This window comes from Priestia sp. FW507-14D1A (genome assembly GCF_058781295.1).
In genome coordinates this window covers 253293-310963 of sequence record NZ_JBYSWQ010000006.1, presented here as the reverse complement: position 1 = coordinate 310963, position 57671 = coordinate 253293, and the positions used below count along the sequence as shown (strand labels likewise).

Annotated in this window: 64 protein-coding genes (2 of these 64 cut by a window edge); 45 read left to right on the top strand and 19 right to left on the bottom strand. The window is 34.0% G+C overall.

Going from position 1 to position 57671, the window contains the following annotated elements; translation table 11 throughout:
* Positions 1-678, top strand: the 3' portion of a protein-coding gene (locus AC3WJG_RS21070) for a methyltransferase domain-containing protein (RefSeq protein WP_337133364.1). Its footprint begins 87 nt before the window's first position; only the last 678 of its 765 coding nucleotides appear in the window; its start codon lies beyond the left edge, outside the window; it ends in the stop codon at positions 676-678.
* Between the two features lie 55 nt (positions 679-733).
* On the opposite strand, the gene AC3WJG_RS21065 is transcribed toward AC3WJG_RS21070, so the two are convergent.
* Both AC3WJG_RS21065 and AC3WJG_RS21060 read right to left on the bottom strand, forming a co-directional pair.
* Positions 734-1234, bottom strand: coding sequence for a GNAT family N-acetyltransferase (locus tag AC3WJG_RS21065; protein WP_028409944.1), 501 nt, complete (start codon positions 1232-1234; stop codon positions 734-736).
* Positions 1235-1343: 109 nt separating this feature from the next.
* A complete protein-coding gene (locus AC3WJG_RS21060) occupies positions 1344-1988 on the bottom strand; it encodes a YczE/YyaS/YitT family protein (RefSeq protein ID WP_098790789.1) in 645 nt (214 codons plus the stop codon).
* A 116-nt stretch (positions 1989-2104) separates the two neighbouring features.
* Between AC3WJG_RS21060 and AC3WJG_RS21055 the strand changes: the two genes are divergently transcribed.
* Positions 2105-2557: a MarR family winged helix-turn-helix transcriptional regulator gene (locus tag AC3WJG_RS21055; RefSeq protein WP_098433952.1), complete on the top strand. Its 453-nt coding sequence runs from the start codon at positions 2105-2107 to the stop codon at positions 2555-2557.
* Between the two features lie 19 nt (positions 2558-2576).
* On the top strand, positions 2577-3101 hold the full coding sequence (gene paiA / locus AC3WJG_RS21050) for a spermidine/spermine N(1)-acetyltransferase (protein ID WP_419789173.1): 525 nt from the start codon (positions 2577-2579) through the stop codon (positions 3099-3101).
* A gap of 278 nt (positions 3102-3379) precedes the next feature.
* Here the strand turns inward: paiA and AC3WJG_RS21045 are convergent, their stop codons facing one another.
* Complete coding sequence (locus tag AC3WJG_RS21045; protein ID WP_028409948.1) at positions 3380-3961, bottom strand: DUF2087 domain-containing protein; 582 nt, start codon at positions 3959-3961, stop codon at positions 3380-3382.
* 331 nt (positions 3962-4292) lie between these two features.
* Here AC3WJG_RS21045 and AC3WJG_RS21040 point away from each other — a divergent pair, with 331 nt between their 5' ends.
* Positions 4293-4961, top strand: a complete 669-nt coding sequence (locus AC3WJG_RS21040) for a type 1 glutamine amidotransferase domain-containing protein (RefSeq protein ID WP_028409949.1) — start codon at positions 4293-4295, stop codon at positions 4959-4961.
* 81 nt (positions 4962-5042) lie between these two features.
* On the opposite strand, the gene AC3WJG_RS21035 is transcribed toward AC3WJG_RS21040, so the two are convergent.
* On the bottom strand, positions 5043-5237 hold the full coding sequence (locus AC3WJG_RS21035; RefSeq protein ID WP_025749210.1) for a hypothetical protein: 195 nt from the start codon (positions 5235-5237) through the stop codon (positions 5043-5045).
* A gap of 232 nt (positions 5238-5469) precedes the next feature.
* Here AC3WJG_RS21035 and AC3WJG_RS21030 point away from each other — a divergent pair, with 232 nt between their 5' ends.
* From AC3WJG_RS21030 to AC3WJG_RS21020, 3 genes are read left to right on the top strand one after another with little or no spacing between them, the layout of a single operon-like run.
* Entirely contained in the window at positions 5470-5934 is a 465-nt protein-coding gene (locus tag AC3WJG_RS21030) for a hypothetical protein (protein ID WP_337133363.1), read from the top strand.
* Positions 5935-5983: 49 nt separating this feature from the next.
* Positions 5984-6343, top strand: a complete 360-nt coding sequence (locus tag AC3WJG_RS21025; protein WP_098790787.1) for a hypothetical protein — start codon at positions 5984-5986, stop codon at positions 6341-6343.
* Between the two features lie 28 nt (positions 6344-6371).
* Positions 6372-6566, top strand: a complete 195-nt coding sequence (locus AC3WJG_RS21020) for a DUF6980 family protein (RefSeq protein WP_337133362.1) — start codon at positions 6372-6374, stop codon at positions 6564-6566.
* Positions 6567-6660: 94 nt separating this feature from the next.
* On the opposite strand, the gene AC3WJG_RS21015 is transcribed toward AC3WJG_RS21020, so the two are convergent.
* On the bottom strand, positions 6661-7053 hold the full coding sequence (locus AC3WJG_RS21015; RefSeq protein ID WP_060747573.1) for a bleomycin resistance protein: 393 nt from the start codon (positions 7051-7053) through the stop codon (positions 6661-6663).
* An 82-nt stretch (positions 7054-7135) separates the two neighbouring features.
* Between AC3WJG_RS21015 and AC3WJG_RS21010 the strand changes: the two genes are divergently transcribed.
* From AC3WJG_RS21010 to AC3WJG_RS20920, 19 genes are all read left to right on the top strand, one after another.
* Complete coding sequence (locus AC3WJG_RS21010) at positions 7136-7324, top strand: hypothetical protein (RefSeq protein WP_337133361.1); 189 nt, start codon at positions 7136-7138, stop codon at positions 7322-7324.
* 385 nt (positions 7325-7709) lie between these two features.
* On the top strand, positions 7710-8234 hold the full coding sequence (locus AC3WJG_RS21005) for a hypothetical protein (RefSeq protein WP_337133360.1): 525 nt from the start codon (positions 7710-7712) through the stop codon (positions 8232-8234).
* 1077 nt (positions 8235-9311) lie between these two features.
* Entirely contained in the window at positions 9312-9527 is a 216-nt protein-coding gene (locus AC3WJG_RS21000) for a DUF6366 family protein (protein WP_028409955.1), read from the top strand.
* A 38-nt stretch (positions 9528-9565) separates the two neighbouring features.
* Positions 9566-9802 carry a hypothetical protein gene (locus AC3WJG_RS20995; protein WP_337133359.1) on the top strand — a complete coding sequence of 79 codons (237 nt, stop codon included), beginning with the start codon at positions 9566-9568 and terminating at the stop codon, positions 9800-9802.
* Between the two features lie 117 nt (positions 9803-9919).
* Complete coding sequence (locus AC3WJG_RS20990; RefSeq protein ID WP_337133358.1) at positions 9920-10636, top strand: HAD family hydrolase; 717 nt, start codon at positions 9920-9922, stop codon at positions 10634-10636.
* Positions 10637-11392: 756 nt separating this feature from the next.
* Positions 11393-13906: a PEP/pyruvate-binding domain-containing protein gene (locus AC3WJG_RS20985; RefSeq protein WP_492588558.1), complete on the top strand. Its 2514-nt coding sequence runs from the start codon at positions 11393-11395 to the stop codon at positions 13904-13906.
* A 92-nt stretch (positions 13907-13998) separates the two neighbouring features.
* Positions 13999-14583 (top strand): TetR/AcrR family transcriptional regulator, encoded by a 585-nt coding sequence (locus AC3WJG_RS20980; RefSeq protein WP_337133356.1) that lies wholly within the window; start codon positions 13999-14001, stop codon positions 14581-14583.
* A 16-nt stretch (positions 14584-14599) separates the two neighbouring features.
* Positions 14600-15946: an MFS transporter gene (locus AC3WJG_RS20975; protein WP_286128132.1), complete on the top strand. Its 1347-nt coding sequence runs from the start codon at positions 14600-14602 to the stop codon at positions 15944-15946.
* A 298-nt stretch (positions 15947-16244) separates the two neighbouring features.
* Positions 16245-17096: a transketolase gene (locus tag AC3WJG_RS20970; RefSeq protein ID WP_337133882.1), complete on the top strand. Its 852-nt coding sequence runs from the start codon at positions 16245-16247 to the stop codon at positions 17094-17096.
* Positions 17096-18043, top strand: a complete 948-nt coding sequence (locus tag AC3WJG_RS20965; RefSeq protein WP_028409965.1) for a transketolase family protein — start codon at positions 17096-17098, stop codon at positions 18041-18043. Before AC3WJG_RS20970 ends, AC3WJG_RS20965 begins: the two co-directional genes overlap by 1 nt.
* 49 nt (positions 18044-18092) lie before the next feature.
* On the top strand, positions 18093-18851 hold the full coding sequence (locus tag AC3WJG_RS20960) for an SDR family NAD(P)-dependent oxidoreductase (protein WP_028409966.1): 759 nt from the start codon (positions 18093-18095) through the stop codon (positions 18849-18851).
* A 208-nt stretch (positions 18852-19059) separates the two neighbouring features.
* Complete coding sequence (locus AC3WJG_RS20955) at positions 19060-19770, top strand: FadR/GntR family transcriptional regulator (protein ID WP_028409967.1); 711 nt, start codon at positions 19060-19062, stop codon at positions 19768-19770.
* Between the two features lie 704 nt (positions 19771-20474).
* The gene (locus AC3WJG_RS20950; RefSeq protein ID WP_098248889.1) at positions 20475-21806 is read left to right on the top strand and encodes an MFS transporter; all 1332 of its coding nucleotides are present in this window, start codon (positions 20475-20477) and stop codon (positions 21804-21806) included.
* Between the two features lie 100 nt (positions 21807-21906).
* Entirely contained in the window at positions 21907-22863 is a 957-nt protein-coding gene (gene pfkA / locus AC3WJG_RS20945) for a 6-phosphofructokinase (protein ID WP_060747582.1), read from the top strand.
* Positions 22864-22977: 114 nt separating this feature from the next.
* The gene (locus tag AC3WJG_RS20940; protein ID WP_107917869.1) at positions 22978-23112 is read left to right on the top strand and encodes a GapA-binding peptide SR1P; all 135 of its coding nucleotides are present in this window, start codon (positions 22978-22980) and stop codon (positions 23110-23112) included.
* 74 nt (positions 23113-23186) lie between these two features.
* Positions 23187-23651: a ribose 5-phosphate isomerase B gene (gene rpiB / locus AC3WJG_RS20935; protein WP_025749189.1), complete on the top strand. Its 465-nt coding sequence runs from the start codon at positions 23187-23189 to the stop codon at positions 23649-23651.
* Between the two features lie 283 nt (positions 23652-23934).
* Positions 23935-24372, top strand: coding sequence for an NUDIX hydrolase (locus AC3WJG_RS20930; protein ID WP_098578979.1), 438 nt, complete (start codon positions 23935-23937; stop codon positions 24370-24372).
* Between the two features lie 104 nt (positions 24373-24476).
* Positions 24477-24860, top strand: a complete 384-nt coding sequence (locus AC3WJG_RS20925; RefSeq protein ID WP_102813214.1) for a YkvA family protein — start codon at positions 24477-24479, stop codon at positions 24858-24860.
* A 100-nt stretch (positions 24861-24960) separates the two neighbouring features.
* Entirely contained in the window at positions 24961-26430 is a 1470-nt protein-coding gene (locus tag AC3WJG_RS20920) for a hypothetical protein (RefSeq protein WP_323599975.1), read from the top strand.
* Between the two features lie 166 nt (positions 26431-26596).
* Here the strand turns inward: AC3WJG_RS20920 and AC3WJG_RS20915 are convergent, their stop codons facing one another.
* A complete protein-coding gene (locus AC3WJG_RS20915; RefSeq protein ID WP_028409973.1) occupies positions 26597-27109 on the bottom strand; it encodes a DUF2062 domain-containing protein in 513 nt (170 codons plus the stop codon).
* Positions 27110-27424: 315 nt separating this feature from the next.
* Between AC3WJG_RS20915 and AC3WJG_RS20910 the strand changes: the two genes are divergently transcribed.
* On the top strand, positions 27425-28336 hold the full coding sequence (locus AC3WJG_RS20910; protein WP_028409974.1) for a C40 family peptidase: 912 nt from the start codon (positions 27425-27427) through the stop codon (positions 28334-28336).
* Between the two features lie 228 nt (positions 28337-28564).
* Here AC3WJG_RS20910 and AC3WJG_RS20905 read toward each other — a convergent pair whose 3' ends face one another.
* Positions 28565-29755, bottom strand: a complete 1191-nt coding sequence (locus AC3WJG_RS20905) for an FtsW/RodA/SpoVE family cell cycle protein (protein WP_337133355.1) — start codon at positions 29753-29755, stop codon at positions 28565-28567.
* A 142-nt stretch (positions 29756-29897) separates the two neighbouring features.
* Entirely contained in the window at positions 29898-31067 is a 1170-nt protein-coding gene (locus AC3WJG_RS20900; RefSeq protein WP_323599977.1) for an FtsW/RodA/SpoVE family cell cycle protein, read from the bottom strand.
* 844 nt (positions 31068-31911) lie between these two features.
* Here AC3WJG_RS20900 and AC3WJG_RS20895 point away from each other — a divergent pair.
* Positions 31912-32508 carry a YdcF family protein gene (locus AC3WJG_RS20895; protein WP_028409977.1) on the top strand — a complete coding sequence of 199 codons (597 nt, stop codon included), beginning with the start codon at positions 31912-31914 and terminating at the stop codon, positions 32506-32508.
* A 93-nt stretch (positions 32509-32601) separates the two neighbouring features.
* On the opposite strand, the gene AC3WJG_RS20890 is transcribed toward AC3WJG_RS20895, so the two are convergent.
* Both AC3WJG_RS20890 and AC3WJG_RS20885 read right to left on the bottom strand, forming a co-directional pair.
* The gene (locus AC3WJG_RS20890) at positions 32602-33216 is read right to left on the bottom strand and encodes a DUF998 domain-containing protein (RefSeq protein ID WP_337133354.1); all 615 of its coding nucleotides are present in this window, start codon (positions 33214-33216) and stop codon (positions 32602-32604) included.
* A gap of 260 nt (positions 33217-33476) precedes the next feature.
* The gene (locus AC3WJG_RS20885) at positions 33477-33911 is read right to left on the bottom strand and encodes a hypothetical protein (RefSeq protein ID WP_060744976.1); all 435 of its coding nucleotides are present in this window, start codon (positions 33909-33911) and stop codon (positions 33477-33479) included.
* 96 nt (positions 33912-34007) lie between these two features.
* Here AC3WJG_RS20885 and AC3WJG_RS20880 point away from each other — a divergent pair, with 96 nt between their 5' ends.
* The 10 genes from AC3WJG_RS20880 (at position 34008) to AC3WJG_RS20835 (ending at position 40321) form a co-directional block, all read left to right on the top strand.
* Complete coding sequence (locus AC3WJG_RS20880) at positions 34008-34511, top strand: DinB family protein (protein WP_102814081.1); 504 nt, start codon at positions 34008-34010, stop codon at positions 34509-34511.
* A 434-nt stretch (positions 34512-34945) separates the two neighbouring features.
* Positions 34946-35251, top strand: a complete 306-nt coding sequence (locus AC3WJG_RS20875; protein ID WP_337133353.1) for a hypothetical protein — start codon at positions 34946-34948, stop codon at positions 35249-35251.
* A gap of 211 nt (positions 35252-35462) precedes the next feature.
* A complete protein-coding gene (locus tag AC3WJG_RS20870; RefSeq protein WP_102814083.1) occupies positions 35463-35693 on the top strand; it encodes a DUF3923 family protein in 231 nt (76 codons plus the stop codon).
* A gap of 41 nt (positions 35694-35734) precedes the next feature.
* Entirely contained in the window at positions 35735-35935 is a 201-nt protein-coding gene (locus AC3WJG_RS20865) for a hypothetical protein (protein WP_060744979.1), read from the top strand.
* 115 nt (positions 35936-36050) lie between these two features.
* A complete protein-coding gene (locus tag AC3WJG_RS20860) occupies positions 36051-36404 on the top strand; it encodes a hypothetical protein (protein WP_102814085.1) in 354 nt (117 codons plus the stop codon).
* A 110-nt stretch (positions 36405-36514) separates the two neighbouring features.
* Positions 36515-36847, top strand: coding sequence for a hypothetical protein (locus AC3WJG_RS20855; protein ID WP_060744981.1), 333 nt, complete (start codon positions 36515-36517; stop codon positions 36845-36847).
* A gap of 95 nt (positions 36848-36942) precedes the next feature.
* Complete coding sequence (locus AC3WJG_RS20850; RefSeq protein WP_337133352.1) at positions 36943-37290, top strand: hypothetical protein; 348 nt, start codon at positions 36943-36945, stop codon at positions 37288-37290.
* A gap of 285 nt (positions 37291-37575) precedes the next feature.
* Positions 37576-38151 carry a hypothetical protein gene (locus tag AC3WJG_RS20845; protein WP_028409987.1) on the top strand — a complete coding sequence of 192 codons (576 nt, stop codon included), beginning with the start codon at positions 37576-37578 and terminating at the stop codon, positions 38149-38151.
* Positions 38152-38542: 391 nt separating this feature from the next.
* Complete coding sequence (locus AC3WJG_RS20840) at positions 38543-39466, top strand: LysR family transcriptional regulator (protein WP_176524054.1); 924 nt, start codon at positions 38543-38545, stop codon at positions 39464-39466.
* Between the two features lie 165 nt (positions 39467-39631).
* Positions 39632-40321, top strand: a complete 690-nt coding sequence (locus AC3WJG_RS20835) for an alpha/beta fold hydrolase (protein WP_337133351.1) — start codon at positions 39632-39634, stop codon at positions 40319-40321.
* A gap of 87 nt (positions 40322-40408) precedes the next feature.
* On the opposite strand, the gene AC3WJG_RS20830 is transcribed toward AC3WJG_RS20835, so the two are convergent.
* The gene (locus AC3WJG_RS20830; RefSeq protein WP_098332606.1) at positions 40409-40996 is read right to left on the bottom strand and encodes a DUF4825 domain-containing protein; all 588 of its coding nucleotides are present in this window, start codon (positions 40994-40996) and stop codon (positions 40409-40411) included.
* A gap of 230 nt (positions 40997-41226) precedes the next feature.
* Positions 41227-42066, bottom strand: coding sequence for an alpha/beta fold macrolide esterase (gene mle, locus AC3WJG_RS20825; RefSeq protein ID WP_337133350.1), 840 nt, complete (start codon positions 42064-42066; stop codon positions 41227-41229).
* Between the two features lie 435 nt (positions 42067-42501).
* On the opposite strand from mle, the gene AC3WJG_RS20820 reads away from it, so the two are divergent.
* From AC3WJG_RS20820 to AC3WJG_RS20810, 3 genes are all read left to right on the top strand, one after another.
* Positions 42502-43278 (top strand): SDR family oxidoreductase, encoded by a 777-nt coding sequence (locus tag AC3WJG_RS20820; RefSeq protein WP_098333483.1) that lies wholly within the window; start codon positions 42502-42504, stop codon positions 43276-43278.
* A gap of 284 nt (positions 43279-43562) precedes the next feature.
* The gene (locus AC3WJG_RS20815; protein WP_098333482.1) at positions 43563-44354 is read left to right on the top strand and encodes a phosphotransferase; all 792 of its coding nucleotides are present in this window, start codon (positions 43563-43565) and stop codon (positions 44352-44354) included.
* A gap of 565 nt (positions 44355-44919) precedes the next feature.
* Positions 44920-45126 carry a hypothetical protein gene (locus AC3WJG_RS20810; protein ID WP_060744992.1) on the top strand — a complete coding sequence of 69 codons (207 nt, stop codon included), beginning with the start codon at positions 44920-44922 and terminating at the stop codon, positions 45124-45126.
* A 220-nt stretch (positions 45127-45346) separates the two neighbouring features.
* Here the strand turns inward: AC3WJG_RS20810 and AC3WJG_RS20805 are convergent, their stop codons facing one another.
* The 3 genes from AC3WJG_RS20805 to AC3WJG_RS20795 all read right to left on the bottom strand — a co-directional run bounded on the left by AC3WJG_RS20805 (position 45347) and on the right by AC3WJG_RS20795 (position 48782).
* Entirely contained in the window at positions 45347-46699 is a 1353-nt protein-coding gene (locus AC3WJG_RS20805; RefSeq protein ID WP_337133349.1) for a sensor histidine kinase, read from the bottom strand.
* Positions 46677-47396, bottom strand: coding sequence for a response regulator transcription factor (locus tag AC3WJG_RS20800; protein ID WP_060744994.1), 720 nt, complete (start codon positions 47394-47396; stop codon positions 46677-46679). Before AC3WJG_RS20800 ends, AC3WJG_RS20805 begins: the two co-directional genes overlap by 23 nt.
* A 93-nt stretch (positions 47397-47489) precedes the next feature.
* Positions 47490-48782 (bottom strand): VTT domain-containing protein, encoded by a 1293-nt coding sequence (locus AC3WJG_RS20795; RefSeq protein ID WP_180976373.1) that lies wholly within the window; start codon positions 48780-48782, stop codon positions 47490-47492.
* A gap of 478 nt (positions 48783-49260) precedes the next feature.
* Here AC3WJG_RS20795 and AC3WJG_RS20790 point away from each other — a divergent pair, with 478 nt between their 5' ends.
* The 4 genes from AC3WJG_RS20790 to AC3WJG_RS20775 all read left to right on the top strand — a co-directional run bounded on the left by AC3WJG_RS20790 (position 49261) and on the right by AC3WJG_RS20775 (position 52515).
* The gene (locus tag AC3WJG_RS20790; protein ID WP_060744996.1) at positions 49261-50463 is read left to right on the top strand and encodes an MGDG synthase family glycosyltransferase; all 1203 of its coding nucleotides are present in this window, start codon (positions 49261-49263) and stop codon (positions 50461-50463) included.
* 1 nt (position 50464) lies between these two features.
* Positions 50465-51163, top strand: coding sequence for a polysaccharide deacetylase family protein (locus tag AC3WJG_RS20785; RefSeq protein WP_492588553.1), 699 nt, complete (start codon positions 50465-50467; stop codon positions 51161-51163).
* Between the two features lie 312 nt (positions 51164-51475).
* Positions 51476-51598 (top strand): hypothetical protein, encoded by a 123-nt coding sequence (locus tag AC3WJG_RS20780; RefSeq protein WP_337050965.1) that lies wholly within the window; start codon positions 51476-51478, stop codon positions 51596-51598.
* Between the two features lie 704 nt (positions 51599-52302).
* Positions 52303-52515, top strand: coding sequence for a YczF family membrane protein (locus AC3WJG_RS20775; protein ID WP_225049659.1), 213 nt, complete (start codon positions 52303-52305; stop codon positions 52513-52515).
* Positions 52516-52524: 9 nt separating this feature from the next.
* Here AC3WJG_RS20775 and AC3WJG_RS20770 read toward each other — a convergent pair whose 3' ends face one another.
* From AC3WJG_RS20770 to AC3WJG_RS20755, 4 genes are all read right to left on the bottom strand, one after another.
* Complete coding sequence (locus AC3WJG_RS20770; RefSeq protein WP_102814094.1) at positions 52525-53628, bottom strand: GerAB/ArcD/ProY family transporter; 1104 nt, start codon at positions 53626-53628, stop codon at positions 52525-52527.
* A gap of 19 nt (positions 53629-53647) precedes the next feature.
* Positions 53648-54841, bottom strand: coding sequence for a Ger(x)C family spore germination protein (locus AC3WJG_RS20765; RefSeq protein WP_102814095.1), 1194 nt, complete (start codon positions 54839-54841; stop codon positions 53648-53650).
* 29 nt (positions 54842-54870) lie between these two features.
* Entirely contained in the window at positions 54871-56373 is a 1503-nt protein-coding gene (locus AC3WJG_RS20760) for a spore germination protein (RefSeq protein WP_102814096.1), read from the bottom strand.
* 517 nt (positions 56374-56890) lie between these two features.
* Positions 56891-57671, bottom strand: the 3' portion of a protein-coding gene (locus tag AC3WJG_RS20755) for an AraC family transcriptional regulator (protein WP_337133346.1). The gene runs 113 nt beyond the window's last position; the window shows 781 of its 894 coding nt (coding positions 114-894); the start codon falls outside the window, past its right edge; it ends in the stop codon at positions 56891-56893.

Sequence of the window (57671 nt, the reverse complement as noted above, 5' to 3'; positions counted from 1 at the left end):
ACTGGTCGTATGGATAGCGACGTGCTTTCGTGGTCATACGGAAGTGAAGCTATTCGTCTTATTCAAAACTCTAATGCCGCTTTAGATATGGGAACAGGAGGAGGAGAATTTTTATCTTTGTTACAGCCTTTTCCTCGCGTTATGTACGCTACAGAAGGATACAAACCTAACATTCCAATCGCTAAAAAACGTTTAGAACCGCTTGGTGTCACAGCTGTTGAACGAACTGAAGACAAAAATTTACCGTTTAAAGATGATACATTTGATTTGATTTTGAACCAGCACGAATCTTTTTGTGCTTCAGAAGTAAGCAGGATTTTGTCAAAGGAAGGCACGTTTTTCACGCAGCAAGTGGGAGGGTTAGACTGTTCACGAATCAATGAATCTATAGGGGTTCCAATAAATAAAGAGTTTTGTAATTGGAATTTAAAGAAAGCAATAGAAGAGCTTAAACAAAGTTCTTTTAACATCATTTCTTTCAAAGAAGAGTTTCCTGTACAGAGATTTTATGATATTGGAGCGCTGGTCTTTTATTTAAAGGCAATTCCTTGGCAAGTTCCTAATTTTGATATAGAAACACATATCGAAGGGTTGTATAACATACATGGAATTATACAGTCTAAAGGTTTCTTTGACGTAAAACAACATCGTTTTATTATTAAAGCTAAAGCAAAATAAATAGTTAATCAACCAGAGAAAGCCGATCTCTAACTGGAGACCTGCTTTCTCTGGTTTAATTATGTAATTGTTTGCTAGATAAATCTAGCTCAAAAAGAAGAGAATTTCGATCTGGATAATCATATTGAACTGTCAGATCCTTTTTGGTCACTTGTTTAAACCCAGCTTTTTTATAGAAATTATGTGATCGAGTAGCTTGAGATGGAGTATCTAAAATAATTTTAGAAAGCCCGTGCTTCTGCACAAAGAAAAGCAAAGAAGCATAAAGATTTTTTCCTATTCCAAACTCTTTTCCTCTATAGTGCTTGTAGACAAAAAATTTCTTTAATATGCCTATTTCATTGGTTTTCTTTTGCAACCCAATACATCCTATTACTTCTTGCTTATCATTCAAAGCTACCCAAAAGTTACCGCCGGTATGGAGATAGTTTGACTTAATGTCTAAAATATCCGGCTGTTCTTCAACACTAATACCTACACCAGCTTCTACATTTTGTACATGCAATATTAGTTGAATAACTGCTTCTTTATACTTATCTTCATACAATACAATCATTGATTAATAATAACTCCTTTCCTTCATTAAATGTTTCCTCCTCATTGCTCTTATTATATCTAGTACTATGGTGCAAATCTATTATGATAGTTGAGTAATAAAAATGTAGCTATATGGAACGCTTGTTGTCTTGAATATGATTTTGTGAGGTATGAGATTTTGGTAATATGCAATCTACTGCTTTTTTTGTAATGGGCATAAAAAAATTAAGCAGCACGCCGCCTAAAAACACGGTTAATAGCGTCCCAACACCAATGGGTCCGTTTAAAAGCATCGCAGCTAGTAAGAATGTGAGGTAAATCAATGTTCTTGAAAGTAATAAGTTTGTTTTAACTAGTTTTTGTATGATTAATGTTAAGCGGTCAATTGGAATGGGTGCAAAATTTGTATGTAAATAGGCTGAGGTTCCTACACCTATAATGATTAAACCAATTCCAAAACAACATAATTTGCTGTACCACATTTCAAAGGGAGCCCAATTCTGTAATAAAAAAAGCCATACATCAATACCAAGACCCGTTATGAATGCTGTTAACAGTCCCAGTACTTCCGGCTTTTGTTTGCTTAAAAGGGCATTACCACAAATTAATACACATGCAAGTATAATTTCCCAGCTTCCAACGCTAAGGCCTACGTTTAGGGATAGTCCAACTAAAAGTGCATCAAAAGGTGAAGCTCCTAGGCTGGATTGGATCGTTAAAGAAATTCCCAGAGTTAATAGTAAAATTCCTCCTACATAAACAACATATTTCACTGTAATCAGCTCCTTTATTCACTATTTTTTGTTGCAAATGCAACTATTTTAAGGTACATTAAACTTATATTATTTTTATTGTATTTGCAACAAAAATATATACAAAGGAGATATTTATGAGTGAAATTCTGCGTGAAATTGGAATGATAGCAAGAGCATTGGATTCGATTAGTAATATAGAATTTAAAGAGTATGACCTGACTAAGGGGCAGTATTTGTATTTAGTGCGAATATGTGAAAATCCGGGAATCATTCAAGAAAAGTTAGCTGAGATGATAAAAGTAGATCGAACAACAGCGGCTCGGGCTATAAAAAAGCTTGAAATGAATGGTTTTATTGAGAAGAAAGACGATCCCCGCAATAAAAAAAATAAAAATCTTTTTCCAACTGAAAAAGGGAAGAACGTATATCCGTTTATAAAAAGAGAAAATGATTATTCGGATAAAGTGGCATTAGAAGGTTTTACCCAGGAAGAAACAGATACCATTCTTAAGCTGGTTCAAAGAGTAAGAAAAAATATAGAAGCAGACTGGGAGTTTGTCAAAAAAGGAAACAAGAGAAATTATTGAGGATATAAAGGAGAGGCGTATGTCAGTGATGATGGATATAAAAAAGTGTACTCTTGAAGATTTAAATCACCTTCAAGATATTAGCTACAAAACATTTAATGAAACATTTAAAGATCAAAATTCACCTGAAAACATGAAAGCTTATTTAGAAAAAGCATTTACAGTGGAACAGCTAGAAAAAGAACTATCAAATACGTCCTCGCAATTCTTTTTTATGTATGTTAATCATGAAATTGCAGGTTATTTAAAGGTTAATACGGATGATGCTCAGTCTGAAGAGATGGGGAAAGAAGCGCTTGAAATTGAAAGAATTTATATAGGTAACAGCTTTCAAAAACAAGGGCTTGGTAAACATTTATTTAATAAAGCAGTAGAGATAGCAACGACACTTAATAAAAAGAAAATTTGGTTAGGTGTATGGAGAAAAAATAAAAATGCGATTGCTTTTTACAAGAAACAGGGATTTGTTCAAACTGGATCTCACTCGTTTTACATGGGAGACGAAGAACAAATAGACTTTATTATGGTGAAAACACTTTTATAGTTTTTTAAAAGATAAATAAAGTACGATAAGGATTATTGACTAATTTAACTGGTAGAGGATAATCCTTATTGCATACAGAGGTTTTATGATTTTTTTCAAAGCAGATGCTTTTAGAGTAAGCAGTAAGCAAACTAATATGGCTGCTGTGCCAGCACATAGGAGAATAAAACTAATATCACATGCTTACCAATTTACTTTAATTCTATTTGAAATAACATAGACTAATTAGATATATATCGAATTAGAAAACTTAAAAAATGAACGTTTTTACGTCCATTTTAAAAGATAATGGGCCACATCTCTTTCGGATTTAACTCGTATTCTCCATTTTGCCTATACATAAAATGCTGCATAATTAACTCTCTGCGAATCGTTGCATAATCTTCATGATATTTTTTTATATGTTCATTCAGTTCTTTTTCTTGATACGTTTTTCCATGCTGTAAATCACGTATTAAATAAGCTAATATCACGTTCTTTTTCTTTCTTTGACTTGGAATGATCTTTAAAGTTCCATCACTGTTTATAAAGTTTTTAACAATCGATAATTTGTCTTTATCCTGTAAATGGTTTTCTTGATTTTCCATCGAATCCTCTCCAATACTCAAAATAGCCTTCGAGTTATATTCGAGTCTTTCAAGGTCTAGATAAAAATAAATAATGTTCCCTTGTCTTCTTTGATAAATAATTCCTACATCTCTTAGCTTTGAAATGTGATGAGTAATAGTTGAAGGCTGTAACCCCAGCTTATAAGCAATGGCTTGCCCGTGAAGAGGTCCTTTTTTTAATAGTGAAATAATTCTAATCCTGGTAGGATCACCAACGGCTTTATGATAATTCACCAACTTATCTAATTGCATAGCTTACTACCTTCTTTCTCTAATTCGATATACATCTAATTAGATAATAATCGAATTAGATGTATATGTCAAAAAAGTGAAAATATTTAAAGTGATCACTTTTCACACTGCATATAAAAAATCTGCTCTGTATAGTCTTCAAACTATAAAAAAAGCGTCTATTTTTTCGTATAATTTAACCATTGTTTTTACCTGTTCTTTTTATTATTAAGAAAAAGTTACCATGTTTTCATCAAATAATACCGGGGAACATATTCAAAGAGATAAATGAATTATTAAAGGTACATGTATGTAAATTATAAATAATAAATGAAAAAGGAATGAGTAAATCATGACAGGAAATTCAAAAATTTTAATGGTTGTTACAAATGGACATACAATGGAAAACGGAGAGCTTGCTGGCATTTGGCTTACAGAATTCTCTGAAGCATATTTAGAATTTAAGAAAGAAGGATACGAAGTAGTTGTAGCAAGTCCAAAAGGTGGTAAATCACCTGTGGATCCTAACAGCTTAACAGATGATGTGACGGACGAAGACAAAGAAGCAGGAAAACTTTTAGAGAATACAAAATCATTAGCTGAAGTAAGTTCACAAGACTTTGCAGGCATGTTTGTACCTGGAGGGCACGGAACAATGTTTGACTTTCCAGACGATACGCACTTACACCGTTTGTTAACAGAATTTGCTGAAGACGACAAGCTGATTGCAGCAGTATGCCATGGACCGGCAGCTCTTGTAGGCGGAAAGCTTAAAAACGGTGAGCCGATTGTAAAGGGTAAACGTATTACAGCGTTTACTGATTCAGAAGAGAAAGATACAACCTTAGATAAATACATGCCGTTTCTTCTTGAAACAAAGCTTCGTGAGCTAGGCGCTGAGTTTATTGCAAAAGATAATTGGAGCGATCATATTGAAGTAGACGGAAAGCTTTTAACAGGACAAAATCCACAGTCTACTATCAGCCTCGCAAAAGAATTTGTGCGTGCTTTAAACGCGTAAAAGTATGTATGACCTTAATAGGGTGAAATAAAATAGGAATTAAGGAAAATAAAAAGGGCAGCTATCTAAATAGCAGCCCTTTTATTTATTAGAAGGTTTATTTCTGAAAATGTATGTAGTAATTCCTGTCACAATGATAACAGCTACAACACAAATGATCAGACGAACAATCTGTGTCACAAAGATATTATCTGCAATGCTCATGTTTTTGGTTAAAATTAACGTTCCATAAGCAGCTAAGACAGATAAAAACATATTGACGATTCGTTGAGCCATGTTGTTTTTACTCCTTTCGCTTCACTACTTTACACTTTAACACATGTGTTCGCTGTAAAAAATATTGAATTACAAGTATGTCAGAAAATCAGCACTCCAGTAAAAGAATCTACTTGTAAGGAAGTAGCTGATATCATATTAGTTATGACGACTAGAGCTCAGAGAAGGAAATAAGATTTCTTTAGTCGAATTTAACATGCTTATATGATTTTTTTAGATAGGTGGGAAAAGCTTGTTTGATAAATTGAAAAAGCTATTTATGGATAAACAGGATCAGGAAACAAATGACAAATACATTTTAGTACCTGAGAATGAAATAAGTGAGACTTTAAAAAGAGATATTGTGAGGTTGGAAGAAGTAGGAGAGGCATACTGCAAAAGTCTTCAGCACAAATATAGAAATAAATTTGCACGTGAGGATAAGCAGAACTTAAAAATATGGGTGTGCCGGGATATTGATGGCGACCAACTACCAAATCTAAGTTCGGAGCAGTGTTTAGAAAAAGAATATCGTTCCCAAGTGGCAATAAACTTTGATGGGTTTACAGATGAAGAAGATGCATACGTTCATTACATCCAATTATGGTATTACTTTAGTGGGTATTTTAAAGGGACAGGCACTTTGTATGATTTGTCAAAAAATCATTTAGAGGCTGATATTGAAGAAAAGTTAGAAGAATTATTGAACCAATTATAGATTTCTACTTAGCACTGAGATTATTTGTTAATACACAGGGAGAAGGAATATGAGGGGAAGGCCAGAGCTAGAAATAGAAAGGGAAAAAGTTTATAAAACGAAAAAAAATCCTAACAGAACATTTATAGCGCGAATTATTCAAGTACCTAAGGAAGAAAATATGTTAGATTTTGTGCTGGAAATTAAACACTTAAGGAAAAAGGAACTTACTTATAGAAATCTATTAGTAACGACTGAAAACTGGTATGATTCTTTTCGTCTTGCTAGAGGAGATCTGAAATGGGTATCTTTGCATACAGTAGCAGTATGGGATCGGCTAGGACATAAATTAGTTGAGGTAGCAGCCCCGACCGGTAAGGAAAATTATCGTATTTCAAATGACCACTGCTCAGCTTACCGAGAAAAGTAATAATGACGATACAGTAAGGAGAAAACGAATGAAAAAGCATTGCTGCGATTATATGAATTATCATGCGAACTTTACGTGTGATATTCACAGTGATCCGTTTGATTGTCCAGATAATCTTATCTTATTTGATAAAACAAATAAGGAATACGGTTTAATTATCCATGATGGTGGTTCATCCATCATTGGAATTTCATTTTGCTCATGGTGTGGTGCGAAGCTATGAATTAAGAAATGAAGAGGCGTCTTTTGTTTAAGAGATCCTCTTCACTCTTGGAATGGGGGGATAAAATCATGAGCGTAAATTAAAAATAGTTTTATTATTGTATTGAATAACCCTGAGAAAATCTTAGCAAGTAGCCATCTGGATCTTGAACTATAAATTCTTTTTGAGTGAAGCCACTATAGTTATTTATCATAGCGTCTCTAAAAAGTGAAATATTATGTTTCTTTAAGTTTTGTAAAATAACCTCTATATTTTCTACTTCAATTTGAAAATTAATCCCTCGCCCATATGGGTATTCAAGTTCACCAGTTTCCCAGTGACCATTACATTGCTCAATCATCATTTGTGCTCCGTTTAGTGAAATAAATGCAAATTGGTCTTCTGGACGTTCATATGCAAGCTCAAATCCAAGTATCTCTAAATAAAATTCTTTTGATTTATAAATATCTTTTACGGAAAGTTCTGGTATTAACTTATTAAATTTCATGTAATCGCTCCTTTGTTTATAGGGCTACTCATTGTTTTAATAATACCGTATAGATGTAAAATACCGAAATGGGGGATTATACTTGGTCTTACATTATCTAGCTATGTTATCAGGACTAGGAATTGTTTTATTAAACCTTTTTGATCCTATACATCAAGGGGTTACGCGCTGGTTGATGGTCATCTGCGGTTTATTCATCTTTAGTAGCCGTTTAAAATTCATCTTAGATAAGAAATCGAAAACAACGGATAATCAAAAGAAGACCTACTAATAAGAATTTCTTTTGATGTTGTACCTTTAATAATTATGTAAATGAAAAACCTAAAGAATATGTAGTAAAGAAATAAGAAAGAAAATTATATGTTATAATAATCATAAATATCCAAATAAAGGAACATTATGTTGTTATGAATCGTAAATTTAATTCTTTATTTATAGTCTATCCTATCGTTTTCTTTGTAGTGCGTACTGTTTTTTCTTTTGTGAAAAATAGCGCTGCGGAATCTGTCTATGAGACGTTAGCTATACTCGCCATGTATTACTTTGCAGCTAGTGTTTTCTATTCGATCGACTTGTATATGCAAAAGAAAAATAGTTAATAGATTAGAAAATTCTGAGAGTCAGAGTAAACACAAATTATATAAAGGAGTCTAACAGTGCGCATTAAGAGCTATTTTTTGTTTGTTTTTCCACTCATTTTATTATTATTAGCAAGCTGCGATCCATCTTCTACACCTAAAGAAAAATACTATTCAAGTACCAAAACCACCAATCTTGAATTAGAAAACGTTAAGTCAGTATCAGTAGGAAGTTCTAAATATGACGTAGCAAGTTATTTGAGGAAGAAACCAACATTTATAGAGGTTACTGAGCAGCCTCCGTACACTACCTACGTTTACGGAAAAAGTACAGAAAAGTATGATGTTGAATTTAAAATAGTAGATAATAAAGTCAGTAGGTATGACTTGATTAGCAGCAAGTATGGTAGCGAAAAGGGAATACATACTGGTGACAGCAAAAAAGATGTTATTAGGGCATATGGAGAAAATTATTACGAAAGAGAAGATACCGGAGCAACAATAATAGGGTATTTTGATAAAAATCATAAACTCAATATTGAGTTTTCTTTAGATGACAAGGACAAAGTTGGAGGCATTTTGGTTCAAAAAATAAATAATTAAGATGAGTAATAATGATTTATTTGCAAAATGAAATATATTGACTAGTAAATTTCAAATAATAGTAATAGAGAGGAATATACTAATGCTCGGTGAACCATTTACGCTATTAAGGCCTATTTATTATCTGTTAGCAGTTTTTTCAGTATGCAATTTTATGTATGTAACTTTCCTGAGAAATAAAGTTAAGACAAGTAACTATGTAATCGTAAATTCTTTTTTCTTTCTAATAATTGCAGCAGTCTTATTGTTTCAAGAAGCCATTATTGTAGATGAATTTAATCGATCAGGAGATTCCGTAACCTTTTATTTAACGATATTGTTAGTGGGGGTATTTATAGCTACTTTCATTTTGCAAAGAAAGAAGATGAGAGATAAAAATTGAAAAAATACATATAATCATTTACACTGCGGCTCTTAATGTGTACTCATTTATGTAAATTGAGTATGTTTGAGCTATAAATCTAAAACAAATAAACAGAAAGGGTTTTTTCCTATTGAGTACGTTTACTAAAGTAGTACCGTCAGCTTTTATACTTCTCTATATAGTATTTTTCTTTTTAGATATTTCTTATCATTATGGTGTTTCTTATTCATATAGCTTTTTTCTTTTTTTATTTTTGTCATTAATATCTCTAGTTTTATGTTTAGTAATATGGTTTAAGGACAGGGAACGTCTTTTTCTATTTTTGGCTGTAGTTTCAATCCTTCAACTTACGTTTACTGTCTTTATTTATCTTTTGCCAGAAGCAGGAACTAAACCACTAATTTATGAAAAAGTAATCACAAAAGAAGATGTTTTACATAAATAAGCGTACACAAAAAAACTTGAAGAATGTGTATCTAGTATAAGGTTATTAAAGAGATCCCCTTACATAAAGAGGATCTCTTTGATGCAGGTGTTTGTAATAGTAATTATATTAACTAGCGTTGTATACTTCTTCATTACAAAGCGGTGTTTCAGACTTATTAAAAAAAGAAATGTGTACAGTTAGTGTAAGAAAAGGGATCTGACAAAAACCCATTAATTTATATTTTAACCATAATATGTTATAATATTTCAAAAATGGTGGTGTGACGATGAGCGAAGATAAAGAAACACCTGAAAGAAGAAGAGAGAGATTAAAACACGAAGAGGTCAAGAGAAACCCCACAGGGAATATGAACGATGCATTTAACAGAAATGAAGCTGGAAACCTACCTGGTTTAGCAGGCAGCTTAGGATGGAAGGGGCTAGGTATACTTATTACTGTACTGATTATAGGCTTTATCGCTGTGTTCCTATTTTTAAAATAATATGAGGTTTATAAATTAAGAGTACTGGAGGAGTCATTTTGAAAAATTATGCAGTCTTTATTGGTAGTTTTATAGTGCTACTGTTTGCTTTTCAAATTGTTTCTGGGCTATTTCTTACACTTACATATGTACCTGAGACTTCACAACAGTTAAATAGTCCAATGGTCAGTGTTTTTTCTTTTAGTTACCCATTTTTAAGTGCTACTATAGCAGCGACCGTTGCATTTATTATTTCAAACAAAGTATGTAAAGTTAAAAAGAGCACCTATAAATGATTAGGTGCTTTTTTGTGCTGAAAATATTCATTATGGTTTTTAATAACTGCTAATTTTCCTTTTTATGGTATTATATATAGATACGTATTCAGTACTGTTGAAAGAGGGAGATACTTAATGTTGCAAACACTGATTTTTGATATGGATGGAACGCTGTTTCAAACAGATAAAATTTTAGAATTATCGCTTGATGATACCTTTAACCATTTACGAGCACTCAATCAATGGGATACTCGCACTCCTATTGATAAGTATCGTGAGATTATGGGTGTACCTTTACCAAAAGTATGGGAAGCTTTATTACCTAGTCATTCAGATGAAATGAGAAAGTATACGGATGACTATTTTTTGAAAAGCTTAGTGGAGAATATAAGAAAAGGGAAAGGTGCTTTATATCCCAATGTAAAAGAGGTCTTTAGCTATTTAAAAGAAAATAATTGTTCCATTTACATAGCAAGTAACGGTTTAAAAGAATATTTAGAAGCAATTGTAGACCATTACGATTTGAATAATTGGGTGACAGAGACATTTAGTATTCAACAAATCCAAACCCTCAATAAAGGAGAGCTAGTCAAAACAATTATAAAGAAATATGATATCAAACATGCTGCAGTAGTAGGAGACCGCCTATCTGATATCAATGCTGCAAAGGATAATGGTTTAATGGCAGTGGGGTGTAATTTTGATTTTGCTCAAGAAGCTGAGCTTGCGCAGGCTGATGTGGTAATAGATGATTTGAAGGAGTTAAAAAGGATTGTATCTAACATAAATAGTAGCTTGTCAATTGTCAATCTAATAGACGGATCTTCGTACATAACTATTATAGATGGTTAATGTCTCAATTCTATTAAGAAAATAAATTTTTTATATGCTATGTAAACGGATAGGCCTTTAAAGGCCTATCCGTTTGATTTACCTTACAGTATTGGAAGCCACTTGATTTTGAATCTTCACTGCAGTTTCTGCTTCGTCAATGAATTCATACATATAGAAATCTCAATCTATTGAAGTTAAAACATAACTAATGAGTGGTTCCCTACAACTCTCCAATGTTTACATAATCTTTTCTTGTCATTAATAAATGGTTTACAATCCTGAGCTATGCTTAGGTTAAGATTTCCAAAATAGTTTTATATTAAAAATAATTCTATGAGAAAGGAGATTTTTGATTATGACTTCGCATATGATTCGTAAATCTGATAGCGCTCAGTTATATATTAGAGGATATAAGATAAAATTGACACTCAGCCAGTGGAAGCTTGTAAGCACTCAGAGATAATGGTTAACCCAACTATAAAAAAGGAAACCTCCACCTTAATTTAGGTGGGGTTTTTTGCATTTCTTTTATTAACCTTTTAATTGGTTAACTATTTAGACTTTATAATAAAAAAGACTAATAAAAGTTAAAAAATGTAATAAAAAAGAGGAATAGTATTTAAGTGAAATTAAAATAAAGCACAACTAAATATGCATTTTTTAAATGTTTTACCAATTTTTATTGACCATAAAAATTTAAAAGACTTAAAATGAATATAAAGTAAGTAGTTACTTACATTTTAAAACTAGTTTGTAGGAGGATGAATATTTTTAATGTATAGTTTAAGTTTTCAAAAGGTGGATGAGGCGAACGAAAAAGTTGGAGCAAAAGCTTTAAACCTTATAAAAATGAAAAAAGAAAATTTACCGATTCCGGATGGCTTTGTTATTCAAACAGAAGCTTTAAAGCGATATATCGAATGGAATGAGATTAATCGTCAAACGGATAATATCCACGAGAGAATTTTGCAAGGGGAAATTCCTATTGAAATTGAATCGGATCTCATAGAGGCATTTCGAAATCTAAAAGGCTCTTATACATCAGTAGCTGTTCGATCATCATCCAGTGCTGAAGATTTAGAAGGTGCATCGTTTGCTGGCCAGTATGAAACCTATCTTAATGTGAAAAGCCCTGAGGATTTTTTAAGTAAAGTAAAAGCGTGCTGGGCCTCATTTTTTACTGAAAGAGTCGAACAATATACTCAAAATATGTATGCTGATTTTGATGAAATTTCAATGGCAGTTGTTGTTCAAGGATTAATTGAGTCCGAAGTATCGGGAGTCATATTCAGCCAAAACCCTGTTACTCATAATACAAAAGAAATGATGATTAATGCCAGCTATGGACTAGGAGAAGCAATCGTATCGGGCATAGTAACACCTGATGTTTACCTGGTTAATAAACAAACCTTTGAGATAGAGAAAGAGAAAGGGCTAAAGGAAGTGAAAATAATTCCACTTGCTGAAGGCGTTGAAGAAATCGAAACAACGGAAGATGAACAGCAAAGGTTTTGTTTAACAGACGAGAAAATCATTGAATTGAGCGAAATAACAAAAGAAGTAGAAGCTCTTTACCAACATCCCGTAGACATAGAGTTCGGTATTCAAGACAATCAAGTATATCTATTACAGGCAAGAGCGATTACCACATTAACAGAATCAAAAGAATTAACTCCTTTCCAAAAAGATATATCTTTAAGTTTCGAGGATATGGAAGAGTTTTGGATTTTAAATGACACAAGTTTTTCCCATGCTGTTAGTCCTTTGTACGCTTCATTTATTATTCCGGCATTTTCGGAAGGAACAGCTGCTAGTTTTAAAAAGTTACAGTTTATGTTTAATAGACTTCATTTAAAACTTTATAAAGGTCATATCTATACAAAAACGGAGCCTTATAAAGGAGATTCTAATAAAAGATTCCAAGCAAATAAAGAATTGATGGAAAGTATTTATCCAATCCTAACAAAACGAATGAATCAAATGATTAAAGAACAATTCCTGCCTTACTATAACAAGTTAGATAGCTTTACTGAGGGAAATCTCAATCTTCAGAGAGGAAAAGAGATTCTTCAAAGTTTGACTGATTTTTATAAAACGGCATATGACTTGCATTTTGACATTGTTATGCCTCAAATGTCTTTAAATACTAAGGTTGAAGAATACTATAAAAACCTTACAAATAAAAAATCCGGACATGATGTTTATGAGCTATTGACCGGGAAAATGAACAAATCGTTGGAAACGGATCAGCAGCTTTCTAGACTTGCTTTAACAGTTAAAGACGATGCGGAACTTACTAAGATCTTTGAAGAAGAATGTACAGAAACTTTATTAAAGAAATTAGAGGAAAATAAAGCAGCAAAAAGCTTTATGGCTGAAGTAGATGCTTTTCTAAAACAGTATGGATATCGAAGCGTCGTAAGTCACGATTTTGTAGGGGAAACTTGGCTAGAGAATCCTCTTCACGCATTACTGATTATTCAAGGGTATGTTAATGACGGTTACAACTTTGATGAGAATTTCAAACAGACGGTCAAAAAACGTGAACAGAACTATAATGAATTTCTGGAACAGATAGCGGATAGCACACACAAAGAAGAGTTTAAAAAATATTATCAGTGGGCGTTAGATGCATCTGTTATAAGAGATGACCACCATTTTTATATCGATGCAATGTTGGATGCAAAAGCTCGTTTATTCCTACTCAAGCTAGGTGATTTACTAGTACATCATCATGTTTTTCTAATGAAAGAAGATATTTTCTTCTTATATCTTGATGAGGTAAAGTCTCTTTTAGAAAATCCAGTAGACGTGACAGAATTAGTTGAGAAACGTAAAAAAGAACACGCAGAACATGAACAAATGCCTAATTTGCCTAGATACTTCGGCGTCCCTGAGCCAGCTCACCTAGAAGAAGCTGAGAAATATATGGGAGCTATTGAAGAAAATGACGCTAACAGCGAACATTCTATTAAAGGATTAGCCTCTTCTTCAGGAACCTATACCGGAAAAGTAAAAGTCATTTCAAATACGAAGGAATTTTATAAGCTGGAAAAAGGTGATGTTTTAGTATGTAAAACCACTACTCCACTTTGGACTACTTTATTTCAGACTGCGGGGGCTGTTATTACTGACGCTGGAGGCATTCTTTCTCATTCGGCAATAATTGCACGTGAATATGAAATTCCTGCAGTGGTTGGTACGAAAATAAGTACAAATAAGCTAAAAGATGGCGATATAGTTATGGTGGATGGTACGAATGGAATTGTCACGCTTTTAAATGAATAAATAGTTCTCTTCGCTTCCATTTGACAACAGCTCTTTTTCCTTTATATACTGCCTAATGGAAAGTAAATACTTACATTCAGGAAGCATAAAGGATGATTAACATGAAAAAAGATGAAACAAAAAAGAAGATAACAAAAGCTACAATAGAACTGCTTAAAGAAAAAGGCTACAAAGGTACTACCACTAGAGAAATTGCAGAACAAGCTGGCGTTAATGAATTAACTGTTTTTCGCCACTTTGGCAATAAAGAAGGCATTATTCAAGCTATTGTCAAAACAACACGCTTTTCGCTTGAAATTTTTGATAAATCAATTGAATGGGAGCTTGAAAAAGATTTGACGAATTTCGGTTACCTGTTACTAAAAGACTTTGATAATAACCGAGACATGATTTCAATTGCTTTAAAAGATCCTTTAATTTTCTCACAGGCGCACGAAGAAATTTTGAAAAAAATTAATGATACGAAAGAAATACTAAAAGAATACTTTGAAGAAATGCAAAGGAAAGGATATATCAAAGAATTAGATTGCTGTACACAAGCGGAGATTTTCCTAAGTACGTATTGGGGATATTTTATGTATAAACTAAATTTTGGAGACAAAGCCTTACATGCAGATTATCAAGATATGATAAAAAACAGCATAAACACGTTTATAAAAGGAATTTCTCTCCACTAAAAGGAGGCAATAATGTTTGGGTAAACATAAAGAGCTTATCTTGATTATTTCATTACTAATTGGGACATTTCTTGTACCAATAAATTCGACAATGATTGCCGTTGCTCTATCAACCATATCGGCTCATTTTAATGAACCACTTGCAAGTATTTCTTGGGTAGTAACTATTTATTTAATTGTAATGGCTGTCACTCAGCCTATCGCTGGAAAGCTAGGAGATCTATATGGAAACAGAACTATCTATTTATGGGGCGTGGTGTTCTTTCTGATAGCATCTTTAGGCTGTATATTTTCAACTAATCTCATTTCCCTTATTACCTTTCGATCACTGCAGGCAGTAGGAGGAGCTTTACTTACTCCAAACACTATAGCAATCATTAGATATGTGGTGCCAAAAGAACGGCTTCCTAAAGTTCTGGGTATATTTGGAATGGGGATGGGTTTGGGTGCTGCAATTGGACCTTTATTAGGGTCTGTCCTGCTTGAAAACTTCAATTTGGAAGCTATATTCTGGGTCAACGTTCCTTTTCTTTTCTTAGCTTTAATCAGCGGAATAGTTATGATTCCTAAATTTAATGTTAAAAAGCAAACAAGTACTTTAGATATTCAAGGTTCTATTTATTTAGCAATTAGCATTTCTTTATTGATCTTGTTGACACACGGTATGGAATTTACCAAGGCTTTAATAATGGGAATAATATTTATTTTATCTACAATCTTGTTTATCAAAAGAGAAAATACGGCAGAAAACCCGATTATCGATTTTTCTTTATTTAAACATTCCACCTTTACAAGCGCTAATTTATCTATTATGCTTAGCAACTTTGTTATGTATGTGATTTTATTAATTATGCCTCTGTTAATGAAGTCTCAATTTCATCTATCTACAGCGCAAACAGGGCTTGTTTTATCAGTTTTTTCGATTTCAATGTCTTTAAGCGGCTGGATAGGTGGATTATTAAACAATAAATTTAGTTCTAAAAAAGTGATTGGGTTTTCTTTTGCTATGATTATTGTCTCTAATATCCTTTTTCTATCTTTAGAGAACATTGGATCTATTCTTTTTCTTATCGTAGCTTTAATTATTGGAGGTTTTTCGACCGGAATAGGTTTAACAAGCATGCAGGTTGCCTCGCTGGACTCCGTAAGCAAAGAACAGTCTGGTACAGCTTCTGGCATTTACTCGACATTTCGCTATTTTGGAAGTATTATTTCGTCCACGCTTATTGCGCTCGTTACAAGCTATAACTACATCTTCATTATTTTAGGGATATCGGGGATAGTAGGCATACTAGTAGCTAGAAGCATTAAATCTAGTAGCCAAGATGTAATAAGCAGCAATAATTCTAGTGCAAAAGCATAGTTGTTTTTTGATAAAGCTTTTGTTTATATACACAATTTACTAATCAATCAATAAAAAAAGTACTGCTTCTAAAATAGGAGCAGTACTTTTTTTTACTTAAAAACTTTAGAGAAAACAACATACGAATTTACAAAATGACTTGCTTTAAATAAAAAAATTCTAATAATTCAATCTTGTTGTTGACGAACTCGCATTTCAGATGTACACTTAAGTCACAAAGATACTTAGTATACAAGTTACCTAAGTGTACTAAATTATATGTTAATAGATATATTATTTAGAAAACAGCAAGTCATAAATTAATGAGGTGACTAAAATGAAAGAAATTAGTATTGAAGAATTAAAAGAAAAAGCCATTCAATTAAGAAAAACAGCTCTTACAATGATTTATGGAGCACAATCTGGCCATCCAGGAGGTTCACTTTCTGCGGCTGATATTATGGCAGCGCTTTACTTTAAAGAAATGAATGTTGATCCGCACAACCCTAACTGGGAAGATCGCGATAGATTCGTCCTTTCTAAAGGTCACGTTTGTCCCATTCATTATTCCGCTTTAGCTTTACGAGGATTCGTTCCTTATGAAACGATATACACGTTAAGAGAATACGGTTCTCCGTTTCAAGGGCATCCAGATATGAAAAAGTGCAAAGGTATTGATATTTCAACAGGCTCACTAGGACAAGGACTTTCGTGTGGCGTAGGTATGGCAATCGCAGGTAAACGAGATTTTAAAGACTATAGAGTTTTTTCTTTAGTAGGAGACGGAGAATGTCAAGAAGGACAAATTTGGGAAGCTGCTCAAACAGCAGTTAAGTACCAATTAGATAATTTAGTTGTATTTGTAGATAATAACAGACTTCAAATCGATGGATTTTGTGATGAAATTATGCCATTGCAAGATTTAGAGAAAAAATTTGATGCATTTGGTTTTGAAACAAAGCGAATTAATGGACACTCCATGGAAGAGATTGTAGCAACATTGGATGAAGTAAAAGTAGCGAAGAATGGAAGACCAAAATGTATCATCTGTGACACGGTAAAAGGTAAAGGAGTTTCGTTCATGGAGGATGTGGCTGATTGGCACGGAGTTGCTCCAAATGAAGAACAATATCATCAAGCAATGGAAGAAGTAGCAGGAGGGTTAAGATAATGAGCATACTAGAAAAAGATCTTACAGTAAAAAAAGCTACGAGAGAAGCCTTTGGAGATGAAATCGTAAAATTAGGGAAAGAAAATAAAAATATTTATGTCATTGATGTCGATATTGCAAAGTCGTGTAAAACAGTAAACTTTATCAAACAATTACCCGACCAGCATATTAATGTAGGAATTGCAGAGCAAAATGCAGCCGGGTTAGCGGCTGGACTTGCTACGACTGGTAAAATTCCTTTTGTAAGCACTTACGCGGTTTTTGGTTCGTTAAGAATGCTTGAACAAATTAGACAAGAAGTCTGCTACCCTAACTTAAATGTAAAGATTGCTTGTTCACACGGCGGTTTAACGCCAGCTAATGATGGCGGAAGTCATCAAGCTATAGAAGATATGGGTGTATTAAGATCGGTTCCAAATATGACCGTCATTATGGGAGCTGACTATTATTCTACTAGAAAGCTAGTAGAACAAGCTGCTAAAGTGTACGGACCTGTATATCTTCGTTTTACTCGTGATACGGTTCCAATGATTTACGATGAAAATGAAGAGTTTACAATCGGAAAAGCGAAAAAAATTAAAGATGGAAGCGACATCGCTATTATTGCCAACGGCGATACAGTACGACTCGCTTTAGAAGCAACGAAAGAATTAGAGAAACAAGGCATATCTGTGAAATTACTAGACATGCATACGATTAAGCCTTTAGATCGAGAAGCAGTGGTTGACTGCTTAAATATTGGAAAAATCATTACGGTTGAAGATCACAATATTCTAAATGGCCTTGGCAGTGCCGTATGTGAAGTAGTTGCGGAAGAAGGAAAAGGTACAGTTCGAAGAATTGGTGTACAGGATCAATTTGGACAATCTGCGCCTTATGAAAAACTATTAGAGTTAAATGGAATTACTGTAGAAAATATTATCAAAACAGCTAAAGAACTGATGTAAGACTAACTATATTAAATAGATAAAGCTAACAAGATGGGGGAAATATAACATGTTTGATTTAAAAGAGAGAGTAGCAATTATTACTGGTAGCGGTTCCAAAAAAGGGATTGGACGTACAATCGCCCTGACACTTGCAGAGCAAGGAGCGGCTGTTGTTATAGCAGATATTAATTTTGATGGTGTGCAGGATACAGTCAACGAAATAAAAGAAGCTGGTGGCAAAGCCTTAGGAATAGAGTTAAATGTAACAAGTAAAGATTCTTGCGAGGCGATGGTTAGAAAAACACTTGAAGAATTCGGCAGAATTGATATTTTAATTAATAATGCAGGTATTTCTCAAAAGGTTACCGTTCAAGATATGACGCTTGAAGACATTACAAAAGTGTTTAACGTCAATATGTTTGGGTTGTTTCTATGTACACAAGCAGTATTAGAAACAATGAAAGATCAAGAGTATGGTCGAATTATAAGCTTGTCTTCTGTTTCGGCTAAAAGAGGTGGAGGAGTGTTTGGGGGACCTCACTACTCGGCATCTAAGGCCGCAGTACTAGGTTTTTCGAAGAACTTAGCGCGCGAGGTAGCCTTAGATGGCATTACGGTTAACTGTGTAGCTCCTGGACTCGTTAATACAGAAATTTGGAAGTCACTTCCTGAAGAAGATGCAAAGTCTGTGATTGATAGTATTCCTATGGGTAGACCGGGTGAAGTGAAAGAAATCGCAGCTACAATTGCCTTTTTAGCTTCAGAAGAAGCTTCTTATATTACAGGAGAAGAAATTGATATAAACGGTGGCTCACATATGGATTAATATTCAGGTTCGTTATACAGGCATGCCATGATGGTATGCCTGTATAGCTGTTTATTGATAAAATCATTAGTAAAATGAGAAACTGACTACATAAATAAGGATTTTTTTGCTAGAAGATGCTAGGCTTGTTGCCCCTAAAAATAGAACAGTATATAATAATTATGTCTACTTAATTATGAATAAAATGAGCTAATAATTATAGAGAGAAGTGATTTCCATTAGTTTTAATCCAGTTTCTAATAATAAATTATATATTCAAATTTATAATCAAATTCTTTCTGAAATTCAATCTGGAGCGTTTCAAGTAGGAGATAAACTCCCTGCTGAAAGGGAGCTGTGTGAACAATTTGGTGTAAGCCGCGTGCCTGTTAGACAAGCCCTTAGCGCCCTGGAATTGAACGGTTTTATCTATTCTCGTCAAGGAGAAGGTGTATATGTTAAAGAGTTTCAAACAGAAGCTGAAAATTCTCAATCAACACTTTTAACGGACTCTACCTCCCCTGAAGACATTGTAGAAGCAAGAATGAACATAGAGCCTCTTATTGTACGTTTTGCAGCTTTGAGAGCTACAGAAGAAGATATTAAGGACCTGCGTGCAACTATTGATAAGATGGAGGAAGAAACGAACGCAGGGGTGTACGTACCAGAAACAGATGAAGCCCTACATAATGGTATAGCAAAGGCTTCTCATAATGATTTATTTATTAGTATTATGGCAGCTATTAGCAATGCGATGAAACAGCAGGAAATGTGGAAGTTTATAAGAGATCGAACCGTCACTAGACCTGACTACCGGGAAGTTAATTTTAATGAGCATAAATTACTTATTAATGCAATTGAACAGCATAACGAAGAAGAAGCTGTGAGAATTATGAGTTTTCACATGCAAAATCTATATGATCGTTATTGGAAAGCTTAATTCCAACTAATTTTTTATTAGAACAATACCAAATATAGAGGTAAAAGGCAGCTAAAATGTAGCTGTCTTTTTGCTGTTGAAAAGATAGCATAAAATGAGTAAGATTCAGTGTTTTCTTTCCAAACAAACTGTGTATTTCTTTTCATTTTTAATAATGTTCAGAAAATATTTAATATAATAATTATATTGACAATTAATAGGTATGTAAGTACACTGTTTATATAAGGTAACTTAGTATACAAGTAGCTAAATCTATAAAACGGAGGTAATGTGAATCTTAAAATTCATTAGTCTTTACAGCTCGATATTTTTTTAGAGAGATTAAGAGAAGGGTTCGAAAATGTAAGCGTTTTTTACCGTTACTGTGGAGTACAAATGTTTTGGATTATTAGGATAGAAAGTAGAAAGTGGATTTATAGTGTTTTCATATCGCTAGTAAGGTTTTGGTGTATGATATTTTCTAATAGTTCTTACTTTTTTAAATGATAAATAATACAGGGGGATACTTCGCTCTTTCATTTTTTATATGTCCATATGAAAGGGATTACAGAAGTAGGGACTAGATTTACTGAGACTTAGAAATAGATCAATCATCTTTTATATAAACTTTTAATTCTTTCTGTCAATTAGCCTAGAGCAAACACTCAGGTCAAAGACCGAAGAGTATGAAGAATAGAAGGATGGTAACCCAGGGAGGAATTATTTTGGATCCAATTAACTTAGAACGTTCAACTACTAAAAAAGTAACGTTAAGGCTCATTCCATTTCTATTTTTATGTTTTACCATATCGATACTTGATCGAGTAAATATTGGGTTTGCTGCATTACAAATGAATGAAGATTTAGGTTTTTCTAATGCTGTTTTTGGATTAGGGGCAGGAATTTTCTTCCTTGGCTATTTCCTTTTAGAAGTACCTGGAAGTGCTATGATGACGAAAGTCGGAGCTAGAAGATGGATTAGTAGAATCATGATTACATGGGCAGTAATTGCTATTTTAATGGCTTTTATCCAAACACCATGGCAGTTTTATACCGCAAGATTTCTTTTAGGAATTGCTGAAGCTAGCTTTTATCCTTGTATGGTCTTTTATCTAAGTGGTTTTTATCAAACAAAACATCATGCAAAAGCAATTGCTGGATTTATGATTGCAATCCCTGGTGCTAATGCAATAGGATCTCCTCTTTCTACTTATTTATTAGGTATTGACTGGTTAAACATGGCTGGATGGCAATGGCTTTTCATTTTGGAAGCGATTCCAGCTTTAATCTTAGGTGTGATATGCTTCTTCTATCTTGACGATAAGCTGGAGGACGTAAAATGGTTGACTAACGAGGAGAAGAAATGGTTAATCGACGTTACAACAAAAGAGAAGTTAGAAAAGCAGGAAGCCAAACACTATACATTCGCTCAGGCCTTAAAAGACCGTGACGTATTAACCTTATCTTTAGGATACTTTTTCTGGATGGTTGGCTACTATGGCATCGTCATGTTTTTACCGACAATTTCAGAAGGGTTATCTAAAACCACTTCTCTTAGTACGCATGCTATGGGGTGGATTTTAGGATTAATGTATGTTTGTGCAATGGTAACCATGATGTTGGTTAGTAACCACTCTGATAAGAAAAATGAAAGACGCTTTCACGTCGTTGCTTGCTTAGTAACAAGTGGCGTGGCATTGATTATTAGTAGCTACGTTGCAAATATGAACATTGTTTTATCATTTGTATTCTTAACGATCAGCCTTTGCGGAGCGTTCGGAGCATATTCTCCGTTTTGGGCAATTCCACCGTCTTTCTTAACGGAAGCTGCTGCTGCAGGTGCCATTGCCCTTATTAATAGTATTGGGAATCTAGGCGGTTTCTTCGGACCGTACATCGTGGGATATATTAAAGATATGACCGGATCTTTTAATGCTAGTATGACATTTCTAGGTATTAGCATGTTTGTAGCTTCCTTTATCGTAGCTTTTTTATTAAAACAATCAGGAAGAGCTATTAAAAAAAACACAGTCGATCGATTAGAAAAAACTAGTTAATTCTTGTTTGAAAGAAAAATTGTGCTACTGAGAGTGACCGACAAAAAGGTCTTTAATATGTGTCGGTCACCTTTCTAAATTAATGAGAAGGTGTTTAGCAATGATAAAGCTAGGAGTTTTAACAAGTGGCGGAGACGCTCCAGGAATGAATGCTGCTATTAGAGCAGTAGTAAAAACAGCTGACTATCATAACATAGAGGTAATGGGAATCGAGAGTGGTTACCAAGGTTTAATAGAAGGTAAACTTCATAGATTAACCTCTACAGATGTAGATTATGTTGCGGATAAAGGAGGGACATTTTTAAAAACCTCCCGCTGCGCAGAATTTATGAAAGAGTCGGGCAGAATGAAAGCTTTAAGTATATTAAAAGATTATGGAATTAATCATTTAGTGGTAATCGGCGGTGAAGGATCTTTTAAAGGCGCTCAAAAATTACATGAATTAGGTGCAAATGTCATTGCTATTCCCGCAACGATTGATAATGATTTATCTTATACAGATTATTCAATTGGATTTGATACTACATTAAATACGATATTAGAATGCCTCGGTAAAATTAAGGATACAGATTTATCTCATGAAAAGACTACCATTGTAGAAGTTATGGGAAGATATTGCGGAGATTTGGCCCTATACTCTGCTTTAGCAGGAGCTGGAGAAATTATTTCAACCCCAGAGAGAAAATTGGGCTTTGAAGAGATCTGCTTCAAGCTTAATGAGAAAATTAAAAATGGTAAAAAAGATAACTTAATCCTGATTACTGAAAAAATGTACGATATTCAAGACCTGCAAAAATATGTCGAGGATCGATTAGATATTAGCGTAAGGACAAGTATATTGGGTTTCATTCAAAGAGGAGGACAGCCGTCCGCATTTGATCGCATATTAGCAAGTAAAATGGGAATCACAGCAGTAGAATTATTATTCAAAGGATATTCTGGTAGGGCTGTAGGAATCAAAGAAAATGACTTAATTAATGTAGATATTGAAAAAGTTCATTCGAAGTTATCTAGTAATGATGATAAATACAGCTTACTGGATACCATTCTGGCTTAAGAATATCTTTTCTAACATCCAATGTTTTATCAAAGTAGAGATAAAACGAGTTTGTCTCTAAAGAAATGTATTTGAATACAAACGAATTTTTCTAATAAAAAGGAGGAAATAAACATGAATAAGCAGGTTAATGTAAAACAGGGAACTATCGTTTGTCAAGTATGTGGGAAAGTTATTGAGAATGTAGACAACTCTGAAGGGGTTAAAACATGGTACGGGAAGTGTTCCGAGGATTGTTCCAGGAAATAACGTAGCGGTAAAAGAGACCCCAAAAATCATTAGAATTTTAATTAAGACTATAGCTGAACAAGGAGAGTAATCTTATGAAAGTCATAATTGCTTCAGATCATGGTGGGATAAACATTCGTAAAGAGATTATAAATCTATTAGATGAAATGTCCATAATATATGAAGATCTAGGCTGTGAATGCAGCAGTTCAGTCGATTATCCCGACTATGCGATTCCAGTTGCCCAACGAGTAGCAAATGGAGAAGCGGATTTTGGAATTTTAATCTGCGGTACGGGAATTGGCATGAGTATTGCCGCTAACAAAGTAAAAGGAATTCGTTGCGCACTCGTTCATGATGTTTTTTCAGCTAAAATGACGCGTGAACACAACGATACGAACATTTTAGCCATGGGGGAACGAGTAATTGGACCAGGTTTAGCCCGCGAAATTGCGGAGACTTGGTTAACAACCCCATTTGTTGGAGGCCGTCATGAAAATCGCATCTGTAAAATTACAGAATACGAAAATGTATCAGAACCTTCTCTTGAAAGAAAATAAAGACAAAAAAGGCAAGAATCAATTTGATTCTTGCCTTTTCCTATTATTTCACTTCCTGATATGATGATTATAGATCCTATCAGAATAGCAAAACTAACCATTCCAATTCCCATACCAGTTAACCTTCCGTAAAAGCAGCTTATTATGACAACACTGAGACTAATTATTTACAATTAAAATAGATGTAATAAAATATCCCTGATTTATTATTGGGAGTTAAAGAAGTTTGTTTGCTGATGAAGAAATCTGTACGGTTAGTATCTATATATAGGAGGAAGCAAAGATGCAGGGTAAAACGATGATAACAAAAGTTATGGCTTACATAACTAGGTTTAATGGTCATCATACAGAGTTATTAGTTTACAAACACAAAGATTATCCAGAAGCAGGAGTTCAAGTTCCGGCAGGTACTGTAGAAGAGGGAGAAACAATTGAAGAAGCTTTATATAGGGAGATCAAAGAAGAATCTGGATTAATGGAGTTTTTATCGGTAACAAAATTGAAAACATATGTTTATCATCATGAAGGTAAAAGCCAGTATCATGAACGACATGTTTTTCATTTGGAAATTAAAGAAAAAACTGCAGAACGGTGGGAATATAAGGTTAATTCTAAAGGGGAAGATGCAGGATTAATCTTTTCATACTATTGGGCTCCTATTCAAGCTATTCCCAAACTAGCTGTAAATCAAGATGATTGCATTAATCAGTTATTTTTATAGTTATAAATTTATTAATAAGAGAAATATGTAGGTATCAATGAGAATAAAAGTAATTTTATATTACATCAAACCGTCCAGATATATAGCAAAGGAGAATAGGAAACATGCTTAATCAATTAAAGCTGTGGGCGAAAAAGTTGAAAAAACAGCTATTCATCTTATACTTAGCTTATAAAGATGAACGAGTATCTTGGTATATCAAATTATTTACTGCTTGTGTTGTTGCATATGCCTTCAGTCCAATCGATTTAATTCCTGATTTTATACCGGTTTTAGGCTATATTGACGATATAATCATTGTTCCTTTAGGAATTATGCTTGCTTTGAAAATGCTACCTACAAGTGTTATAGAGGACTGCACAATAAAAGCAGAAGAGCTCATTCAAAATGAACGACCTAAAAATTGGGTTGCGGGTTCAATTATTATCGTAGTATGGCTACTTATTTTTATGTGGAGCTGTTTTACTATTTTTAAATTATTAAATTGAATGAACTCTTATCAAGAAAAAATATAGTAGGTTTACTATCGATTGTTATGATACAAAATGGTAAATGATATATATAATTGAAAGGAGTACATTAGAACAAATGCAGCAAATTGATATTCAAGAAAAAAAGATAGACAGAGCTCTCTTTCAATTTGTTTTCCCTTTTTCCTTAAAGCAAGGAACTGAATCTAGTATCTACCTTTTTTTAAATAAGAGCGGATTTAAGCTATTTCAGTTAAATCAACTAGAAGACGAATGTGCATATTACGGCGATTTTAAAGTCTCACATCGTGATATGGAGGCGTATTATTTGTCTTTCACTAATAAGATACTCTTTCCACACTCAGAAAAAGAAAAAGGCCTTCATAGATATTCAAAACCTTTAAATATAAGAGGTAAGTTAATTACAGATACAGAATGCATTCCTTTTCAAATACACTCTGTGGATTTAACGACATGTCCTTATGAACTTGGGTTTTTAACCATTCGAACTGAGTTGAAACCCTTTACTTCTATGCCGTTGTCTCATTCTTTAGAATTCGCAGATCGCTTTCGCGTATTAGAACCACGAACACGAAAAGATAGCAGTACAAAAATTGAATGCGATGGCAAGATATACAAGGGAGCAGGGGGATTTGTATTTAACAACCTCTTTGAGGGGCTCTCCCGCTTTTTTGAAGGTGATTCAAAGGAAAATTCTTATTTTGAAACCTTTTCTTTTTTTGAAGATGAAAGAATGTATGTCCAATCTTTAGTGGCATTAGAGAAAAATGAAAAAATCGATGTAGTTGATGTTTATCGAATGGGAAGTCTTTGCGGCTTAACTGTAGAGGGGAAGCCATATGTTCATGCTAATAACCTTCCTTACATTCAAGATTATTTACAAAAACATGCTTATCAGCGCTGGGCTCCTAGCACTTATTTTCTGATAGAAGAACATATTTTTACTTGTATAACGATTCAAGATGAACGTACAACTCCTGATTTAGCTAATCAGTTTTATGGAGAATTTTACTACGGGCTTGTATTAAATCTGTTTCACAAGATCGTTTTATTAAAATTAGCTAATACCTATACAGAGCTAAATATTGAAAAAGACGTAAAAGAAATGGAAAAATTAATTTATTCCATTAATTCGTTTACCGCCAATTATTTTTCGCTTGAAATAGTATCTCAGTCCCGGAGCCGTGATATTTTTTATCTTCTTAGGAAAAATTTCAATATTGAGTTGTTATATAAGGAAGCTAAACAATCTCTAGAGAGTTTATTTAGATACCAGGAAAACGTTAATGCGAAAAAAGACAGCCTGCTATTGCTGATTTTGACTCTTTATTCCGTAGTAGGTCAAATGCTTGGAATGGGGCTTGTAGTAAATGATTTTATCGGAAGAATCAAATGGAGAAATATACTTGCGTACAATCCTGTAGAATATTTTGCATTAATCTTGGCAGCTAGCGGTGTCATAATTTCTCTGATACTAGGTATACAAAGTTTATATCAATGGATAATTGACCAAAGAAATCGAAAAAAATGGGTGAAACAAACTGTATTATCTTCAACAAAGGAATGAGAGCAGTCCTTTATTTCCTCCATATTCATCTTAAAACAGAAATAAAGATCGTATAGCCTATAATTGATAACCATAGGTATCAATTATAGGCTAATTTATCTCTATGCCTTTTTAAAAAATGTTCAGCTATATCGCTTTACAATTAAAGATAAATGTTGAAATTGAGCTAATTATCCGTTTTTTTAGTGTGTTTTTTTACTGTCCATTTCTTATAGATGTAGTGTAAGAGGAAGCCTCTGTACTGATTTATAATATAGTAACTAACAATATAAAGTATACTTCCAAATAAGAAGCTATTAAGAACCATTCCTGTTAAAAAATTCTTTCCTACTTTCGCTCCTAGTTCTAGTCGATTATCCAAATCTTCATCTGCATTCTGAAGCAAAGTTTGATTAAGGTCGATTGGAAATATATATCCTCCCACTACTGTATTTAAGTAAAACATCAACGGAAAGGCCCACATAAAAAACATTCCACCAATAAGGCCTGCTATGCTGTTTCCTTTACATAATTTAGCTAAACCTACGGATATTATAAGGCCCAATCCAAAGGTAGGAACAAAGTTCACAACAGAACCTAGACTAAAACCTAGCGCAACTTTATGTGAATGATCTTTTAATCTTAATAGTTTAAGAAGTAAGTATTTAAATCGGCGCTTCAAAAATACTAATTTGCCCACATTATTCCTCCTATCTTTTCACGCTGGCATCCTATCTTTCCTTTTGGTGTATACCATTATAGAAAGGTGTTTTATTGTATTCAAGATTTAGCGTTATATAAGTAAAAAGATAAATGAGGTTAAAGAACAACAGATTTAACCATTATAAGTATATTTATACTTTATATGACAAAACAAATAATTACCTCCTAATAAATCAAGTGATTTTTGAAAATGTCACAAAAAATTCACAAATAGGTTGTTTCTTTTCTCTTTCTCCCTGCTAAAATTTTATAGTCAAGAACAAGAAAAATATAACATCGGGGGATATACTTAGTGAAAAAGATAATTTCTTCATTAGCTCTATGCTCGTCATTGATTGTGTTACCGACAATAAGCCAGGCAGCTTTAGGAGACAAGCTATTAAAAGAAGGTATGACAGATCCAGACGTAAAAGAATTACAGGATGTTTTAAGACAGAAGGGGATATTTTCAGCTACTTCGACTGGCTATTTTGGTTCAATTACAAAAGATTCAGTTTTAAGCTTTCAGCGTTCTCATAGTTTAACCGCTGATGGAATTGTAGGATCTAATACATATCAAGCGTTAATAGGTAATTCAACAAGTACGGTTACAAACGGTACACTTTTAAAATATGGAATGACTAGCAATGAAGTTGAAAAAGTACAGCAATTGTTAAAGGAAAAAGGTTACTTTAATGCCACACCAACAGGCTATTTTGGTACAGTTACTCAAACTGCGGTTATGAATTTCCAACGGGATCATGGTTTAGCCGTGGATGGAATTGTAGGTCCGGCTACTTTGAATGCTTTAAATAACGCATCTAGCAGCTCCACTGGTTCTTCAACTGTCAATAGTTCAACGCAAGCGACAGCTAGTGATATAATTGCTTATTCTAAAAAATTCATAGGCGTACCATATGTGTGGGGAGGAACATCACCGAGTGGTTTCGATTGCAGCGGTTTCATTTATTATGTATTTAAAAATGGAGGCGGAGTAACTGTACCGCGAACAGTAGCTACCTTGTATCAGTCAGGAAAAAGTACATCTACTCCAAATGTAGGAGATATTGTGTTCTTTGATACTACTGGAGGTCCTTCACATGCTGGAATTTATATTGGAAACGGGCAGTTTATTCATGCTGGCAGTTCAACTGGTGTAACTATTGCATCGTTAAGCAACTCTTACTGGGCACCTCGTTATTTAGGAAGTAAATCTATTTTCTAATAGATTACTAGTAAAAAAATATAGCAATTGAAACTAAGCAGCTTTATTATTATTTGTGTAAATAAAGTGAAAAGTCCTGATATACAGTCAGGACTTTTTGTTATAGCAGCGAACAATGGTCTTAATATAGAGGTTGAGCTTGGTTGAAAGAATTAGATGTATGTGTCCTGTAGCAGCTTGTTAATAACAATAACGCTAGCTAACATACACCATTTAGCCATTCAGGCGTTAAACACTTCTTATATAAGCTTGTTCCATTGAATGGCTTTTGAATGTTTGAGCGTATGTGTTAAACATGGAAACATTGGTAAGTATTCCTGCAGCAAGCATTAACAATGTAAGCGAAGAACCTCCAAAGCTTATAAAAGGAAGGGTGACACCAGTAATAGGAAGAAGACCTGTGACAGCCCCAAGGTTTACAAATACTTGAACAGCAATCATAACGGAAATACCGATAGCTAACAGTGCTCCAAAAGGATCACGACACTTAATAGCTGTTTTTAATCCTTTAAAAATAATAAAAAACAGTAGCCCCAATACAAGAAGTACACCCCAAAATCCCAGCTCTTCTGCGATAATGGCCATAATAAAATCCGTATGTGATTCAGGCAAGTAGCCCGTTTTTTGAATGCCTTGTCCTAACCCCATACCTAATATTCCTCCGTTTCCTATAGCCACATAAGAATTAACAAGTTGATATCCATCGCCTTGTTGATTTTCAAAAGGATGCAAGAATCCGGTAAAACGAGCCAAACGCCCCGGAGAAAACAAAAGATCCATGTTTCCGGTTACTAATAAAACGGCTAACATAACAAGTGTTCCAATTAGCCCTAATAAACTAATTTTTAAAATAGATTTCTTTGAAATCCCTGAGCATAACACAATAGCTGCAACTGTTCCTAAAATAAGCAAGGCTCCACCATAGTCAGGCTGCAAGATAATTAAGAAACAAATAAAAAGCACAACCACCATAGGTGGAAGAATCGACCTTTTTAAATCATTGATATACTCTTGTTTATTTGCAAAAACAGCGGCTAAATAGATAATAAGCGTTAATTTTGTTATTTCTAACGGCTGAATAGCAATAGGCCCTATTTTAAACCAACTTTGTGCATTACCGGCTGTATGTCCAAAAGCTAAAACTAAAATAAGGAGTGAAATAGCGACACCTAATAAAAATTTTAATACTGCTTTTTCTTGATAAATTTTATATGGTACGATAGCTGCTAATGTGAAAAGGATAAAGCCTGCTATAAGAGCAAGCTTTTGTTTTTTATAAAAATAATCCCCAGATACACCATAACGGCTAATTGCTGTTACCATGCTGGCACTATAAACCATAATTAAACCGATCAGGCTTAGAACAATTAACGCAGCAATAAATTTGTAATCGTAACATTTTAGAATTTTTTTGAACATAAAAAACTCCTCCTAAAAAACCCACCTAATAACGGCTATATACAAGAGAGAAAATAAAAAAATACACATATATTTCAATACTTTTATACGAATCTTTAGGTCTAAATTTATCTCTTTAGCCATTTTTTTATTAGTCATTGTATTACCTCACATCCTGATCAAACATATAAGCTTTTGATTGAAAGCTTATATTTAATACTAGTCCCATCAAAAACATCGTACTCATTAACGCACTTCCCCCGTAGCTTATAAACGGCAGTGGTATTCCCGTTATCGGAAGAAGTCCTATACACATGCCCACATTTTCTAAAACATGAAAGAAAACAATTGAAATAACGCCGGTACAAATGTATGTAGAGAATTGATCTTTCGTATGAAATGCGACGGTAATAATTTGGTAAATCAGCACCATAAATAAGAAAAGAATAAGGCTAGTTCCTAAGAAGCCGTAACTTTCTCCAATTGCACTAAAAATAAAGTCTGAATGTTTTTCGGGAACATATACTGAAAATTTTGATGTATCTCTTCCTGAAATGGATCCGGCACCTATTGCTTTTAACACTTGCATATAGTTGTAAGACAAGCTGCCTGCATAAGATTCTGGATCAAACCACGCATAGATACGATCAAACTGATAGGATTGAACGTGCAAATATTTTTCCAATATTTTTGGGTGGTTCAAAACCATATATAAAATACCTGAAGCGATTCCTATAATTGAAGTAAAGGTAGGAAGAATGAGCTTAAAACTGACTCCTGAAACGAATATCATGACAAAGAATAAAAAGATCATCACGAGTGCCGTTCCTAAATCGGGCTGCTGCATAATAAGAAGAATAGGGACCGCTAACGTAGCTCCTAGCTTTCCAACGAGTAAAACGTCGCTTCTTATATCTCTTACGCGAAATTTTTCGTTATGATTTCGTATCACTTTACTAAATGCTAAGATTAAAGAGATTTTTGTGAACTCTGACGGCTGTATCGATCCAATACCAGGAAGGACGAACCAGCTTTTTGCACCATTTTTGACAGGAGCAATACTTTGGGGAGAAACGATGAGTAAAATAAGGATAAAAATATTTAGCCCATAAAAGAACCATGTGAATTGGTCCCACTGATCTTCATCAGGCCTCATGGTGATGAAGATAATCCCAATACCTACTGCGTACCATTCAACTTGTTTAATTACGAAGTTTGTAGAATACTGTCCTGTTTTTTGCGCGTTATAAATAGCTATACAGCTAATAATAAAAAACAGCAGCAGTGTAAAAGCAAGACCATAATTAAAGCCTTCTGACTTCTTGCGTTCCATGTTTAAAACACCTTTTCTTTATTAAATTTCTATTCCAATCACTGAATATAAGGTTCTCTAATGTATGTTAGAAAAATATCAATAAAATAGATTTCTTCTCACGATCTATCACAAACCTCCAATCTGTTTTAACTGTGATTTTTTATATAAAAGGTCTACCATACGATAGCCTGTATAATCAAAACGTTTATTAGCCCTAATTTAGTGAACAAGACATTTTTTTGACTTCAGCTTATTTTTTTTATTAAATACTATAAATTTTCCCTAAGGAAACTTTTGGAGCATAAGAAACCCTTTGAAAATAAAATTTTGACTTAGAACAAACTGAAATGTCTACATGTGTTAGCAGTTTATATATTAGAATCCTAATTTATCTTTCCTAAGAGAAACATTTTAACATTAAGGAAAAATATTTGTCTAATAAAAAACTTAGAATTTAACTACAAACTGAATTACTTTGGTTAAATTCGGTTAGAAAACTATGATGCAACTAACTCTTTTTACACTAAAAAACTGACCATAATGGTCAGTTTTTTAAGGTTAATAAATAAGCTATTTTGCTTACTTCTCATATCGTTTGTAATTTTATCATTAAAAAATGAAAAATAAGTGAAAAGAGAAATATTAATACAAATAAGTTAAAAAATATTTAAATTTGTATAAAATTCATGTTATTCATGAAAATATTGAGAAAGAATGTTCTTTGAAATTTTTAATGTTAACTTTTATATAAAAGCTGTGATTGTTTACAGAATGCAAAGTTTTTTTGAAAGCACCTTTTTATTTTTATGAATATTGAGCTTTATGATACGATATGAAGTGAACTTTTTAAATGAGGGTCTATATGCAAAAAATTAAAGGTAAAAGGATAAAAATTAGTATATTTATGCTGGGATTAGGGATTATTTTTTTTCTGTTTGCCGGGAAAGAGCTTGTGGTAAACGAAAAGCCTGTAAAATCTGACGTGATTATTGTGTTAAGTGGTGATAATGATCGACTGGAGAAAGGAATTGAATTATATAAAAAAGGCTATGCGGCTCATTTAATCCTTTCGAATGGTCAAGAGAATAATTTTTATCATCAAGCCAAGGACTCAGGAATACCTGAGGATTCAATTATATTAGAAAATCACGCTACAAGTACTACGGAAAACGCTAAATTCACAAAAAGGCTAATGATGAACTATCATTTTCAATCCGCTATCGTTGTTTCTTCCAACTATCATATGAAAAGAGTAGAAAAAAACTTTAATAAAGAATTTAAGGATACCCAAATACAATTAACCTATTGTTCTAGTGGAAGTCGCTATTATAATCCACAGAGATGGTGGGAAACTGCTTTAAATAGAAAAGTTACCTACACAGAATACGTCAAGCTTATTGGCAATTATTTTGGTTTTAGCGGAAAGAAATCTAAAGAATTATTAAGAGAATTTATCTAAAAAATTGCAAAAAAGTCCATAGGGGATGCCTCTATGGACTTTTTGCTTTTTGAGATGACGAGGAGTAGTTCAACATAGTCCTGTGATGATAGATTATTTGTTTAATATAAAGGAAAGCATAGTGCCCCATATAAAGATTACTAAATAGAATAATCTTTGCAGCAGACCGGTAGGCATAGGAACAAAAAATACAAGCATAATGAGTATGAGGATGACTAGTAAGGAGACTAAACAGCCATAAGTCCAATACTTGCCGCTGGTTAAGGAGGATGCATATATCCATAGACCAGCTAAAACAGTGATCATGCCAAGTTGAGCGAATATTGAATGCCAAAATAAATTTATATCAGCCGGTATAAAGCCTGAAACAACGTTACCTAAAGCTAATATAAGAATAAAAGCTGTTGCTAGCTGGCTTTTTCTTGTTTTCTTTAGACTTTGTGAAATGTACAAAATGCCAATTGAAAGTGTTAATCCGTTTATAATAAACAATACGTTCATCCAGAAATGGTGAGGAGAGCAAATGTCATGAGGTGCAATTGAATAGGTGTAGGTTCCACAAGAAGTTACGCCAAGATCACTCATTGCGTGATGTAAAAAACTGTAGGGAGCAGTTGAAGTCAAAATAAAGAAAGGTTCAACTAAAAAATACAAGCAAGTAGCAAACCAGCTTAAAATGCCAACCTTTTTCGATATATACAGAATCATCACCTCTTAAAAAGTGTTATATACGAATTGTATATCCAAATAATGTTAAATAAAATGGTCTTGAAGCCTATTTTTATGTAGGGCTTGAGGTTGATGCGAGGAAGGAGGACAAAGTGTTTAAGCTTGAAGGTGCTTAGGAAAAGACCTCTTTACTAATGTTTTGTAGCGGTAAAGAGGTCCAAAAGCTGCTTAATTAAAAATGAATAACTGCTGATTATGCACCCATACGTAAAGTTAATGTATTCCAAATGCGGTGACATTCAAGACATTTTCTCTAGAATTTTATAATCTGATGTTTTTTGAATATCTACATCATATTCATGTGCAAATCTTTCTAATTCCCTAAAAACATTTGGTGGATTAAATAATGCTATTCGCATATTCCAGCCGTTTTCTACTTGTACTACAGCCAATTTTGCTTTCCAACTTAACCTTTTAAATACAATTCTTTTAATGTCCATTGGTTTAACGGTTTTTGCATATACTTTAAACCATAATATATATGTTCTATAGGTTAAAGCATCTTTGTCTATCTGAAATTCATATCTTAGGAAAAGGGAAAGAAATGAACAGAGGATAGCAAAAAGAAGTAAGAAGGCAAGTACTTTATATTGAATTGCTTGAATGAATAATAAAGCATACAAAAGTAATAAAGCAAACATGATAGTTTTTTGAGCGGTAGCTTTAAATAACATAGAATCTCCTTTCTTTAGTAAATAAGCCAATTGGTTTTTTCTATGATATTATTTAAGTGTTAATTTAGGTTAGATTTATATTGGGAGGTCTTTTACATGTATAATACCATTTCAGATTTTATCAAAGAATGGAACAGCGAAGCCATGCTAACTCAAAAAGTTTTGGATAGCTTAACAGATGATTCGTTGAAACAACAAGTTTGCCCTGAAGGACGTACGTTAGGAAGAATCGCTTGGCATTTTACAACAAATATTCCAGATTATCTAACTGAATTTGGAATGAGCATAGATAGAATAGAAAGTACAGCAAGCGTTCCATCTTCAGCACAGGAAATCGCTATAACCTTTAAAAATGTAAGTTCTCACGCTGCTAAAATCATTGAACAGCAATGGACAGATGAATCTTTAGGACATACGCAAGAAGCGTTCGGAAGAACCCAATCAAATGCCACAATCTTAATGGGACTAATCAAGCATATTGTTCATCACCGAGGTCAAATTACCATTCTGATGCGTCAAGCAGGACTGAAACCCCCTGGAGTTTATGGGCCTCCAAAAGAAGATTGGGTTCATTTAGGTGTGGAAAACCCACCGCTTTAATAATATCAGGTAAATAAAAAAGAGGCTGTCCATAGAAAATACTATAAAATTTTTTCTCAGGCAGCCTTTACATAAAACCTAATTAATCAGTTAGTACTTACTCTGAAAAAACTTTTGAGTACTGCACAACACCTTGCATATTTTTTAATAATCCCTCTGTTAACTCTAAGGTCATAAAGAATTCTTCAGGCACGTCAAAATGTTCTTTCTTATCGCTGTATTCTTCATTTTAAAAGGCGCTTTTCACAACTTTTTCAGTTTTATTATATTCTTCAGTGAGTTCTTGATTAATTAAGATATCCATAATTAGTATGTATATATTTTATAGTGTTATATTTTATGAGTCCACTTTTAATACATAATATTTGTAAATTTTTATGGTAAAATATACTATATATGTTAAATTGGATTGTGTAAAGAAGGGATAATATCTGATGTTAAACTTATTATTTATATGTTTAGTAAGCTGCTTCATCATTTATATTGGGAAACGTGTATGGAAAAAAGGTAGTACTAATTTTATTGCTGGGTATGGAAAGATATTTACACCTAAGGATGAAAAGCAGCTCGCTAAAGGAATTGGGCTTATTATTATGTTGTTTGGCTTTGAATCTATGATATTTCCTATTCTCTCTTTGCTCTTTGAAGGGATCGGCTTTTATTATGGATTGCTGGTTGTGTTGAACTTCTTCGCTTTATTTGGGCTTATGATAAAGGATCAGGTGCAAAGAGAAGCCTAAAGGGGGAGAAAACGATCAATAAAAATATTCGGCTTATGATTGGTTTAATCAGCACTATTATCCTGTGTTTTTATGGAGTAAGAAGTTTATTCATACATGAAACAATACCGTTTTCTTCTTATCTCTTTGCGGTAGGTGGAGCTATTTCTAGCATTGCTTCATCTGGGAATTAATAAAGAAAGATGCAGCTTAGATTGAAAGAAGTGATGATGTGAAAAGACGACGGATTTCCTGGTGTATAGCTAATATAATTTGGATCATACTTTTTGCTGTAGGCACAGCTGTTATCTGGACAAGAGAAGTGGATGGAGCGGGTGTTACCCAAACACCGGAGCTGAAATTGTTCGCATTTATAGCGTTGCTAATTGCATTTATTTTCCCTTTGATTATTCAAGTTATATGGCTAATTATTAATTTTAAAGTTAGTAAGCATGTACTATAGAAAATAGGAATAATGTTATGGAATAGAGAGGGATGATGTGTATGCAAAGCAAAAAATGCTCTAAATGTGATTCAACTCTAATCAAAGCTCGTATTCAATCATCACCTGGTACAGTAGGTGTAAATAAAACACCGAGCAGCGTATTAAATAACAATCACCATTACAGCGAATTAATACCTTATGTTTGTTCAAGCTGCGGTTATGTGGATTTTTATGTGGAGGAAGCCGGAAAGTTTTTTTAATAGAACTTTTAGGATTGTTCGTTTTCGAATACATTATGATACGTCACTGAACTTGGTATATCGCCTAATATCAATTTTAATCAAGGGGTAAGGAAAATGATTTTCGGAGGCTATTATGAAGAGAACACTTAGTTTTCTGTCAGTAGTTTATTTAACCGTTCTAACTGCATGTAATCAAGAAAGTACAGGGGAAAATATAGAGAGTTCTTCTGCTATCATTGTTGTAGTTGAAAACAAGGAATATAACGGAACAGAAGATAAATTAGATCAAACACAAGAAATAGGAGACCAAATAGGAACCATAGAAAAGAAAACTAAAGCAACTACGATGCCCGAAGGTAATAATCAATCAAACTATTTTACAGTTGGTTCAGAAATCTATTCAGTAAAAGGAACAGAGGATTATATTATAGTTAAAGATAAAGATCATAAAAGTCAGTTAATGAAAAAGGTAGCCCAAAAAAGATGAGTATTATTTAAGTTGACTACTTTATCTTTCAGAAAATACGTTCTACGTGAGCGTATTACATATATCAAAACCTAATTATAGTAAAACAAAAAAATTTTAAGAGGTCGAAAGTGAATAAAAAAATTCGATGGGGCTTAGCTAGTTGTATAACAATTATAGGGGCGTTAAGTATATATTTTTTGTTCTTTTCTTACGATAAGTTTTATGTAACAAAAGACGATAATATGTTTAACACAAAGCTTTTAAGTGATACATATGGAAAATATGAGTGCACAGAGATGGCTGATCAAACAAAGTATGACTCTAAGAAATATTTTAGAGCCTTTGGTAAAACACAAAATGGGGATTTTATTTATGCTATTAAAGGTGATCCTAAGCATAAACAAGTGCTGCTAATTGAAAACACCGAGATGCCTGCGTGGTTTTTGTACTCGCGTCAATAAAGGTGCTAAAGTGTCTGTAAAACCCATTATGGTAGGTAAAGATGTTGCATCATTTTTCTTTTGAAATATATTTCGAATACAGAAGGGGCTGTGTTATGAAAAAGTGGTTATACTTACCTTTTATTCTATCTTTGGTTATTCTATGTGCAGCATGTTCAAGTTTAATTTGGAAAAAACAATACGCGGATTCTCCACCTAAAGAGTTATTGTCAGATGGAGAAGAATATTTTATTTTGGCAGTAGGAGAAGAGATCGATCATCCAGAGGAAATAATGGGTTTAAAACAAGTTCGATATTTTTCTTCGTTGGAAGAAGTAAAGAATCAATATCCAGACTTAAAGGTAGAAGGCAGCCCTTTCTTTATTATTTTTAATGATAAAGAAGTCGTTTTAAGAACTTCAGAATTAAACAAAGCGATACGTTTTGTAGAAGAAAATTACTAGATACAAAAACAAATAAATTTTGTATCATCTTTTCCTCCTACAAAAAATGTATAATAAACTCCATTACGTTCATCTTCAACATTCATTTCCAAATTAACTCTCTTCTCCAAATCTAATTTTTTAACTAAACGCTTAAAAACTAATAAAAGACACCAAGGAAACATAAAGCACCTTGGTGTTTTTATGTTTAATAATAGCTCATATGACAATTATAAAATACAAAATATAGAAAATATAATAACATATGTTTATTGTTGGGGGACAAAAAATGTTTGGAGGAAAAATATGAAAAAGTTCTATCTTGGTTTGTTTATTATGTGTTTGGTGTTTATCATCTCCGCTTGTTCAAAAACGGAATATGTAAACAATGTTGAGTACTTAAAATTACAAAAAGCAGAGGTAACGTTAACAGATGATAAAAAAATCGTTGGGGAAATGATAGTACCTGATAAAAAGAATAAAAGTAAAAGTATCGTTCCAATGGAGTTACGCTATACATTTACGATGGAAAATACGTCTAATAATATTATGGCTCTCTCTGATTCTGCTAAAACAAACATTCGCATAGAACCAGATAAGGAGTTAGTATCAGCTGTAAAGGAATCAATTGGTTCAAATATTTATAATATGGATAACAATAAGTTAGGTATTGGTATGAGTATAGGAGAAATTCCATCTAAAGGAACAAGTAAATTTACTCTTAGTTATACCTTAGGAGCAAAGGAAAAAAATAATGAATTACCTCTTTTGCCAACTGAAGAAGAACTAAAAAAGCTACAAGCTAATGCGTTAAAGGGTACACTCATTATCTCCCAAGATCACAAGGATATTGCAAAGTTTAGGTTAGATTCAAGCCAATAAACATGATTATAAGTTTAAATAGATTAATAGCTCGCTAATTCTGTATATCGTCAGCGTTAGCGAGCTATTGTTTTTATATTTATACGCTTGTATGTGGATTTACTTTTCCAAAAAATAAAATTGATTAGCCTTACTTATTTGGTTACGATAAGCGCTCGAATAATTTCATTCCAATAGTATTTGAAGTTTTTGTCACTTGTATTTTTTTGCATTAGAACGGTTGATTCCTTTGTATTCTCTTTTTTTATAGACATTATGATTTCCCCTTATCTCTTTATATTTAGTATGTTGTGGTTTGATTTACCATATTTTATAATGAAATTAGCAATCGTTACAGATGAACATTACGATTGAATCAATCGAAATATCCGATTATACAGAGGTGAGGAAAATCGAAATAAAACAACTGATTACATTTAAAACAGCTGCAGAAAATTTAAATTTTACATATACAGCTAAAATTTTGAACTTTGCTCAATCAAGCGTTACCGCTCAAATAAAAGCTCTTGAGAATGAACTTGAAACTCCTTTATTTGAACGTCTCGGAAAGCGCTTGGTTTTAACAGAAGCAGGTAGAGAATTCAAAAGGTACGCCGATAAACTGATTCAATTGACTAAGGAAGCAAAAAACGCTGTAAGTGGAGTGGAGGAGCCCGCAGGTACGCTTATCATTGGATCTTCTGAAAGTCAGTGCACGTATAGATTGCCTCCAATATTAAAAGAGTTCAAGGATCAATTTCCAAAGGTTAAAATGATCTTTAAGCCCATTTACTCTCAAGAACAAACGAGAGCGCAGCTACTAGATGGCACTCTTGATATTGCCTTTACATTGGAGCCTATTCAGCATTACGATGCAAATCTACATACGCAATGTCTTGTTGCAGAAAACCTAAAAATTATAGCTTCTCCTCAGCATCCTTTAGCTAATAAAGCGGAAATCTACTTAGAAGACCTTGAGAATGAGACTCTTTTGTATACTGAGTCGGGTTGTTCATACCGGGTAGTATTGGAAAACTTGTTTCGTGAGGCGGGTATTTGCACATCAACTAAATTTGAATTTGTAAGCGTAGAAGCTATTAAACAGTGTGTAATGTTAGATTTAGGTATTGCCATACTACCGGAAGTAGTAGTAAAAGCGGAAGTTGAGAAAGGTATATTAAAAGAATTAGCATGCACTAAAGTTGATACACCTCTTTACACACAAATGTTTTGGCATAAAGATAAATTCATGTCTCTTCCTTTGCAATCTTTTATTCAATTGGCTTGCAGTACTTTTGGTTTAAATTATATAGGTCTCGAAAGTAAAAAACTCTAGGTGCGTTATGCTGACTAAAGAATTACACAGGATACATAAAATAATCTAATATCTTTCCTAATAAGATAAGAGATGAAGGAAATCTTCATTCCTTCGCTAATATATAGATGAACCTTAATAATCTAGATTTTAATTGGTGAAATCTGAGTTAGGAGTTGATCTAATTTGAAAATGGGAGTAAATCAAATTGAACTAAATGGTTTAACATTTCAATATCGAGAGGCGGGCAAAGTTTCGGCACCCGCTATTATTGCACTTCACGCTTTGGGAATGAGTGCAGAGTCTTGGGATGAAGTAGCAGCTGTATTAGGGAAGGAATATCGGTTTCTAGCTTTAGATCAGCGAGGACACGGTGGAAGTGAGAGAACTGACGCGTACACGTTTGAACTCATGTGTGATGACTTGCTTCAGTTTGTAAATGCGATGAATTTGGAGCGCTTTACGTTAATTGGGCATTCTATGGGCGGTACGGTGTCCTATCTTTTTTCTGAAACATTTCCAGAAAGGGTAGATCAATTGATTGTTGAAGACACTCCTCCACCTTTTACAGGAGAAAAGTTCGAAATTCCTGCCAAACCGCCTGGTTCTTTACCGTTTGACTGGGAGGTTGTACCTTCAGTTCTTCACCAGTTAAACAACCCCAACCCTAAATGGTGGGGAAGTCTTACAGAGATAATTGCACCTACTCTCATCATAGGAGGAGGATCCAGCCATATTCCTCAAGATAAATTACAGGAAGTTTCTAAGCGCATTCAAAATTGTAAATTAGTAACGATAGAAGGGGCTGGACATGAGGTGCATACAGGAAACTTATCCTCTTTTTTAACTGCTGTGAAAAGCTTCCTTGATTCGTGACTTTCTGGAGCTTTTATTTAATTTGAAAGTTTGGTGAAGTAAATAGAAAACAAATAAAGAGCCTTAAATAAGGCTCTTTATTTGTTCTTATTCTTTTACGATAGGAACATTCTTAAAAAATTGTTCTCGAATAGCTGCCGATTTAACTGCTTTATTAATCTTCTCTTTATTATTATCTATAAATTGCTGTGCTTTTTCTTTATCAAATAACTCATTGCTATCTGGTAAAGTTTGAATGTTTTTGGAAATGAATTGTTTCATTTCTTCTCTAGGTACTGAGAATTTCTGATCATCTATTTTAAAACTGTACCCTTCAGCATTAGGTATTAGTATCGTTAAATAAATAGCATTATAAAGAAAGTTTTTCTCTAGTGTATCCTTACCGCCGAGCCAATATTTTAATATTTCATCTTCTGATAAAGAGTCCTCTTTAGTACCATACATTATTTTTGGTGTTTTATTATGTAAATTAATTTCTTTAAACGTTTCTCCTCCAGGCAATGCTCTTACGATAGCTACTACGTTAGAATTATCTCCAACATAAGTTCCGCTGTGGTCTTTAAGATCTTTTACATCAACAGTGTTAATGCTTGTGACTTCTTCTTTTGAAGAACAGCCGGTTATACCTACAAGGATTAATAAGATTAAACAAAAAAGCACCTTAAAATATTTCATAAAAACCTCCACTTTCTTACTGTAATACCCTTATGTGGATATTTCGCGAATTATCAGTGTATCGTAAATATGATGTTTTGAAAAGATGTAGGTACTTTTGTACAAAACACCCTTTGCTATAGGAGACGTTTTGTCTACTGTAAGTAGAAGGAAGGAACTTTGAAACATGAAAAGACCCCAAAGCTTTCTTAAAAAAGCGCTTTGAAGTCTTCATATCTCATGTTTTACTTTTAGGAACTAATCCCTACAATTGATTCGATAATTTGTGCCCAGTCCTCACTATGGACTTCATGTCCTGTACGATCAAGAGCTATTAAATTAGCATGAGCAATAGCTTTTGCAAGAGCAAGTCCATGTTCGTATGGGAGGGCCGGATCTTCTGTTCCATGAATAATCAGTGTAGGTATAGTAATTTCACTCAATCTGTCATAATATTGGCCTCCTCCTTGAAGCAAAGCATGGTTAAATCTACTCGGCAGCCGTTTGGCGCGGGCAGCTTCTCTTTTTGCTAGCTTATACATTCTTTTCTCTTCATAAGGTTTTGTTCCACTTAAAATTTTCCATCCACCTGCAAGGTAGGGAACAGTCTCCTCTTGATTTGACCAGTCTATGGAAGCGCTCTTCGTGTGGTAATCAAGTATCCGCTGATCCATTGGGGGCAATTTTTCCGCCTCCTTTCCAAATACGCTTGATGCAATTAAAGTAAGGGAGTCTATGCGATCCGGATATCTAAGAGCAAGGATTTGTCCTATCATCCCGCCCAAAGACATTCCAACAATATGAGCTTTGTCTATAGAGTAAGCATCTAAAACACCAATTGCATCGTCAGCCATATCCGTTATTGTATAGTTAGACGTACCGGGTGGATAAGTGGTAGACCGTCCTAAATCACGATGGTCGTAACGAATAACAAACCTCTCATGTTCAGCGAGGCGAAGACAGAAGTCTTCATCCCACCAATCTAACGAAGACATTGCTCCCATTATTAAAAGTACAGCGGGATTCTTGGGGTTTCCAAAACTTTCTGTACAAATCTCAACGTTATCAATTTTTATTATCTCTTCATTCATTCGTGTACCTCCTTTTAAGTGTTAGAGAAATGAAAAGCAGTCCTTTATTCAGTTCTCTAACATAGGGATATTTCCTTTTGGAATTTTATTTAGGAAATCGATTATTCTACCTATCTTATCTCTTTACCTTTTTACTAAAAAGTAAAATATAACGTTCTTGAAAATGCAAGTCCAAACTTGTTGAAGACTAGGGGGATTCAGTTTTTGCTGTCTGTAACATATTGATAAGGCAGGAAAGTTGAATGCATGTATGGAAAAATACTTATGTGAGGTGAAATAAGAATGAATGATTACTATGGAGAAAATACCTTTTAAACTTTAATTACATTTTTTCATTTATTACAACTTGATAGACTAATATACATATACAGGATTGCTGAATTCCTGTGCTATTGGTGAGCATATGAATTCAACGTTCTCATGAGGAGATGCATTATGAAGAGGTTAATAAATAAAATTGGGATTGTTACTGGTGCTAGTCGGGCAAAAGGTATTGGTACTGAAATATGCAGGGAATTAGCTAGAGAAGGCGCAGATATTTTTTTCACTCATTGGTCAAAGTATGATCGTTTAATGGATTATTGCAATGAGGATGATTTTAAATGGTCGAAACATCTTATGGAAGAGATTCGCAGTCTGGGAGTGCGATGTGAATCAATGGAATTGGATTTATCGCAACCCGATGCACCAAGAAAGCTGCTTGATGAAGTTCAAAACAAACTAGGGTCTCCATCAATCCTTGTAAATAATGCAACACATTCTGTGGACGTAGATTTTCGTTCTATAGATGCTGATACGCTTGATGCTCATTATAACGTGAATGTTAGAGGGACGTGTCTTTTGACTGTTGAGTTTGCACGTCTAATCGAAGGTAAGCATGGTGGTCGAATTATTAATATGGTGTCAGGTCAAGATAAGTCACCTGAGCCTGGGAATTTGGCCTATGTTGCAACAAAAGGGGCTGTTTCTACGTTTACTAAATCAGTTGCTATTGAATTAGCACCTCTTAAGATTACTGTTAATGCTGTAGATCCTGGACCAACTAACACTGGCTGGATGAGCAGTGAGTTAAAAGAAGAGCTACGGCCAAAGTTCCCGATGGGTCGACTTGGTGAGCCACGGGATGCCGCAAAATTAGTTATTTTTTTAGCAAGTGAAGAAGCAGAATGGATTACCGGACAAATTATTCACTCAGATGGAGGCTTTTGGTGATTTAATATAGTAGCGGTCTTTCATTTTTTAGAGGATTTTTGTATGAAACAAGCAGTTAAAAGGATCTTCGAAGGAAGATTCTTTTTTTATAATGTAACGTAATGTGACGATAACCGATTTTCTCCACTTTATTAGTCAGTCCCAAAGGATTGTTGATGGGCTATAAAAGAAAAAGTACGGGCTTTTCTGAATCAGTAGTAAAATCAGGTATTTCATTTATGACGAATGCTTTATCATTTGCACTTATTGACGACAAATAGGATATATTCAGGGGGAATGTTTATATGTCAAGCTTTGAGGACGAAGAAGTGCTAACAGGAGGGAATGTCTCTAACGTTTATCGCTTGGGAGAAACTGTACGACGAGAACTAAAATCAGATAGCCATAAATTTCATAAGCTATTAAAGCATTTAGAGAACAAAGGTTTTAGTTATGCACCAAAATTTTTAGGCATTGATGAAAAAGGGAGAGAGGTCTTGTCATTTATTGAAGGTGAAGCTGGGAATTATCCTTTGAAGAAATATATGTGGTCTGATGATGTTTTAATAGAAATAGGGAAAATGCTCCGTCTTTATCATGATTCAGTGAGTGATTTTTCATTTGATGACAGCTGGAAATCAATAGATAACACTCCTAAACCATTTGAGGTACTATGTCATAATGATTTTGCCATATACAACATCATTTTCAAGCAAGAAAGACCCGTAGGCATCATTGATTTTGATGTTGCTGGGCCCGGGCCAAGAATTTGGGACATTGCTTATACTCTTTATACGTGCGTCCCCTTAAGTAGATTTTACCTTTCTGAAACAGGTGAGAAGATTTATTATAATTCATTGCACCATGCTCAACATAGAAAACAAAGAGTGAAATTATTTTTTGAATCTTACGGCGAAGAATTACGAGAAGGTTATTTGGAAGTGGTATTGCTGCGATTAGAGGGGTTATGTAAAACAATTACAAGAAAAGCCAGTGAAGGCGACAGGGCGTTCCAAAAAATGATAGACGAAGGACATCTTGAACATTATCAAAATGACATTAAATTTATTCGTGAACATAGGAAAGAATGGGCTTAAGGATAAGTTTTAATGGAAGAAGCAACACACTTTTATTAAAAAGCATGTCTATAACACCCTTTATGTAAATGATGGTTGTTATTCTTTGTAGAGGAGGACTTGTTATGCGAATTATTAATATTAGAGAACAGGTAGAGTACAAAGATAAAGCTATTGAATATATTCAGAGATTGTATTTAATAGATTAGCGATTAATTTTTATTTGAAATGTTTTTAACTGTTTGAATCAGTGAATAGCGGGTATAAGTTGATTATACAAGCGTAGTGCCCCCCAGGAACATGCATGTATATTTCTTTTTCTTACTTACCCTGTTTGAATCCTCATTTTATGGAGGGTTCTTTTTTTGTGTCTAAAAGATATAACTTTTTAAATTATATATATCAAACTCTTTAACATATATGTATTTTATACTCAATAAATCAATGCAACAAGAGCAATATAAGATGAAAGAGATTCAGTTGTTTTTAAGTTGCAGCAACAAAAAGGATCGTTATGCACTAAGAGCTAGCTTTTTATATGTGCTCTAGAAAGCATTATGTTGAGTAGGAATGAATGTAAGAGAAATTGCAGAAATACTATGGACAGGGATGGCCAAATTTTCGAAGAGGAGATAAAATTCAAGTTTTTTCTGCTGGAAGACAGCTTGATGGAAATGGTACGTTTATTCGAGCAGAAGGCGGATTTTTAGTATGGGAAGATAATTCAGGTAATAGAAATACGACTAGTTTAGAAAGTATCAGCGTTCGCAGATTAAGAAAACGCAATTGCTAATCATTTGGACAGGCTCTGATTTTATATAAATGAAAAAACGCCTTCAAGCTGATAAACTGGGTATGAAGTACCGAGCAATCACTTGGAGGTGTTTTTTTTACTCAAAACTGGTGACTCCGTTTTGAGTGTATTCATTAGGTAGCATTTTTAGAAATTAAATATTGCTAGAGTTCCTGCCTCACTAGCGGTACATAAACTAATTTATATAAAAGCGACTTACTCAGTTCGTGAGGGGAAAAGTAACTTTAATCTCTGTTCCAATATGTTCTTTACTTTCTATCTCAATTTCTCCTTTATGGAGGTTCACAATATTTTTAGCAATAGCTAATCCTAGTCCGCTTCCTCCCGAATCCCGTTTGCGGGCTTTGTCTACTCGATAAAACCTTTCAAAAACATGAGATTGTTCTTCTTGCGGTATGCCGATTCCATAATCTTTTATTCGAAGAATTCCCATATGCTGATTACTTTCTAAAAAGACCTCAATGACATCGGTACTATACTTTATGGCATTATCTAAAAAGATAATGATTACTTGTTTCAGCTTTAATTCATCCCCCTTGATAAACATTAAGTGGGAATTCTTATGTAGGATAATAGGTCGGTCATAAACTTGCATAAATTGAGTTGCAAGGGTTTCAGTGAGAGAGACAAGATCAACTGATTTTATGTCAACAGGTTCGGAATCCTCTAATTCAGCTAAACTCAACAGTGTTTTGGTCAAATTTTTCATTCTATTTGTTTCTAAATAAATAGCCTCAATTGCTTCTTTTGCTATCTTTTCGTCTTGTGTTCCATGCCTTCTAAGAATTGTAACAAAGCTGCTAATAACAGTCACAGGCGTTTTTAACTCATGCGAAGCATCGGAAATAAATTGCCTTTGTTTATCTGAGTTTTCTTTCAGTTTACTAATCATCCGGTTAAATGTAGCGGCCATTTTATACACTTCATCTTTTGTTTCAGTTTGTATACCAATCTTTTTCAGCGTTCCACTTTGTTCAATATCCTCCATTGTAGAGATCATTGATACAATAGGCTTCATAATGATAGCCGATAACCATCTGCCAGCTAGAAAAGAGAGAAGAACCGAAACAACGGTAACAGTCCCCATTATGGACAAAATAATATCTTTGCGGCTTTCTAGTCCTGATAACCGCTCACTTATTTCTAACGTGCCTATTACTTTGTGATTCTGATGAATCGGTACGTGAACTACTAAATTTTGATGTTCTTGAAAAGGTCTAAGTTCAAAGCTCTTTTCTGTTGAAAAAGTAGGTGAGATTTTCTGAATGAGGACTTTGTCGTTAGTGACTTGATTAATAGTTGTAGAGTTCGGTCCCACGATTCGAATAAAAGAGTGACTAGGCATGTAAGAGTTTAAAAGGTTTTTGTCTAGCGATAATGATTCAGAAATGTGGTATTTTTTCAACATTTCATTCGCATTTTTGAAGACTAAATGTGCTTCCATATTAACGGTCGTTTTCATAAATAAAAAAAATACAATCGTATTTACAATGAGCAAGCTGACTAACAGAGAAACTGTAATAAACAAGTTAACCTTGGTAGTAATTTTCATATGGTTCCTTTCTTATCACATATCCTACTCCTCTGACGGTGTGAATTAAGGAAGGGGTAATATCTTCTTCTATTTTCTTTCTCAAATGTCCAATATACACATCTACTACGTTTGTTTCTCCTTCATAATCATAGCCCCAAACGGTCAAAAGGATATTTTCTCTGCTTAATACGATATTTTGATTTTTTAGTAAATAAACAAGCAAATCATATTCTTTCGGTGTTAATATAATCGTTTTGTTTTTTCTTATCACTTCTCTGGTCTCTAAATTTACAGATAAATCTTCTATTGATAAATGAACATCTTTTTTTTCAGTAACTTCTTGAATGATAGCTCTATGACGAAGACTATTGCGCACTCTAGCTAACACCTCTTCTATTTCAAAGGGCTTGGTGATGTAATCATTTGCTCCATGATCTAGTCCCATCACTTTATCTAACGTAGTGTCACGGGCTGTCAAAAGAATAACAGGGAGGTAGGCGTTCTTTTTTCTAATTCTGCGAAGGACTTCGATACCGCTAAGTTCTGGAAGCATGACGTCTAATAAAACTAAATCAATGCTGTTATGTAAAGCAGCTTCAAGGCCGCTTTTTCCTTCATGCTCTACGAATACTTGGTATCCTTCATGCTCAAGCTCAATTTGAAGAGCTCTCGCAATCATTTCTTCATCTTCAACGATTAAAATACGGTTTTGCATGCAGGTTCTCCTTTCTCATCGTTCAAAATATAATAAACTTCATTTGGACAAGGGAAGTTCCTGTTTAGTTGGACCTTCCTTTTTAGTGAACCACTATAGATTAATACCTTTCATAAGACGGAAGGTTTCAAGAAGCAAAACGTTTAACCCTAGCCATACTCCTCCAAATACATATCCTGCTGCAATATCGCTGGGATATTGTATGCTGAGATACAAACGACTAATCGCAATAAGCAACAAAATAAGAATGGCTGCTAGTGGTGCTAATGTAGGAACCCATAATCTTTTAGAGTGTCGAACCAGCATAAACACAGCAAACCCATAAATAACAAAAGCCATTAAAGACTGCTCGCTTGGAAAGGTGTATGAAAGCTGTTCTATCAACGATTTTCTAATAGGGGAGAAATGGTGAAAAATTCGTCTTAGACTTTCTTCGTACAGCTCTCCGCCGCCTGCCACAACTACCAGAGATAATAATTCGATTTTTTTATCTCTGCCTTTCCATAAAATCCATACAAGTGTAAAGAAAATTAATGCCACCAGAACTTGCCTGGATCCGAGCATGAAAAGTATCCGCATTGGTACATTCCAATCTTTATTAAAAAGGGCTGATATTAATAGACTGGTTATTTTGTTAAAATCTCCAAACTCGTTTGCGATAAAGTCTTGCGTCATTCCAATCATAAGCAGAATAAACCCTAATGTTACTAATGCTGTAAATATAAAAACAAGACCTGCCCGTTTCCGCGTATGAAACACATTTACTATCCACTCGAGACAATTAATTGCTATCTTTTTAATCGTTACTTTGAACTTTTTATAAATGTAAATAGCAACCAACAAACTTACAGCTACGATCATCCCAATGACAAAATACTTCTTAATAGAATGATGAAACTGTTCCCACTGAGGTCCTAATAACTTTCCTAGAGTAATAAATGTGGTGACCCAAAGAAATGATCCGCTATAGGCATACAGTGCATACGTGCGAAAGGGAAGGCGAGTAATTCCTGAAAAATATCCTGTAATATGTCTAATAACTGGGAGGAAATAAGCAATAATCAACAGCTTGTTTCCATGTACACTAAACCATTTTGACATTCTTTCAATTCGCTCTGGCCCCATATGAAGGGTTTTTCCGTATTTATCAAAAAAAGGAGTCCCTAACTTATAACCTACCCCGTAGGCTATGGTCATTCCAACCATACTCCCCGTACCAGCTACCAAGATACTTCCCACCCAGCTTAAATGTCCTTGAAAAGCAAGAACCCCAGCGTAGCCCATAAGCAGTTCGCCTGGAAGAGGAAGCGCAAGAAGTTCCAGCATTAATGCTAGAAACAGCACGATATATCCGTACTGATTTATATAAGATGTGATAAAATCCATGGTTTATCCTTCTTTCATAGTATGTATCTAAAGCACAGTCGGTAAGGCGAATATGCTTACATGGGATTGAAATACAAAGATGAAAAAATTAATTTCACCTTTGTATTTCTTTTAATGTAGCATTATTTATTAAAAAAACTGGATTTTTCATTGATTTTTAATGTTATTTTTAGCCTATTTTTAATTACAAAACGTAGACTGAAAATGTGCTATTTGAAAGCTCAACTTAAGACTGTTTGTTTTTCTAATAAATAGTGTAAGGAGTTCCTAACCAATCTATGTAACGAAAAAGAAGAAAAGATATACCCTACAAATCGATTAAAAAGGGGAACTACCCATTATTAATTTTTTGTCATGCTTACTCTTTTATCAGTAGAGCAATTCTTTAATCGCCTAAACAAAACAACAAAAAGATGTGCTGAAAAGTCTAAGTTTCACCCCACAGCAAAAGCATACAAACTACAAGGAGGGAAAAGTCATGAATAATCGTGAACAGGATAAATACTTAATTCTTTCCGCTGCATTTGGAGAGGGGCATAAACAAGTGGCAAATGCGATAAGCGAGGCAGTAAATGACATGGTTGCTGATGCTGAGCCTATTACCATTGATATTATGGAGTGGGTTCATCCCAACCTTTATCCAATCAGCCATTATATTTATAAAAAAAGCATTAAGAAGTTTCCACAAGTGTATAGCTTTTTGTATAAAAAAACTCGTGTAAAAAATTCGTTTTCCGTTAAGCTAAATTCGATCTTTTTATCGGGCATGCAAACGGTGCTTAAAATCATACAGGAAATAAAGCCGAAAGTAGTGGTTAGTACCTATCCATTTGCCGCTGGGATAATATCGAAATTAAAAGAGCAAGGATTAATTGATATTCCGGCGATAACCATCATCACAGATTATACGGATCATTCTTATTGGATTCATCCCTCTACAGATCAATATATGGTAGGGTCTGCTCGATTGCGTGATCAATTAATTGCGTTAGGGGTAGAGGCGGACAAAATTAAAAACACTGGAATACCTGTACGGAAAAGATTTATGGATGTTCTTCCAACAGACCTTCTCTTAGATAAATATATGATCAATCCAAATATGTTCACCCTGCTCATCATGGGAGGGGGAGACGGATTTTTTGGAAAAGGACTTTCAACCTTTAAGGCATTAGAATCCATTTCCACACCGATTCAACTTTTTATAGTATGCGGTAAAAATAAGAAATTAAAAACACAATTAGAGTGGGAATTAAAAGACTCAAAGCATGACGTGAGAATTTTTGGATACTGTGAAAAGGTTGAAGAATTAATGGCTATTTCAGATTTAATGATCAGCAAGCCGGGGGGAGTAACAACCTCTGAGGCAATGGCGATGGGTTTGCCAATACTACTTTATCATTCGTTACCAGGACAAGAAGAAGACAATGCAGAATATTTATGTCGTTCGGGATTCGCACTGTCTGCACAGTCAGAAAAAGAGTTAATTGCGCAAATTGAAAATCTTGTCCGCGATTCAGTACCTTTAAGATGGATGAAACAAAGGATGAAAAAATATCAAACCAAAACATCATCCACGGAAGCTCTCCATGTCATTGTCGAAGCAGCAAGATGCGGTTCATTACGTAACGTAACAGATAGTAGAACGATACAAAAGCAAAAGGAGATAGAGGTGAGTATATAATATGGAGTTCATGATTTCTGCTATTATTTTTTTTATTTTATTATACACCGTTATTCCGTATTTCCTATCACGTAGCCTAGGAGTGAACGTAGTTAAAAGAGGAAGGGATTTATCCAAAATTGCTTTTACGTTTGATGATGGTCCGAATCCTGTTTATACCCTCATACTTCTTGATTTACTGAAGAAAAATGAGGTGAAGGCAACCTTTTTTGTGGTCGGTACTAAAGCAGAAAAGTACCCTGAACTGATTCAGCGCATGCATAGTGAAGGCCACTTAATCGGAATTCATAACTACGTACATCACTCCAACTGGTTTATGTCGCCTTGGAAGGTTAGAAATGGAGTTAAGAATACAGCCAAGGTGATTAAATCTATCACTGGAGTCACACCTATTTATTATCGACCGCCTTGGGGAATGCTCAACCTTTTCGATTTTATGAGAAGAGGTAAATATAAGATTATTCTATGGTCAATCATGGCGGAAGATTGGCGAACCTCTGGCGGAAGCGAAAAGATTAAAAAACGCCTAGCCAATATAAAAGGCGGGGACGTCATTTTGCTGCACGACTGCGGAGATACGCTCGGAGCAGAATCTGAAGCTCCAAGAAACACAATTAATGCGTTAAGAGATGTATTAAAGACAGTGAAAACAAAAGGATTCACTTGTGTCCGTGTTGATGAATTGGTAGAGAAACTATAGGTAGTAAGAGGATTAGAAGATTATCTTTATTAAAGCTTGCGAATGACATTTTAATTCTTGTCATTACCGTAACTAAATATCTTATCTGTTATAAAAAAAGAACCTCTATTTTAAAGAGGTTCTTTTTTATGGCCAGTAAAAAATATATGGTAATATAATCTTATATTGGATATATTTATAATTTTGCAGTTTATAAAATCTATGTTGAATCAGCAGTCAATTTAAACGACATCTATGAAAGTAGGGTAGTTCTTGAAAAAAGTTATTTTAAAATTCTTTGTATACTTTTTAATCTTCTTTGGAGGAAACTTAATGATTAATATTCTGTTCACCTCTAATTTTGATCTTTTAACAGCATTTTCAACCGCTTTTGGAGTTTCCTTTGGGATTACTATCTTCGGGTATTATACATATAAAAAAGGCAAGGAAGCGTAAAGTGCTGTGTTTTTGAGCCAATACATAAAAGATTTTAGTAGAAACTTAAATATCATAGTATTAAATTATAAAGATTTTGAGGTTTAAGATGGGAAATTTGTTGAATTACATTTATTTTTTTATTGCCATTTTAGTTGGCTTGTACTTTTTTATCACCAATAAACACTCCAGAAAGCCACTATTCATGCTGTTACTATCGATGCTTTTATTTTATAGCAGCGCGTATTTCTTTTACTATAAGACTTATCCAATTAACTTACTCAGTACATTATCCATACTTGTGTTTTGGTGGATCATTCTTTTATTACTAAGAGAGATTTATTCTAGAGAAGAAAATATTTTCTGGAATCTTTGTTTAATCTATGTAGCGCTATACCACTTATTGCACTACGTTTTTGATTCATTGGCTCAAAAGAACTTTTTGTATGAATTTATCTTTTATTTTTATACAAATGTAGGATTACTTCTGCTTGGCTTGTACTATTTCTTAAGAGTCTATAAAAATAGAATCGTGCATTAGAATGAACAAAGTTCCTTGGAGCTCAATGTCCACAATTCTTGTTGCGTTAAATTTTTATAACAGATTGCTTTGCAGAAAATCAATTATTTTCCATCATTTAATAAATATTATTGAATCTCATGGACGCCTTGTATATTTTTATATTATTTACCGCAATTTAAAAGAAAAAGGTGAGGCTGATATAATGGCTAAAACAATTCCATCCTTATGCATTTTGCTGGGGGCTTATGTTCTTATTGCATTCATCGACGTTTTTCAGGGAAACTATATGTTTCAATCGTTTTATAACCTAAAACAATATTTTGTAATTGCCCGTGGAGAAGATTATTTTTTGGTTATTTTATTTGCTTTGATATTCCTTACTGTTAGCATTTTTCCTGTTTTAAAAAAACAATAGCCTCCCTTGTCATGAAAGGGCAGGCTTTATTTTTTGTTTTATATATGCTGTAATCAGCAATAGGATGGGAATTGCTATATGAAAAGGGAGGTGCAATAAATAAGGAACAATTTTGAGTCCTTCATTTATATGAGCTTGGTAACTAGGAGCAATCATCAGTGAGGAGAAAAAAATAACACCGCCAATTAAATAAATGTTTGTAACAGAAGGTTTCATTCGAAACAAATCAGCCGCGCCAATCACTGCACAAAAGAAATAGATGGTTATTTTAACAAAACCTAAAATGACCATGAGAATAAGAATAAAGGTATCCAGTCTTTGAATAAAACTAGCTATGTTAATGTAACTCACAGCTGTAAGAGCCGGAAAAGAGGATCTTAAAACAGTCTCTGGTCCGAGTACACACAAAAGAATAATTGAATTAATGGTTAAGACCATTCCTCCTATTATGATGGCGGATAACCCAATTGTTGCGGCCTGACTTTTTTTATTTAAATAAGGAAGAATCATAGTAAAAGTAATCAATTCCCCGAAAGGTACAGTAATGCCAAGAGGGACTAACTCTTTTCCTATGTTTCCCCATCCATTCGCTAATACGGGTTGAAGATTCTCGACCTTGATGTAGCCTCCTACTATATACAAAACATTTAATATAAAAAGAGTCAGTAAAATAACAACAAAACATAAGCATGTAACTCGTGCGAATGCTTCTATTCCTAAATGAATACTATAAATCAGCACAAAGGTCATGCATATGCCCAGCGTAATAATCGATGTAACGTAGTAAGAAGAGCTAATTAGTAATTCTTCAAAATCACGTAGTACTCTTGAAGCAATATAAACAAAATATATAATATAACAAAAGCTTATAGCACCGCCTACGTATTTACCCCAGATTTTAATGAGGTAGCCAGTCAAAGGCATATTAGGGTATCTCTTATATAAGGAGATGTAGACTAAATACAGTATACATCCAAAAAAAGTAGCCAAAAGGGGGACCATCCATGCATCTTGCCTAGCAGCCTTTCCGATATCTAAAAGCAACGTACTGCCTAATATAAAGATAAACATCATACAAAATAATTGAAACCCTTCGATTTTTATTTTATTCAACGCTTTTTCAGCTCCTCATCTAATTTACCTCATAAGGATTTGTCCGCATTCCGGTATTTACAATACTGACGTTCACATTCATCGATACCTTCGCACTTGAAAATAGATTCTTCCAATTCTGTTTATGCTGACGCCAATAACTAGGGTTGGTTCGAGACAAGCTATCACCAAAGCCAAATATATCTGCCTTTTCTTTTTGTGCAATGCGAATAGTTTTTGTAATTTCCTTTTTCAGTTCATTTTGTACTTCTTTTTCCAACTCTTTTAATACCTTAGGGTTGTTTAAATCTTTTTGGCATGATGTTTCTGTAATTTCTCCCACGACGTTCAAATCTGTATGAATGAAAGGTTGCCCATTGCGGATTACGGTTTTTATTTGGCTTTTTATTCCTGTCGCTGTAACTGTGATATTCCCATTTATACTGCAAGGGAAAACAAAGGGGGTGCTTTTTACTTTAGACGTAACAAGCTGAACAGATCGAGCCTCATCGCCATCCAGCCATCGAACTAATTTTCCTTTTCTAAACATGGCTAATCCTTTTACCTGCATGGCACTTGGGCTGGTATTCTCTAAATTGCCTGCTTCTTCTGCCTTCTGAGAGGGCTTGTTAATGTTGACTCCAGGAAGAGATAGATCTTTTCCCTCACTCAAAAGCATAGAAATAACTTCATATGCTTGTACATTACTAACTATTCCGTACATTTTTTGATTGTTCTGGCTGGTACTTAGGATACTTTTGACTGGAGTAACCTCAAAAGGTTCAATAACACCGAGCAATTTTTCAGCAGTCCCATCACGTGCAATAAAAACTGGAATACTTGTACGAGCTTGTTTGCCTCGATCCAAAGCATCAAATAATAAGCTAAGGTCATCTCTTGCCAATTTTTCACCTATAATGATAAGCGAAAGATGTGAAGTGATATGTTCTCTTGGAATGACGACGGAGGCTTTTTTTAATGCCTCTACTAGTGTTTTGGCAGTTACTGTGTAGTTAATGACAGAAAGACCTTGTCCTCCTGACGAACTGCCCTGTGATAAACCACTTGGATTAATGATTTGATAGGTTACTTTATAAGGTTGTTCCAAATTTTCATTCTTATCAATTCCTAATCCTATAATAACTCCTATTTGGTTTAATTCTCGGTAATTCGAACATCCTGAAACGCATAAACAAATGGCAGCGATCCATAAAAGCAAAAGATAAGTTTTCATTTTTATCCTCATTCATCTTTATATGACGTCTATTTATTTTGATGTTTTTTCAAAAGAGATGGTAAAGAGAATCGAACTAAAGTATCCTTTTGCTCTTTAAAATCAAAGGGAGCAAAAGGGGAAAAATAGGGAATACCGAAAGATTTTAGACTACTTATATGAAGCCATATACATAAGGTCATAAGCAAAATTCCATATAAGCCAATAAATGCTGAAATTAGAATCAAGATAAACCGAAAACCACGGGCCGCATTGACAATGTTGGTAGATGGCAGTGTAAAACTGCTGATGGCAGAAATAGCAACAATGATGACAACAGCAGCCGATACAAAACCTGCTTCTACAGCTGCTTGTCCTAAAATCAGTGCTCCTACAATGGAGACTGCTGGTCCGATTGCTCTAGGCATTCGGATTCCGGCTTCTCGCAACATCTCAAAAGCTAGTTCCATCACTACCATTTCTATAATTGCTGGAAAAGGAACTCTTTCTCTTTGCGCCATTAAGCTGACCATTAATGTGTTTGGAATAAGTCCCTGATGATGTGTAATCAATGCTAAATAGATAGCAGATGCATACATAGAAAGAAAAAAAGAACCAAATCTTAATATCCTTAAAAAGGAAGAAATATAATAATTTTGATAATAATCTTCAGGCGACTGAAAAAATTGAGAAAAAATAGCAGGCGCAATTAATACAAAAGGTGTTCCTTGTACAATAATAGCAATTCGGCCCTCTAATAAATTTCCTACAACAGCATCAGGTCGTTCTGTATTTAAAAGAAGGGGAAAAATAGTGGTACTATCATCCCGGATAAATTCCTCAATATAGTTCGACTCAAGGACCCCATCTACCTTAATCTCTTTTAAACGTTCTTTGATTTCCTTCACAATACGTTCATCTGCATTCCCTTGAATATACATGATTCCTATATCTGTTTGGGTTACGCTTCCAATTTTCATGCTGTCTAAGCGTAAATTAGAATCCTGAATTCTAGCTCGTATCAAGGAGGTATTAGTCCTTAAATTCTCTGTAAAACTATCTTTAGGTCCTCTGACAACAGTTTGGCTGGTAGGTTCTGTTACTGCGCGGGACTGAAGTTTTTTTGTATTGCCAATGAAAATTTTAGAACTTCCATTCAGTAGGATGACTGTATCACCGGTTAAAACGGCTGACATAAATTCATGCCAATTCTCTTTTATAGTCAATTGAGATACAGTTAATATCTGGGGTATTTGTTCTTCTATCTCTTTGACGGTTACTACTTGATTACTTTCTTTAAGCCACTGAATAAGAGGCGTCATGATATTCTCATTTATAATATTTTCATTTGCTAATCCGTCAAGGTGAATAACGGCTGCTTTTAACGTTTTTTGATACGGAGACTCAACCATTCGAAATGATACATCAGAACTATTTCCTAATTGGTTTAACAGTCTCTCTATGTTTTTGTTTACATTATCATATAACGGAGTTGCCGAAGAATCTGTTGTCTTTTCTCTATTAGAGTTTTTCAGAAGATATTTTTGTCGCACGTTTTACCACCTTTTATATGAGTGAGTATTTGTTATACAACGAGTAACGTTATCATTCCTATAAAATGTAAAAAATATGCACGTGAGGAAAATACATAAAATAAAATGATAGGAAATGTATCTAACTTTGTTTTCTATTTTGTCGCATTAGTTGAATGTCAAAGTAAAGCTGAGGATTCTTTAGAGTTTTTAGAGGAAAATCAAAGCGGGTTAGCTAGTATTACTTTATATCCAGTGACAGATCAGAAGGTATTGTTCTAAGAGTTAAGTAATTGGAGAAAAAGCAGATCACACTTCTCTGTATATCTCATGTTTTTATGGGCGATATCGTACATTATGATAATTAAAAATGAAGTGAATATTCACATTGATTGATTCCAAAATTCCCAATGCAAAAGAATAAAAAGCCCTCTCTTAAGTTTAATTGCTTAGAGGTTGGGCTTTTGTATAGGAATATCTTCAGTATTATAAATGAATTTCTACGCTACTTTTCTCTTAAAGAAATGGGAGTTCTCTTTTATGCCTTAACAGTCTGTTTTTTTACAGGAATGTAGATATCAATCTCTTTATTTTCTGAGCCATAACATCTTTTATCATACAGTTCGAATTCCATTGATCCGTAGTGCTCATAACCCGATTCAGGGAACCATTCTGTAAAAACATAATTCCATGTGGACTGAATGGAAGAAGTAAAAGATTCTTCATTTGATTTTGGTGTAGTAAATACGGCATAGTCTAGTTCAGGAAAACTTCTGTAAACTGTTCCTTCAGGCGCTGAAGTACCTTCCTTTACTTCCATGCCAATTACATAAACAAACTCACCCGTTTCAGGATTAAAATCAGTGCAAATACCAAGCTCCGTGTTTTCTTTTAAGGGATTGGGGATTTTAGAGCCTAATCCCTTCTGCATGTACTGTTGCCAAAATTCAGGAATGTCTTTGTTATTCTGGCCACCCTCGTTCTTCGTTTTTAGCTCATATCCAATGACATAAAAAGCAGATTTAGTGACTAGTTTTGGTTCCATCTTATTTCCTCCTGACAAAAGTGTGGTAGTTAGGTAGGCTTTTCCCCGCAGCGGTCCAGATATTCTCCTTGCGTTACGGTATTGCTTCGGTGAAACATCATAAAAGTTTTTGAACGCTCTGTTAAATGATTCTTGATATTGGAAACCAACACCAAGTGCGATATCAATGACTTTTTCATCTGTGAAAAATAAGCGTTCTGCTGCGCGTGTAAGTCTTCGTTTCCTCACATAATCCATCACCGATTCTCCAACCATGGCTTGGAAGACACGGTGA

Excerpts from the sequence above, each read along its gene's own strand:
- AC3WJG_RS21045 (WP_028409948.1), bottom strand. The coding sequence starts at position 3,961 with ATGCAATTAGATAAGTTGGTGAATTATCATAAAGCCGTTGGTGATCCT.
- AC3WJG_RS20800 (WP_060744994.1), bottom strand. The coding sequence starts at position 47,396 with ATGCAAAACCGTATTTTAATCGTTGAAGATGAAGAAATGATTGCGAGA.
- AC3WJG_RS20765 (WP_102814095.1), bottom strand. The coding sequence starts at position 54,841 with ATGAAAACTTATCTTTTGCTTTTATGGATCGCTGCCATTTGTTTATGC.
- AC3WJG_RS21015 (WP_060747573.1), bottom strand. The coding sequence starts at position 7,053 with ATGAAATTTAATAAGTTAATACCAGAACTTTCCGTAAAAGATATTTAT.
- AC3WJG_RS20815 (WP_098333482.1), top strand. The coding sequence starts at position 43,563 with ATGTCAAGCTTTGAGGACGAAGAAGTGCTAACAGGAGGGAATGTCTCT.
- AC3WJG_RS21065 (WP_028409944.1), bottom strand. The coding sequence starts at position 1,234 with ATGATTGTATTGTATGAAGATAAGTATAAAGAAGCAGTTATTCAACTA.
- mle (WP_337133350.1), bottom strand. The coding sequence starts at position 42,066 with ATGAATGAAGAGATAATAAAAATTGATAACGTTGAGATTTGTACAGAA.
- AC3WJG_RS20875 (WP_337133353.1), top strand. The coding sequence starts at position 34,946 with ATGTTAAACTTATTATTTATATGTTTAGTAAGCTGCTTCATCATTTAT.
- AC3WJG_RS21000 (WP_028409955.1), top strand. The coding sequence starts at position 9,312 with ATGAGCGAAGATAAAGAAACACCTGAAAGAAGAAGAGAGAGATTAAAA.
- AC3WJG_RS20860 (WP_102814085.1), top strand. The coding sequence starts at position 36,051 with ATGAAGAGAACACTTAGTTTTCTGTCAGTAGTTTATTTAACCGTTCTA.
- AC3WJG_RS21035 (WP_025749210.1), bottom strand. The coding sequence starts at position 5,237 with ATGGCTCAACGAATCGTCAATATGTTTTTATCTGTCTTAGCTGCTTAT.
- AC3WJG_RS20990 (WP_337133358.1), top strand. The coding sequence starts at position 9,920 with ATGTTGCAAACACTGATTTTTGATATGGATGGAACGCTGTTTCAAACA.
- AC3WJG_RS20865 (WP_060744979.1), top strand. The coding sequence starts at position 35,735 with ATGCAAAGCAAAAAATGCTCTAAATGTGATTCAACTCTAATCAAAGCT.
- AC3WJG_RS20820 (WP_098333483.1), top strand. The coding sequence starts at position 42,502 with ATGAAGAGGTTAATAAATAAAATTGGGATTGTTACTGGTGCTAGTCGG.
- AC3WJG_RS20905 (WP_337133355.1), bottom strand. The coding sequence starts at position 29,755 with ATGTTCAAAAAAATTCTAAAATGTTACGATTACAAATTTATTGCTGCG.
- AC3WJG_RS20900 (WP_323599977.1), bottom strand. The coding sequence starts at position 31,067 with ATGGAACGCAAGAAGTCAGAAGGCTTTAATTATGGTCTTGCTTTTACA.
- AC3WJG_RS20795 (WP_180976373.1), bottom strand. The coding sequence starts at position 48,782 with ATGGATTTTATCACATCTTATATAAATCAGTACGGATATATCGTGCTG.
- AC3WJG_RS20830 (WP_098332606.1), bottom strand. The coding sequence starts at position 40,996 with ATGAAATATTTTAAGGTGCTTTTTTGTTTAATCTTATTAATCCTTGTA.
- AC3WJG_RS20930 (WP_098578979.1), top strand. The coding sequence starts at position 23,935 with ATGCAGGGTAAAACGATGATAACAAAAGTTATGGCTTACATAACTAGG.
- AC3WJG_RS21055 (WP_098433952.1), top strand. The coding sequence starts at position 2,105 with ATGAGTGAAATTCTGCGTGAAATTGGAATGATAGCAAGAGCATTGGAT.
- AC3WJG_RS21040 (WP_028409949.1), top strand. The coding sequence starts at position 4,293 with ATGACAGGAAATTCAAAAATTTTAATGGTTGTTACAAATGGACATACA.
- AC3WJG_RS20985 (WP_492588558.1), top strand. The coding sequence starts at position 11,393 with ATGTATAGTTTAAGTTTTCAAAAGGTGGATGAGGCGAACGAAAAAGTT.
- AC3WJG_RS21020 (WP_337133362.1), top strand. The coding sequence starts at position 6,372 with ATGAAAAAGCATTGCTGCGATTATATGAATTATCATGCGAACTTTACG.
- AC3WJG_RS20775 (WP_225049659.1), top strand. The coding sequence starts at position 52,303 with ATGGCTAAAACAATTCCATCCTTATGCATTTTGCTGGGGGCTTATGTT.
- AC3WJG_RS20890 (WP_337133354.1), bottom strand. The coding sequence starts at position 33,216 with ATGATTCTGTATATATCGAAAAAGGTTGGCATTTTAAGCTGGTTTGCT.
- AC3WJG_RS20845 (WP_028409987.1), top strand. The coding sequence starts at position 37,576 with ATGAAAAAGTTCTATCTTGGTTTGTTTATTATGTGTTTGGTGTTTATC.
- AC3WJG_RS20885 (WP_060744976.1), bottom strand. The coding sequence starts at position 33,911 with ATGTTATTTAAAGCTACCGCTCAAAAAACTATCATGTTTGCTTTATTA.
- pfkA (WP_060747582.1), top strand. The coding sequence starts at position 21,907 with ATGATAAAGCTAGGAGTTTTAACAAGTGGCGGAGACGCTCCAGGAATG.
- AC3WJG_RS20920 (WP_323599975.1), top strand. The coding sequence starts at position 24,961 with ATGCAGCAAATTGATATTCAAGAAAAAAAGATAGACAGAGCTCTCTTT.
- AC3WJG_RS20895 (WP_028409977.1), top strand. The coding sequence starts at position 31,912 with ATGCAAAAAATTAAAGGTAAAAGGATAAAAATTAGTATATTTATGCTG.
- paiA (WP_419789173.1), top strand. The coding sequence starts at position 2,577 with ATGTCAGTGATGATGGATATAAAAAAGTGTACTCTTGAAGATTTAAAT.
- AC3WJG_RS20850 (WP_337133352.1), top strand. The coding sequence starts at position 36,943 with ATGAAAAAGTGGTTATACTTACCTTTTATTCTATCTTTGGTTATTCTA.
- AC3WJG_RS20790 (WP_060744996.1), top strand. The coding sequence starts at position 49,261 with ATGAATAATCGTGAACAGGATAAATACTTAATTCTTTCCGCTGCATTT.
- rpiB (WP_025749189.1), top strand. The coding sequence starts at position 23,187 with ATGAAAGTCATAATTGCTTCAGATCATGGTGGGATAAACATTCGTAAA.
- AC3WJG_RS20960 (WP_028409966.1), top strand. The coding sequence starts at position 18,093 with ATGTTTGATTTAAAAGAGAGAGTAGCAATTATTACTGGTAGCGGTTCC.
- AC3WJG_RS20785 (WP_492588553.1), top strand. The coding sequence starts at position 50,465 with ATGGAGTTCATGATTTCTGCTATTATTTTTTTTATTTTATTATACACC.
- AC3WJG_RS20880 (WP_102814081.1), top strand. The coding sequence starts at position 34,008 with ATGTATAATACCATTTCAGATTTTATCAAAGAATGGAACAGCGAAGCC.
- AC3WJG_RS20980 (WP_337133356.1), top strand. The coding sequence starts at position 13,999 with ATGATTAACATGAAAAAAGATGAAACAAAAAAGAAGATAACAAAAGCT.
- AC3WJG_RS20965 (WP_028409965.1), top strand. The coding sequence starts at position 17,096 with ATGAGCATACTAGAAAAAGATCTTACAGTAAAAAAAGCTACGAGAGAA.
- AC3WJG_RS21025 (WP_098790787.1), top strand. The coding sequence starts at position 5,984 with ATGAGGGGAAGGCCAGAGCTAGAAATAGAAAGGGAAAAAGTTTATAAA.
- AC3WJG_RS20805 (WP_337133349.1), bottom strand. The coding sequence starts at position 46,699 with ATGAAAATTACTACCAAGGTTAACTTGTTTATTACAGTTTCTCTGTTA.
- AC3WJG_RS20780 (WP_337050965.1), top strand. The coding sequence starts at position 51,476 with ATGATTAATATTCTGTTCACCTCTAATTTTGATCTTTTAACAGCATTT.
- AC3WJG_RS20940 (WP_107917869.1), top strand. The coding sequence starts at position 22,978 with ATGAATAAGCAGGTTAATGTAAAACAGGGAACTATCGTTTGTCAAGTA.
- AC3WJG_RS20925 (WP_102813214.1), top strand. The coding sequence starts at position 24,477 with ATGCTTAATCAATTAAAGCTGTGGGCGAAAAAGTTGAAAAAACAGCTA.